The 56,555-nt window shown below is 70.8% G+C and carries 49 protein-coding genes and 1 pseudogene (2 of these 50 cut by a window edge); 21 read left to right on the forward strand and 29 right to left on the reverse strand.

Annotation, left to right across the window (positions count from 1 at the left end):
• Both ACWPN5_RS08180 and ACWPN5_RS08185 read left to right on the forward strand, forming a co-directional pair.
• Positions 1-115, forward strand: a pseudogene (locus tag ACWPN5_RS08180) (STN domain-containing protein); its annotated part reaches 44 nt to the left of the window's first position; the annotation flags it as partial.
• Positions 116-335: 220 nt separating this feature from the next.
• Positions 336-2,087, forward strand: a complete 1,752-nt coding sequence (locus tag ACWPN5_RS08185; RefSeq protein WP_492295145.1) for a TonB-dependent receptor domain-containing protein — start codon at positions 336-338, stop codon at positions 2,085-2,087.
• Here the strand turns inward: ACWPN5_RS08185 and ACWPN5_RS08190 are convergent.
• From ACWPN5_RS08190 to ACWPN5_RS08225, 8 genes are all read right to left on the reverse strand, one after another.
• Positions 2,039-3,589, reverse strand: coding sequence for a tetratricopeptide repeat protein (locus ACWPN5_RS08190; protein ID WP_492295146.1), 1,551 nt, complete (start codon positions 3,587-3,589; stop codon positions 2,039-2,041). The genes ACWPN5_RS08185 and ACWPN5_RS08190 overlap by 49 nt on opposite strands.
• A gap of 106 nt (positions 3,590-3,695) precedes the next feature.
• Positions 3,696-6,047, reverse strand: a complete 2,352-nt coding sequence (locus ACWPN5_RS08195; protein WP_247888378.1) for a sensor histidine kinase — start codon at positions 6,045-6,047, stop codon at positions 3,696-3,698.
• 170 nt (positions 6,048-6,217) lie between these two features.
• A complete protein-coding gene (locus ACWPN5_RS08200) occupies positions 6,218-8,056 on the reverse strand; it encodes a PTS fructose-like transporter subunit IIB (RefSeq protein WP_492295147.1) in 1,839 nt (612 codons plus the stop codon).
• 27 nt (positions 8,057-8,083) lie between these two features.
• On the reverse strand, positions 8,084-9,070 hold the full coding sequence (gene pfkB / locus ACWPN5_RS08205) for a 1-phosphofructokinase (protein WP_492295148.1): 987 nt from the start codon (positions 9,068-9,070) through the stop codon (positions 8,084-8,086).
• The gene (ptsP, locus tag ACWPN5_RS08210) at positions 9,067-11,565 is read right to left on the reverse strand and encodes a phosphoenolpyruvate--protein phosphotransferase (RefSeq protein ID WP_492295149.1); all 2,499 of its coding nucleotides are present in this window, start codon (positions 11,563-11,565) and stop codon (positions 9,067-9,069) included. The genes pfkB and ptsP overlap by 4 nt, the downstream gene beginning before the upstream one ends.
• 67 nt (positions 11,566-11,632) lie before the next feature.
• On the reverse strand, positions 11,633-14,560 hold the full coding sequence (locus tag ACWPN5_RS08215) for a PAS domain S-box protein (protein WP_492295150.1): 2,928 nt from the start codon (positions 14,558-14,560) through the stop codon (positions 11,633-11,635).
• A gap of 4 nt (positions 14,561-14,564) precedes the next feature.
• A complete protein-coding gene (locus ACWPN5_RS08220; protein ID WP_200478240.1) occupies positions 14,565-15,047 on the reverse strand; it encodes a response regulator in 483 nt (160 codons plus the stop codon).
• Positions 15,040-17,319, reverse strand: a complete 2,280-nt coding sequence (locus tag ACWPN5_RS08225) for an ATP-binding protein (RefSeq protein WP_492295151.1) — start codon at positions 17,317-17,319, stop codon at positions 15,040-15,042. The genes ACWPN5_RS08220 and ACWPN5_RS08225 overlap by 8 nt, the downstream gene beginning before the upstream one ends.
• Positions 17,320-17,690: 371 nt before the next feature.
• On the opposite strand from ACWPN5_RS08225, the gene ACWPN5_RS08230 reads away from it, so the two are divergent.
• The 6 genes from ACWPN5_RS08230 (at position 17,691) to ACWPN5_RS08255 (ending at position 24,026) form a co-directional block, all read left to right on the forward strand.
• On the forward strand, positions 17,691-18,398 hold the full coding sequence (locus tag ACWPN5_RS08230; protein ID WP_145687137.1) for a Crp/Fnr family transcriptional regulator: 708 nt from the start codon (positions 17,691-17,693) through the stop codon (positions 18,396-18,398).
• Between the two features lie 520 nt (positions 18,399-18,918).
• Positions 18,919-19,326 carry a glycine-rich domain-containing protein gene (locus ACWPN5_RS08235; protein WP_492295152.1) on the forward strand — a complete coding sequence of 136 codons (408 nt, stop codon included), beginning with the start codon at positions 18,919-18,921 and terminating at the stop codon, positions 19,324-19,326.
• Positions 19,327-19,477: 151 nt separating this feature from the next.
• Complete coding sequence (locus tag ACWPN5_RS08240) at positions 19,478-20,533, forward strand: helix-turn-helix transcriptional regulator (protein ID WP_145687133.1); 1,056 nt, start codon at positions 19,478-19,480, stop codon at positions 20,531-20,533.
• Between the two features lie 186 nt (positions 20,534-20,719).
• Entirely contained in the window at positions 20,720-22,285 is a 1,566-nt protein-coding gene (locus ACWPN5_RS08245; RefSeq protein ID WP_492295153.1) for an ABC transporter substrate-binding protein, read from the forward strand.
• Positions 22,282-23,217 carry an ABC transporter permease gene (locus tag ACWPN5_RS08250; protein ID WP_492295154.1) on the forward strand — a complete coding sequence of 312 codons (936 nt, stop codon included), beginning with the start codon at positions 22,282-22,284 and terminating at the stop codon, positions 23,215-23,217. The genes ACWPN5_RS08245 and ACWPN5_RS08250 overlap by 4 nt, the downstream gene beginning before the upstream one ends.
• The gene (locus ACWPN5_RS08255; protein ID WP_145687128.1) at positions 23,214-24,026 is read left to right on the forward strand and encodes an ABC transporter permease; all 813 of its coding nucleotides are present in this window, start codon (positions 23,214-23,216) and stop codon (positions 24,024-24,026) included. The genes ACWPN5_RS08250 and ACWPN5_RS08255 overlap by 4 nt, the downstream gene beginning before the upstream one ends.
• Here the strand turns inward: ACWPN5_RS08255 and arsB are convergent.
• Entirely contained in the window at positions 24,023-25,102 is a 1,080-nt protein-coding gene (arsB, locus tag ACWPN5_RS08260; protein WP_492295155.1) for an ACR3 family arsenite efflux transporter, read from the reverse strand. The genes ACWPN5_RS08255 and arsB overlap by 4 nt on opposite strands.
• Positions 25,099-25,551: an arsenate reductase (glutaredoxin) gene (gene arsC, locus ACWPN5_RS08265; protein ID WP_492295156.1), complete on the reverse strand. Its 453-nt coding sequence runs from the start codon at positions 25,549-25,551 to the stop codon at positions 25,099-25,101. The genes arsB and arsC overlap by 4 nt, the downstream gene beginning before the upstream one ends.
• A 125-nt stretch (positions 25,552-25,676) precedes the next feature.
• Here arsC and ACWPN5_RS08270 point away from each other — a divergent pair, with 125 nt between their 5' ends.
• A complete protein-coding gene (locus ACWPN5_RS08270; protein WP_492295157.1) occupies positions 25,677-26,012 on the forward strand; it encodes an ArsR/SmtB family transcription factor in 336 nt (111 codons plus the stop codon).
• Between the two features lie 7 nt (positions 26,013-26,019).
• Here the strand turns inward: ACWPN5_RS08270 and ACWPN5_RS08275 are convergent, their stop codons facing one another.
• The 10 genes from ACWPN5_RS08275 to ACWPN5_RS08320 all read right to left on the reverse strand — a co-directional run bounded on the left by ACWPN5_RS08275 (position 26,020) and on the right by ACWPN5_RS08320 (position 35,709).
• Positions 26,020-26,799 (reverse strand): GntR family transcriptional regulator, encoded by a 780-nt coding sequence (locus tag ACWPN5_RS08275; RefSeq protein ID WP_492295158.1) that lies wholly within the window; start codon positions 26,797-26,799, stop codon positions 26,020-26,022.
• A gap of 81 nt (positions 26,800-26,880) precedes the next feature.
• A complete protein-coding gene (locus tag ACWPN5_RS08280; RefSeq protein WP_492295159.1) occupies positions 26,881-28,152 on the reverse strand; it encodes a TRAP transporter large permease in 1,272 nt (423 codons plus the stop codon).
• A gap of 29 nt (positions 28,153-28,181) precedes the next feature.
• Positions 28,182-28,781, reverse strand: a complete 600-nt coding sequence (locus ACWPN5_RS08285; RefSeq protein ID WP_200478680.1) for a TRAP transporter small permease — start codon at positions 28,779-28,781, stop codon at positions 28,182-28,184.
• Between the two features lie 14 nt (positions 28,782-28,795).
• Positions 28,796-30,184: an amidase gene (locus ACWPN5_RS08290; RefSeq protein ID WP_492295160.1), complete on the reverse strand. Its 1,389-nt coding sequence runs from the start codon at positions 30,182-30,184 to the stop codon at positions 28,796-28,798.
• On the reverse strand, positions 30,181-30,417 hold the full coding sequence (locus ACWPN5_RS08295; protein ID WP_492295161.1) for a hypothetical protein: 237 nt from the start codon (positions 30,415-30,417) through the stop codon (positions 30,181-30,183). Before ACWPN5_RS08295 ends, ACWPN5_RS08290 begins: the two co-directional genes overlap by 4 nt.
• A gap of 77 nt (positions 30,418-30,494) precedes the next feature.
• On the reverse strand, positions 30,495-31,259 hold the full coding sequence (locus ACWPN5_RS08300) for a GntR family transcriptional regulator (protein ID WP_014200018.1): 765 nt from the start codon (positions 31,257-31,259) through the stop codon (positions 30,495-30,497).
• The gene (locus ACWPN5_RS08305; RefSeq protein ID WP_492295162.1) at positions 31,256-32,446 is read right to left on the reverse strand and encodes a CaiB/BaiF CoA transferase family protein; all 1,191 of its coding nucleotides are present in this window, start codon (positions 32,444-32,446) and stop codon (positions 31,256-31,258) included. Before ACWPN5_RS08305 ends, ACWPN5_RS08300 begins: the two co-directional genes overlap by 4 nt.
• A gap of 103 nt (positions 32,447-32,549) precedes the next feature.
• On the reverse strand, positions 32,550-33,728 hold the full coding sequence (locus tag ACWPN5_RS08310; RefSeq protein WP_492295163.1) for an acyl-CoA dehydrogenase family protein: 1,179 nt from the start codon (positions 33,726-33,728) through the stop codon (positions 32,550-32,552).
• A gap of 23 nt (positions 33,729-33,751) precedes the next feature.
• Positions 33,752-35,158 carry an MmgE/PrpD family protein gene (locus ACWPN5_RS08315; RefSeq protein WP_492295164.1) on the reverse strand — a complete coding sequence of 469 codons (1,407 nt, stop codon included), beginning with the start codon at positions 35,156-35,158 and terminating at the stop codon, positions 33,752-33,754.
• Between the two features lie 53 nt (positions 35,159-35,211).
• Positions 35,212-35,709 (reverse strand): MaoC family dehydratase, encoded by a 498-nt coding sequence (locus tag ACWPN5_RS08320; RefSeq protein WP_094306085.1) that lies wholly within the window; start codon positions 35,707-35,709, stop codon positions 35,212-35,214.
• A 135-nt stretch (positions 35,710-35,844) separates the two neighbouring features.
• Here ACWPN5_RS08320 and ACWPN5_RS08325 point away from each other — a divergent pair, with 135 nt between their 5' ends.
• From ACWPN5_RS08325 to dctP, 3 genes are all read left to right on the forward strand, one after another.
• The gene (locus ACWPN5_RS08325; RefSeq protein ID WP_492295165.1) at positions 35,845-36,741 is read left to right on the forward strand and encodes an HpcH/HpaI aldolase/citrate lyase family protein; all 897 of its coding nucleotides are present in this window, start codon (positions 35,845-35,847) and stop codon (positions 36,739-36,741) included.
• Positions 36,742-36,794: 53 nt separating this feature from the next.
• Positions 36,795-37,997, forward strand: a complete 1,203-nt coding sequence (locus tag ACWPN5_RS08330; protein WP_186466135.1) for an MFS transporter — start codon at positions 36,795-36,797, stop codon at positions 37,995-37,997.
• Positions 37,998-38,128: 131 nt separating this feature from the next.
• Positions 38,129-39,160 carry a TRAP transporter substrate-binding protein DctP gene (gene dctP / locus ACWPN5_RS08335; protein WP_051658786.1) on the forward strand — a complete coding sequence of 344 codons (1,032 nt, stop codon included), beginning with the start codon at positions 38,129-38,131 and terminating at the stop codon, positions 39,158-39,160.
• A 77-nt stretch (positions 39,161-39,237) separates the two neighbouring features.
• On the opposite strand, the gene ACWPN5_RS08340 is transcribed toward dctP, so the two are convergent.
• From ACWPN5_RS08340 to ACWPN5_RS08355, 4 genes are all read right to left on the reverse strand, one after another.
• Positions 39,238-39,939: an SDR family oxidoreductase gene (locus ACWPN5_RS08340; RefSeq protein ID WP_492295166.1), complete on the reverse strand. Its 702-nt coding sequence runs from the start codon at positions 39,937-39,939 to the stop codon at positions 39,238-39,240.
• Between the two features lie 139 nt (positions 39,940-40,078).
• On the reverse strand, positions 40,079-40,204 hold the full coding sequence (locus ACWPN5_RS08345; RefSeq protein WP_282189668.1) for a hypothetical protein: 126 nt from the start codon (positions 40,202-40,204) through the stop codon (positions 40,079-40,081).
• A gap of 208 nt (positions 40,205-40,412) precedes the next feature.
• On the reverse strand, positions 40,413-41,543 hold the full coding sequence (locus ACWPN5_RS08350) for a glycosyltransferase family 9 protein (RefSeq protein ID WP_492295167.1): 1,131 nt from the start codon (positions 41,541-41,543) through the stop codon (positions 40,413-40,415).
• Positions 41,540-44,179 (reverse strand): O-linked N-acetylglucosamine transferase, SPINDLY family protein, encoded by a 2,640-nt coding sequence (locus ACWPN5_RS08355; RefSeq protein ID WP_492295168.1) that lies wholly within the window; start codon positions 44,177-44,179, stop codon positions 41,540-41,542. The genes ACWPN5_RS08350 and ACWPN5_RS08355 overlap by 4 nt, the downstream gene beginning before the upstream one ends.
• A 248-nt stretch (positions 44,180-44,427) precedes the next feature.
• On the opposite strand from ACWPN5_RS08355, the gene ACWPN5_RS08360 reads away from it, so the two are divergent.
• Genes ACWPN5_RS08360 through ACWPN5_RS08370 form a run of 3 tightly spaced genes read left to right on the forward strand, consistent with a single transcriptional unit; the run spans position 44,428 to position 45,892 of the window.
• Positions 44,428-45,000, forward strand: coding sequence for an RNA polymerase sigma factor (locus tag ACWPN5_RS08360; protein ID WP_247888377.1), 573 nt, complete (start codon positions 44,428-44,430; stop codon positions 44,998-45,000).
• A complete protein-coding gene (locus ACWPN5_RS08365; protein WP_145687098.1) occupies positions 44,997-45,428 on the forward strand; it encodes a hypothetical protein in 432 nt (143 codons plus the stop codon). The genes ACWPN5_RS08360 and ACWPN5_RS08365 overlap by 4 nt, the downstream gene beginning before the upstream one ends.
• The gene (locus tag ACWPN5_RS08370; RefSeq protein ID WP_145687097.1) at positions 45,425-45,892 is read left to right on the forward strand and encodes a periplasmic heavy metal sensor; all 468 of its coding nucleotides are present in this window, start codon (positions 45,425-45,427) and stop codon (positions 45,890-45,892) included. Before ACWPN5_RS08365 ends, ACWPN5_RS08370 begins: the two co-directional genes overlap by 4 nt.
• Here ACWPN5_RS08370 and ACWPN5_RS08375 read toward each other — a convergent pair.
• Together ACWPN5_RS08375 and gcvA are read right to left on the reverse strand one after the other, a co-directional pair.
• Complete coding sequence (locus ACWPN5_RS08375) at positions 45,889-46,419, reverse strand: ankyrin repeat domain-containing protein (RefSeq protein ID WP_145687095.1); 531 nt, start codon at positions 46,417-46,419, stop codon at positions 45,889-45,891. The two genes, ACWPN5_RS08370 and ACWPN5_RS08375, sit on opposite strands and share 4 nt — an antisense overlap.
• A 29-nt stretch (positions 46,420-46,448) precedes the next feature.
• Positions 46,449-47,381, reverse strand: coding sequence for a transcriptional regulator GcvA (gene gcvA / locus ACWPN5_RS08380; RefSeq protein WP_492295169.1), 933 nt, complete (start codon positions 47,379-47,381; stop codon positions 46,449-46,451).
• Positions 47,382-47,486: 105 nt separating this feature from the next.
• On the opposite strand from gcvA, the gene ACWPN5_RS08385 reads away from it, so the two are divergent.
• Entirely contained in the window at positions 47,487-47,699 is a 213-nt protein-coding gene (locus ACWPN5_RS08385; RefSeq protein WP_145687090.1) for a YjiS-like domain-containing protein, read from the forward strand.
• A gap of 13 nt (positions 47,700-47,712) precedes the next feature.
• Here ACWPN5_RS08385 and ACWPN5_RS08390 read toward each other — a convergent pair whose 3' ends face one another.
• Together ACWPN5_RS08390 and ACWPN5_RS08395 are read right to left on the reverse strand one after the other, a co-directional pair.
• On the reverse strand, positions 47,713-48,642 hold the full coding sequence (locus ACWPN5_RS08390) for an MBL fold metallo-hydrolase (RefSeq protein ID WP_492295170.1): 930 nt from the start codon (positions 48,640-48,642) through the stop codon (positions 47,713-47,715).
• A gap of 102 nt (positions 48,643-48,744) precedes the next feature.
• Positions 48,745-49,128: a hypothetical protein gene (locus tag ACWPN5_RS08395; protein ID WP_492295171.1), complete on the reverse strand. Its 384-nt coding sequence runs from the start codon at positions 49,126-49,128 to the stop codon at positions 48,745-48,747.
• Between the two features lie 191 nt (positions 49,129-49,319).
• Here ACWPN5_RS08395 and ACWPN5_RS08400 point away from each other — a divergent pair, with 191 nt between their 5' ends.
• The 3 genes from ACWPN5_RS08400 to ACWPN5_RS08410 are packed head-to-tail and all read left to right on the forward strand — an operon-like array spanning position 49,320 to position 51,935.
• Positions 49,320-49,715, forward strand: a complete 396-nt coding sequence (locus ACWPN5_RS08400; RefSeq protein WP_145687084.1) for a VOC family protein — start codon at positions 49,320-49,322, stop codon at positions 49,713-49,715.
• A gap of 53 nt (positions 49,716-49,768) precedes the next feature.
• Complete coding sequence (locus ACWPN5_RS08405) at positions 49,769-50,335, forward strand: Twin-arginine translocation pathway signal (protein WP_247887884.1); 567 nt, start codon at positions 49,769-49,771, stop codon at positions 50,333-50,335.
• Positions 50,336-50,363: 28 nt separating this feature from the next.
• Positions 50,364-51,935, forward strand: coding sequence for a GMC family oxidoreductase (locus ACWPN5_RS08410; RefSeq protein ID WP_492295172.1), 1,572 nt, complete (start codon positions 50,364-50,366; stop codon positions 51,933-51,935).
• A gap of 83 nt (positions 51,936-52,018) precedes the next feature.
• On the opposite strand, the gene ACWPN5_RS08415 is transcribed toward ACWPN5_RS08410, so the two are convergent.
• Entirely contained in the window at positions 52,019-52,411 is a 393-nt protein-coding gene (locus ACWPN5_RS08415; RefSeq protein ID WP_145687080.1) for a ribbon-helix-helix domain-containing protein, read from the reverse strand.
• A 575-nt stretch (positions 52,412-52,986) separates the two neighbouring features.
• Here ACWPN5_RS08415 and glf point away from each other — a divergent pair.
• Positions 52,987-55,314, forward strand: coding sequence for a UDP-galactopyranose mutase (glf, locus tag ACWPN5_RS08420; protein WP_492295173.1), 2,328 nt, complete (start codon positions 52,987-52,989; stop codon positions 55,312-55,314).
• 161 nt (positions 55,315-55,475) lie between these two features.
• Positions 55,476-56,555 carry the 5' portion of a beta-glucosidase gene (locus tag ACWPN5_RS08425; protein WP_492295174.1) on the forward strand. The gene runs 84 nt beyond the window's last position, so only the first 1,080 of its 1,164 coding nucleotides appear in the window; its start codon is at positions 55,476-55,478; the stop codon falls past the right edge of the window.

Consider the following 56,555-nt stretch of genomic DNA (forward strand, 5'->3'; position numbering starts at 1 on the left):
CGCCTTTGCGCGCCAGACCGGCTGGCAGATCGGCTATTCCGCCGATCTGGCCGCCGGGCGCAGCTCCCGCCCGGTGTCGGGCAGCATGACGCCCGCCCAGGCGCTCGACACGCTGCTGTCCGCAACGGGCGTCGGCTACCGCATGACCGGCACCGGCACCGCGACGCTGGTTCCGGCTCCGACCGGCGACGTCACAATGCTGGCGCCGGTGTCGGTCACCGCCTCGACCGGCGCCGGCAGCGGAAACGGCACCGTCACCATCACCAGGGAGGATCTGGAACGCAGAGAATCCCAGCGACCTCCGCGACGTCTTCTCCGGCGAGCCGACGATCCGCGTGGGCAGTTCCGTGCCGATGTCGCAGAAGGTCTATGTGAACGGCGTCGAGGAAACCAATCTGGCGGTCACCATCGACGGCAGCCGCCAGAACAACAAGGTCTTCCACCACAACGGCACCACGCTGATCGATCCGGCGCTGCTGAAGGTGGCGCGGGTGGACGCCGGCGTCGCCCCCGCCGACGCCGGGCCGGGCGCGCTCGCCGGCTCCATCGCCTACGAGACCAAGGACGCCAGCGACTTTCTGGCGAGCGACGGCATCGGCGGCTTCGGCAAGACCACCTTCAACAGCAACGGCTCCGGCCTGACCACCAACCTCGCCGGCTTCGGGCGCCACCAGGGGCTGGAGGCGCTGGGCACCGTGACCTACGGCAAGGGCGGCAAATACACGGCGGGCAACGGGCGCAAGGTGGACGGCACCGAGACGGACGTGGTGAGCGGCCTCGGCAAGGCGGCGGTGCAGACGGAGAGCGGCCACCGCTTCCAGGCCAGCTACGAACGGGTCTACGACGACGCGCCGCGGCCCTTCCGCGCGAACATCGGATCGCTGGCCGGGCGCCCGGCCTGGGAGCCGCGCGTGCGCGACTACACGCTCGACCGCCAGAACATGGTCTTCACCTACACCGACGCCCTGCCGACGGAGCTGTGGAACCCCAAGCTGGTGCTCGCCTACGGCCGCACCGACGTGGAGACGCCGATCTTCACCCGCCCGGTCGGCAGCAGCACCGTGCCGGGGAGCTATCCGGGCAAGGGGGCGACCAGTTCCTTCAACGGCAAGCTGGAAAACACCTTCGGCTTCCGGATCGGCACCGTCACGGCGGGCACTGACTTCTATGTGGACCGCGCCAACTACCGGGACCGGACGATGACCGCGACCGAGCGGGCGCGCAACAATGGCCTGTACGGTCAGGCCCGGCTGGAACCGATGGAGCGGCTGCGCCTGTCCTTCGGCCTGCGCGGCGACCGCCAGACCTTCGAGGGGACGACCGGACGGGAATGGACCAACCACGGCCTCAGCCACAATCTGTCTGGTGAGTTCGACCTGCTGCCCCGTTTCCTGACCGCCAAGGCCGGTGTGTCCCGCGGTTGGGGCGGCGTCCAGATGGCCGAGAACTACATCATGAACCCGGCCTGGAACTACGGCACCGGCCCGCGCCCGGTGACGGCCTACAACAGCACCGCCGGGCTGGAGGCCCGTTACGAGGGCTTCACCGCGGAAGGCCGGATCTTCCGCACCAAGCTGGACGACGCCCGCGCCGCGCGCTTCGCCGCTACGAGCGCCACCCTCGCCCGCGACGTGCGGTCGGAAGGCTATGAGCTGGGTCTCGGCTACGCCTGGACGAACGGCTTCATCCGCGCCAAATACGCCGACATCGACGTCAAGATCGACGGGCGGCCCGCCGATTCCGACACCGGCACCTACCTCGCCACGCCGATCGGGCAGGTCTTCACCGTCGGCGGCGCCCACACCGTGCAGTCCTGGAACCTGACCCTGGGCGCCGACCTGGAGTTCGTTCTCGATTACGACAAGGTGCAGGCCGGGCAGCGGCCGCTGAAGGGCTATCAGACGGCCAACCTGTTCGTGGAGCACCGGCTGCCGGAGCACGCCAACCTGGCGCTGCGCCTCGACGTCCGCAACCTCTTCGACGAGACCTACGCCGACCGCGCCACCTACGGGCAGGAGTTCGGCACCGTCACCCCGCTCTACCAGCCGGGCCGGGCCTTCCTGCTGAGCGCCTCGGCGCAGTTCTGATCCCGCGCCGCGGCGGCTGCGGCAAGGTCATGGCCAACGCGGGCCATGACCGGCCCCCAGTCGCCGGGCGAGTCCTGCCGGTAGAGGCGCATCGTCGGGTACCACGGGCTGTCGTCGCGCCCGCGCAACCAACGCCAGCAGGCGTCGGAGCGCGACAGCATCCACACCGGGCGCCCGATGGCGGCGGCGAGGTGGGCGACCGACGTGTCCACGGTGACGACGAGGTCGAGATGCGCCGCGATGGCCGCGGTGTCGGCGAAGTCGGTCACCCCCGCCATGGGATCGGTGAGCAGGCCGGCCGCGATGGCCGCCCGTGCCTGCTCCGCCGCGTCCCCAACCTGGAGGCTGACCGCCGCGATCCCCGGCACCGACAGCAGCGGCTCCATCAGCGCGAAAGGCACGCTGCGGCGGCGGTCCATCGCGTGGGAGGTGGGGTCGTGGCGCCGCGGGTTGCCCGACCAGACGAATCCCACGCGCAACGGGCGCTTCCCGGCGGAGTCTCCGGTCTGGTTCCAGCCGAGCCGCTCCGCCCAGGCCGCCACCAGATCGGGGGGCGGCGTGATGTAGGGGACCCCGGAGGGTATCCCGTCGATGCGCGTGCCGAAGGCGAAGGGCAGGCTCATCAGCGGGCAGCACAGGTCGAAATCCGGCAGCGCCGCTGCGTCGTCGTAGGTGGCCAGACGGTCGATGCCCCGCACCGAGGCCAGCAGGCGGCGCAGCTCCGGCTGGACGATCAGCAGCACCCGCGCGCCGCGGTCGGCCAACAGCGGCGCGTAGCGGACGAATTGCAGCGTGTCGCCCAGGCCCTGCTCGTAATAGAGGAGGATGGTTCTGCCGGCGATGTCCTCGCCCCGCCACACCGCCTTGCCGGACACCGCGGCGGTCTGGCCGGTGTAGTCCCAGCGCCGTTCGTAAAGCGCCAGCCCCTCTTCGAAATCGCCGAGCGCCAGCTTCAGCACCGCCAGCTCGCAGACCGGGTGCGGATGGTCCGGGCGCAGGGCCTTGGCGGTTTCCAGCGCCGCTTCCGCCTCGTCGAACCGGCCCGCGTCGCGCAACGCGATCCCCAGATTCAGGAACGTCTCAAACTGCGCCGGGTCAAGGGCGGCGGCGCGTCCCAGCCAGGGCACGGCCTCGCCGATCCGACCATCGGCGGCCAAGGCGGAGCCGAGATTGCCCGGGACGCCGCGCGCCGCCGGCTCCAGCGCCAAAGCGCGGGCGAGGTGACGGATGGCCTCGTCGCAGCGACCGGCCGCCTTCAACGCCGCGCCCAGATTCCCAAGGAAGTCGGTGTTCAGCCCGTCCCGCGCCACCGCGGCGCCGATCAGCGCGACGGCTTCGCCATGACGGCCCTGTTGGCCGGCAACGATGCCCAGCAGGTGCGCGGCGTGGGCCTGCTCCGGATCGGCGTCCAGGATGCGCTGGTAGATGATCGCCGCCTCGTCCAGCCGACCGGCCTGATGGTGGTCGATGGCAACCCCATAGGCTTCCTCGATTGTCGCCATACCGCGAACCTTGCGTTGCAATCGCCAAGAGAACTCGCTCCGGAGTAAACCGGAAGCGGCATGGCGCGCAAGTTTTCGCGAGACCAGGAGGGAATATCCACCCGTATCAGGCGCCTTTTTTCACCCGAGTGGCGGAGGGCAGGCGGACGACGAAGCGGGCGCCGCCGGCCTCCTCCGCATCCTCCAGGGCGATGGTGCCACCGAGCTGGTTGACGGTGTTGTGAACGATGTGCAGGCCGAGCCCGGCGTGGCCGCGGTCGCGGCGCGTCGTGAAGAACGGATCGAAGATCCGCGTCCGCAGCTCCGGCGGGATGCCCCGCCCATCGTCGGTGACGGCCAGTTCCACGACCCCCGCCGCGGCCTTGCCGGCGCAAACCGTTACGGTGCCCCGCTGCCGGACCTCTCCCTGCCCGGCGTCCCCCTGCCCGGCGTCCCCCGCGCCGTCCGCGAAGGCGTGGTTGACCGCGTTCAACAGCAGGTGGGAGACGATCTGCGCGATGGCCTGCGGGTAGCCGTCCATCATCAATCCCGGCGGGCAATCCACGACAACCCGATGCTCCCCGGGTTCCCAGAAAGGCCCCAACGCTTCGACGGCCTGCATCAGGCAGAGGCGGAGGTCGAATCGGCGGCGCGTTTCGCCCGCCGGGTCCACCGCCAGCTCCTTGAAGCGCTGGACCAGTTCCGCCGCGCGGACGGTGTTGTTGACCAGCAATTCGGACACATCGCCCATGTCGGTCAGGAAGCGTTCCAGCTCGCGGCGGCGGAGGTGCCCGGATTCGAGAAGATGCTTCATCTTCGGCACCTTCTCGCTGATCAGGGTCGAAGTGGTGAGTGTGATGCCAAGCGGCGTGTTGATCTCGTGCGCTACGCCGGCCACCACCTGCCCCAGCGCGGCCAGCTTCTCCGCCTGGACCAGATGGGCCTGGGTCCGCCGCAGTTCCGCCAGGGTCGAATCCGCCTGCTCCTTGGCGCGGCGCAACTCGTCCTCGCGGCGGGTGATCTCGGCGGCGAAATGATGGACGGCGCGGGCCATGTCGCCCAGCTCGTCCCGCCGCTCCAGGTCGGTCACCAACCCGTCGCGCGGGTCGCGGGCCAGCCGCCGCGTCGCGTTCTGCAGCCGGCGCAGGGGCCGCGTGATCCCGCCGGCCACCAGCAGCGCCGCGCTTGCGGCGAACAGCAGGCCGACGGTCGCCCCGATGAGCAGGGTCGAGCGCAGGAGGTCGGCGCTGCCTACCGCGCTGTCCTGGAACAGGTCGTTCAGGCGGCGGGCGGTGCTCATCACCGCCGCGGCGTCCATGTCCATGGCGGCGATGGCGCCGTTCTGCCGGGCCAGCCCATCGGTGGTGCGCTCCAGCCCGTCGCGCCACGCCGTGATGGCGGCCAGCATCCCGTCCTGGATCAGCGGGGAGATGGGAAGCCCCGACACCCGGTCGCGCAGCCGACCGCTGTCGGTGACGACGTCGCGCAGACTGCGGGAATCGCGCCGCTCCAACGCCCTCAGCGTCCGCCCGCTGAGCGTCAGGGCGGTCATGGCGAGCGTCTGGGTCTCCTGCTCCATGGCGTGGGCCGACATGGTGCGGCGCAGAAGCTCCGCCACCTCGTCCTGGACGGCGCCGTAGCCGGCGTCGGCGGCTTTCAGCAGCCGCCCGGCGAATGCGTCGTAGCGCGGCGCCAGCTCCGGAAGCGTGGTCCGGTCCAGCCGCTCGGCCCGCAACCGGGTCAGCTCGTCCAGCGCCGCCCCATGGGCGGTGTCGGCGGCGAGCGACGCGGCGAGACCGTCGGCGGTCCGCTCCACCCGGTCCAGCCAGAGGGCCAAGCCGCCGGAGCGCGGCGGTGATCCCGGCGGGGAAGCGGGAGGTTCGGCGATGGCCGCCCCATCCATGGCGGCCAGCCGGGCGTTCAACAGCGCCTCCCGCAGCGCGTGCAGGCCGTCGACCAGGTCGCGACCGGCATGCATCCGCCGGTCGGACTCGGCCAGGGAGGCGACGAGCGCCGCGTTGACGGCGTGCTGCCGCTGGCGCGCCTGTTCGGCCAGGGCGAGCAGGCGCGCCTCCTGCTCCGCCATGCCGCGGGCACGGGCGTCACTGACGGTGATCGCCTCGACCAGCTCCTCCAGCCGGGCGGCGTGACGGTCGGACGCGCGGCGCGCGGTCTCCACGGCGTCGGCCTGGATGCCCTGGTCCGCCAGCCCGCCGAGCGCGTCCAGCGCCGCCCGCGCGCCGTGGGTGGCGCGGCGGAAGGTGACCTCATGGGGAAGCCGGCTTTCCGGAGCGGAATGGATGAAGTCGTTGCGGGCCGCGGTGGCGGCGATCATCTCGCGGTAGACGGTGCCGGCCAGGACCGCGGCCTCGCGCGAGCGGCCGGCACGCTCCAGCAGGATCCAGGCCGACACCGCGATCAGTGCCGCGATGACCACCGGGATTCCACCCACCGTCGCTATGCGATACGAGATCCTCATCACGCTCCGCCGGCTGCCGTTCCTCCAGGGGACTGCGGAACAGACCGGCGGCGGAACAACGCAAAGCTAGCGATAGCACTCTGGAGTTGTCGAGTTCTTTCAATTTTGGCGAAAATTAAAACTAATTTGTGGTAAGGCCGGCAATCAGCGGCTGTGACGGTCCTGCCCTCTCAGCGCCCGGCCCCACTGGGCGCGGGGCTGGTCGGGGTCGGCGCGGCGCTGCCGAGCGTCGGCGCCGCGGTCGGGTCCGCCTCGACGCGGCGCTTCAGGATCATCAGGCCGAGCGTCGTGACGATGGTCCCGGCGACGATGGCCAGGACATAGGGGCCGAGCGGCGCCACCGCGTTGGGGATCGCCAGCACGAAGACGCCGCCGTGCGGCGCCCGCAACCCGCAGCCGAACCACATCGACAGGGCGCCGGCCACTGCTGACCCGGCCATGGCCGCGGGGATGACGCGCAACGGGTCCTTGGCGGCGAAGGGAATCGCCCCTTCCGTGATGAAGGCGAGGCCGAGCACGCCGGCGGCCTTCCCCGCCTCGCGCTCCTGCATCGTGAAGCGGCTGGGCACGACCATGGTGGCGAGCGCCAGCCCGAGCGGCGGCGTCATGCCCGCCGCCATCACCGCGGCCATCGGCGTGTAGGTGTTGGAGGCGAGAAGCCCGACCGCGAAGGTGTAGGCCGCCTTGTTGACCGGCCCGCCCATGTCCAGCGCCATCATGGCGCCGAGCAGCGCGCCCAGCGCCACCGCGTTGGCCCCGGTCATGCTCTGCAGGAAGGCCGTCAGCCCGTTCATGATCGCGGCGACCGGCGTCCCGATGACGTAGACCATCAGCAGACCGACCGCCAGCGTGCCCAGGAGCGGGATGATCAGCACCGGCTTCAGCCCCTCCAGAGTCTGCGGCAGCCGGATGGTGTCGCGCAGCCAGCGGGCGATGTAGCCGGCCAGGAATCCCGCCACGATGCCGCCCAGGAAGCCGGCGCCGATCTTGGCCGCCAGCATCCCGCCGATGAAGCCGGGGGCGAGGCCGGGCCGGTCGGCGATGGAATAGGCGATGTAGCCCGCCAGCACCGGCACCATCAGCCCGAAGGCCGCCTCCCCGCCGATCTGCATCAGCGCCGCCGGCAGGGTGCCCGGCTCCTTGAAGGCCTCGATGCCGAAGACGAAGGACAGGGCGATGAGCAGACCGCCGGCGACCACGAAGGGCAGCATGAAGGACACGCCGGTCAGCAGATGCTTGTAGGGGCCGGACTGCGCCTCCTTCGGACGCGCCTTGGCGCCCGACACCGCGTCGGCATAGGCCGGCGCGGCGCCGCCCCCCGTCGCGGCCGGGGCCGGCAGGGCGAGCGCCTCGTCGATCACGCGGGCGGGCTGTTTCAGCGCCTCCCCCACCGAGGTCTTGAGCAGGCGCTTGCCGGCGAAGCGGTCGGTGGCGACGTGGGTGTCGGCGCCGATGATGACGGCCTCGGCCTCGGCGATCTCCTCCTCGGTCAGCGCGTTCTTGGCGCCGACCGATCCCTGGGTCTCGACCTTGATGCGGTAGCCCTTGGCCTGCGCGGCCTGCTTCAGCGCCTCCGCCGCCATGAAGGTGTGCGCGATGCCGGTCGGGCAGGCGGTGATGGCGACCAGGAGGCCGGGACTGCGCACCGCCGTTGGGGTCGGCTTCGGAGCGGGGTGCGAAGCGGCGGTTTCGGGTTGCACACCGGGAGCATGGCCCAGGGCGTTGCCGATCACCGATTTGGTGTCGCGAATGGCGGCGGCGGTGGAGGTGCGCAGGATCGGTTTGCCGGCGAAGCGGGAATCGTCCACGGCGATGTCGGTGGCCAGGATCACCGCGTCGGCCGCCGCGATGTCGGCGGCGGAAAGCGGCGTCTGCACACCGTTCGACCCCTGGGTCTCCACCGCGATGGCGTGGCCCATCAGCGCGGCGGTGCGGCGCAGCGCCTCGGCCGCCATGACGGTGTGGGCGATCCCCGTCGGGCAGGCGGTCACAGCCACGAGCTTTGCCATCGCGATCCCTCCGGCGCTGAAAGCGCCTTACAGTTCTTCCACCCGCGCGTCTTCCACCCGAACGGCCCGCATCAGTTCAGCGAGCCGCTCCGGCGGCGGCAGTTCGGGGCCGAGGCGGGACAGCGTGCCGGCGGCGAAGGCGGTGCCGCGCCGCGCGCACTCCTCCAGCCCACCGCCCTCCAGACGGGCGGCCACGACCCCGGCGACCATCGCGTCCCCGGCGCCGACCGTGCTGGCGACCTCGACGGGCGGCGGCACGGCCAGCAGGGCGCGGCCACCTTCCACGAAGACCGCCCCTTCGGCCCCCAACGACACGACGACCAGCGCGATGCCGGACTCCGACAGCTCGCGGGCGGCGCGCATCACCTCGGCCCGATCCTTCAGCGGGCGGCCCAGCAGTTCGGCCAGCTCCGCCGCGTTGGGCTTCACCATGTCCGGGCGGGCGGCCACGGCGTGGCGCAGCGGCGGGCCGCTGGCGTCCACCACCACGAAGGCGCCGCGCCGGTGCAGGGCGGTGACCATCTCGGCATAGGCGGTGTCCGGCACGCCCGCCGGAACGCTGCCCGACAGGACGAAGGTCCGGTTGGTGACGGCGAGGTCGTCCACCACGGTCAGCAGCCCGCGCCAGCTTTCCGCCGGAACATGCAGGCCCGGCAGGTTGATGTCGGTGACGGAGCGCCCTTCCCGGTCCACCAGCTTGATGTTCACCCGGCTGCGGCCGGCCAAGCGCAGGCAGCGGTCGCGGATGCCGCGGCGGCGGAACAGCGTGTCGAAGACGGCGCTGTTCTCCTCGCCGAGAAAGCCGGTGGCGGTGACGGGGATGACGCCGCCGGCCAGGGACGCGCCGGCCAGGAAGGCGGCGACGTTGATGCCCTTGCCACCCGCCGTCCGCGTCTCGGCGACCGCCCGGTTGACCGCTCCGGCGGCGAAACCCGGCACGTCGAGCGTCTGGTCGATGGCGGCGTTCAGCGTCACGGTGACGACGCCGGGGTGTGGGGTGGACAGTGCGCTCATGACACGCCTCCGGCGTCGGCGAAACGGTGACGGACCAGTGCCCGAACCTCCGCCGCGTCGGCGCAGTCCAGCGCGTCGCGGGCCGTGCGCTCGGCGTCGGCCATGGCGATGGCGCGCAGCCGCGCCTTGACCGAGGGAACGGCGGGAATGGCCACGCTCAGCTCGGCGACGCCCAGCCCGGACAGCAGCACCGCCCCGGCCGGGTCGCCGGCCACGCCACCGCAGGCGCCGACCCAGATTCCGGCACGGCGGGCGGCGTCCACCGTGCGCTCCACCATGCGCAGGACGGCGGGGTGCAGCCCGTCGGCCTGCGGGGCCAGCACCGGGTGCAGCCGGTCCATCGCCAGCACATACTGAGTCAGGTCGTTGGTGCCGATGGAGAAGAAGGACACCTCCCGCGCCAGCCGGTCGGCCATCATCACGGCGGACGGCACCTCGATCATGATGCCGAGTTCGACCGGCGGCACGTCCAGTTCCCGCCGCACCGCCTCGGTGATCGCCTTGGCGCGCTCCAGCTCCGCCGGAGCGGCGATCATCGGGTACATGATGCGCACCGGCCCCTCCGCCGAGGCCCGCAGCATGGCGCGGAGCTGGGTGCGGAACAGGTCTTCCCGCTCGAAGCACAGGCGGATGCCGCGCACGCCCAGGAAGGGGTTGCCCTCCGCCGGCATGCGAAGATAGGGGACGTTCTTGTCGCCGCCGATGTCCAGCGTGCGCAGGATGATCGGCAGCCCGTTCATCGCCCGCACCATGGTCCGGTAGGCGACGAACTGCTCCTCCTCGTCCGGCGGCAGATCGCGCTGGAGGAACAGGAACTCGGTGCGCATCAGCCCGACGCCCTCGCCGCCCGCCTCCACGGCCTGCACCGCCTCCGCCGGATCGGAGATGTTGGCGGCGACCTCGACGCGCCGTCCGTCCGTGGTGATGGCCGGCTTGTAGCGGTCGAGCCGCTCGGCCTCGCGCCGCTCGCCCACCTTGATCCGGGCCTCGGCGGCACGTCCGCGGTCGCGCTCGCTGGGGTCGGCGACCAGCACGCCGCCGTCGCCGTCGAGGATCGCCGCGCGCCCGTTCTCCAAGTCGAGCACCGACGGCCCGGCGGCGACCACCGCGGGGATATCCAGCGAGCGCGCGATGATCGCCGTGTGGGAGGTGGCGCCGCCGCCCGCCGTGCACAGCCCCAGCACCTTGGCCGGGTCGAGCTTCGCCGTGTCGGACGGTTCCAGATCCTCGGCCAGCAGGATGACGGGGTGGTCCGGCAGCGCCGCCACGCTCTCCGTCACCACGGCGAGCAGCCGCAGCACGCGGCGTCCGACGTCGCTGAGGTCGGCGGCCCGCCCGGCCAGCAGCGGGTCGGCGAGCTGGGCCAGCGTGCCGGCGCGCTCCTCGTAGACCGCGCGCCACGCCCAGCCGGCGCTCTTGCCCTGGCCGATCAGGGCATGCGCCTCGGCGACCATCTCGGGATCGTCGAGAAGCTCCTGATGCGCCTTGAAAATGGCCGCCTTTGCGGCGCCGGCCTTCTTCCAGAACTCCTCATACAGGTTGCGCAGGTCGGCGGCGGCGGCGGCGAGCGCCTGATCGAGCCGGCGGTGCTGCGCCTCGGGATCGGGGGCGGTCTCGGCGACCGTCAGCTCCTCCCGCTGGAACTTCCAGACCGGGCCGGTGGAGACGCCGGGGGAGGCGGAGATGCCGGCGATCACGCGCCCGTCGTAATCGAGATCGGCCGGAACGGTCCGCGGCGCCGCCTCCTTCGCGGGCGCCGCCGCAGCAACAGGCTCGTCCAGCCCGGCATCAAAGGCGGCACGGATGGCCTGGAGTGCTGCCACCGCGTCCTCGCCCGACGCGGTGACGGTCAGCGGCTGGCCGCCCGACGCGCCGAGCCGCAGCAGGGAAATCAGGCTCTTGGCGTTGGCCGTGGCGCCGCCATGCCGGACGGCGATTTCGGCGCGGAAGCGCTTGGCGACCTCGACCAGCGCCGTCGCCGGGCGGGCGTGCAGGCCGTGGGGCGAGGGAGCGGTGACGTCTATGGAGTCCCCATCGATGGGAACCGCGACCGGCTCACTCGCGGGCGCCTCGCCGTTCAGCACGGCCATGATGGCGCACGGGTCGCCCGTGCTGCCCAGCCGTGCGGCCTCCGCCGGGTCGCCAAGCACGCCGGTCAGCCGTTGCAGCACGGCGATGTGCTCGTCCGACTTGGCGGCGATGCCGACGACCAGCCGCGCCGGCTCCCCGCCGCCCCAATCCACGCCCTGCGGGAACTGGACGACAACCACGCCGGTCCGCCGCACCAGATCACGCGCCTCGGGAAGCCCGTGGGGGATGGCGATGCCGCTGCCGAGATAGGTGCCGGACACCGCCTCGCGGCCCAGCATGCTGTCGATGTAGCCGGGCTCGATCAGGCCACTGTCGACCATCGCCCGCCCGGCGATGCGGATGGCCTCCGTCTTGTCCGGCGCCGAAAGCCCAAGGCGCACCTGCGATTCGGAGACCTGAAGCATCGCCCGTCCTCCCCCCGCGCGGAGTCCATGCGCGGGGCCGGACTCGTCCTTAGAGGAGGATAACGCATCAGTCGCAGTGGCGTTCCGGGACAGATTCGCGCAGGGTGCCAGCACCTCCCGCACCGCCGCCACCGCGCATGTTGGCCAGCATGCCGGTGACGCGGGCGACCAGCGCCGTCGTCTCGAAGGGCTTCTGCAGCACCTCGCAGCCGGGCTCCAGGATGCCGGTGCCGAGCGTGGCGTCGTAGGCATAGCCGGTCATGAACAGCACGCCCAGCTCCGGCCGCCGCTCCCGCACCGCCTCGGCGAGCTGCCGGCCGTTCATGCCGGGAAGCCCGACGTCGGTTACCACCAGATCGGCGCGCAGGCCGCCATCCAGCAGTTCCAGCGCCTCGGTCCCGTCCGACGCCTCGACAACGTCCAGACCGGCGTCCTCCAGCGCCTGAACCGCGACCATGCGGACCAGCGCCTCGTCCTCGACCAGCAGAACGGTTCCGGCGGTGTTGTCCGCCACACCATCCATCGCGCCGTCAGCGACCGGCGCCGCAGCGCCCCCCTGCGGGAGTCCAACGCTCTCCTCTCCGTCGCAGCGCGGCAGGTAGAGGCGCACGGCGGTGCCCCGCCCGGCTTCGCTGTCGATGCGCACCAGCCCGTGCGACTGGCTGACGAAGCCGTAGACCTGCGACAGGCCCAGCCCGGTCCCCTGCCCGATCGGCTTGGTGGTGAAGAACGGGTCGAAGGCGCGCTTGATGATGTCGGGCGGCATGCCCATGCCGGTGTCGGCGACGGTCAGGACCACATAGTCGCCGGGTGCCGCCCCGGAGGCGTCGCCCGCCACGTCGGCCGCCGTCAGACGGGCGTTGGCCGCGGTGATGGTGATGCGCCCGCCGTCCGGCATGGCGTCGCGGGCGTTGACCACCAGATTCAGGAGAGCGATCTCCAGCTGGTTGGAATCGCACCACGCCGCCCAGACGTCGGGCGGGCAGTCGGTCGCGATGGACACCTGCTCGCCCACCGTGCGGCGCAGCAGGTCCTCCATCCCCTCGACCAGAACGCAGGGCTCCGTCGCGTCGGGGCGCAGCGGCTGCCGCCGGGCGAAGGCGAGCAGGCGCTGCGTCAGCCCGGCGGCGCGGGTCGCCCCGACCTTGGCGTGGCTGGCGTAGTCGCGCAGGTCGCCCCGCTCCGCCGTGTCCAGACGGGACAGCAGCAGATCCAGGTTGCCGGAGATCGCCGTCAGCAGATTGTTGAAATCGTGGGCGATGCCTCCGGTGAGCTGGCCCAGCGCGTCCATCTTCTGGGAATGGCGCAGCGCCTCCTCGGCCCGCTCGCGCTCCGCCTCGGCGCGCAGCCGGGCGGAAACGTCGACCACGGCGGCCATGGTGCGCAGGAAACCGCCCCACCCGTCGCGCTCGATCCGGGCGGAGACCAGAACGTCGGCGATCTCCCCCGACCGCTTGACCAAGCGGTAGGGCATGTCCTGGAAGGCGCCGAGCCGCAGCAGCTCCGGCCAGCGATGCTCCCGATGCTCCCGCGCGACGTCCGGCGGCATGAAGTCGGCGATGTTGCGGCCGAGCACCTGCCCCCGCCCTTCGTACCCCATGAACTCCAGCCAGCGGTCGCTGACGCTCAGCAGCCGGCCCTCGGCGTCCAGTGAGTGCAGCGGCACCGGCGTCTTGGTGTAGAGCGCGCTGAGGTCGGCCTGGGCGCGCTGGCGCTCCGCCACCTCGCCCAGCAGCCGGCGGTTGGCGGCCACCAGCTCCGCCGTGCGCTCGGCCACCTGCCGCTCCAGATCCTCGCGGGCGTCGGCCTGGGCCGCGCGGGCCTTCACCGCGTCGTCGATGTCGGTGCAGGTGCCGAACCAGCGGGTGATCCGCCCGTCGCCGTCGCGCAGCGGCACCGCCCGCCCAAGGAACCAGCGGTAGCGGCCCTCGGCGCCGCGCAGCCGGTACTCGACCTCGTAGGAGCCGCCGGACCGCACCGCGCTGGTCCACAGGGCGGCGGTCCGCGCCCGGTCGTCCGGATGGACCACCTCCATCCAGGCGGTGCCGGTCATCGCTTCCGGCCGGGTGCCGGTGTAGGCGAACCAATGCAGGTTGTAGTAGTCGGGGAGACCGTCGGGCGGAGCCGACCAGACGAGCTGCGGCATGCTTTCCGCAATGGCGCGGAACTTGGCCTCGCTGTCGCGCAGCGCGATTTCCGAGGCGCGGCGGTCGGTGATGTCGCGCACCACCACCGAATAAGCGGCCGGCGCGCCCGTGGCGTCGCGCGCCACGGTCAGCACGGTGGAGCCGAAGAAGCGCCGCCCGTCGCGCGCCGCGTGGATCCATTCGACCTCGCAGCGCTCCTTCTCCGTCACACTGGCCAGAAGGCCGCGGATGTTCTCCGCGCAGCGTTCCTCCGGCGCGAAGAGCAGGGACAGCGGATGCCCCAGCGCCTCTTCCTCGGTGTAGCCGAACAGGCGGCGGCTGCCCTCGTTCCACGAGGTGATGCGGCCCTCCGGATCCAGCGTGACGATGGCGTAGTCGCGGATGTCGTCGATGGCCTGCCGCAGCCGGCGCAGATTCTCCTCGGCCAGCCGCCGCTCGGCCAGGGTGCGCGCCTCGACGATCGCCCGCTCCACCGCCGCGGGCAGGTGGGCCAGCCGCTGCTTCAGCACATAGTCGCGCGCGCCCAACTTCAGCGCCGACACCGCCGTCTCCTCCCCCATGCGGCCCGAGAGGAACAGGAAGGGGGTTTCCGGAGCGCGGGCCTTGGCGATGCCCAGCGCCTCCAGCCCGTCGAAGTCGGGCAGCGAGAAGTCGGCCAGGATCAGGTCGAAGCGCCGCCCGTCCGCCGCCGCCTTGACCAGCGCCGCCTCGAAGGCCGCGCGGGTGTCCACGCGGGTCACGTCGCAGGAGATTCCCGCCTTGCGCAGGCGTGCGCAGGCCAGCTCGCAGTCCAGCGGGCTGTCTTCCAGATGCAGGATGGTCACCGCCGAGGGCATTGCGGAGGGCATTCCGTCAGGCGCCTTTTCCCGCGGGCGGGGTTCCGGCCGGGCGGCGGGCGCAGCCGACCGGGGGTTCGTTCAGGATCGCCCAGAAGGCGCCCAGGTCGCGGATCGCCTGGAAGAAGGCCTTGAAGTCCACCGGCTTCACCACGAAGGCGTTCACGCCCAGCTTGTAGCTGCGCACGAGGTCGCTCTCCTCGCGCGACGCGGTGAGCATCACGATGGGGACGTGCCGGGTCTCGGGGTCGTTCTTGACCCGCTCCAGAACCTCCAGCCCGTCGATCTTGGGCAGCTTGAGGTCGAGCAGGACGACGGCGGGAAGCTGGGTCGGCTTGCCCGTCTCCGGGTCGCGCCGGGTCAGCATGCCCAGGGCCTCCTCGCCGTCGCGGGCGACGATCACGTCGTTGGCGAGCTGGCATTTCTCCAGCGCCGCCAGGGTCAGCTCCAGGTCCCGCGGGTTGTCTTCGACCAGCAGGATGGGTTTCAGGTCACTCATCGAGGTCTCGCAGATCGGGTTTCGCCGCCCCGGCCTTCGGCAGCGTGAAGTAGAAGATGGCCCCCTTGTCGAGCCGCCCATCGGCCCAGGTCCGTCCGCCATGGCGGTCCACGGCGCGGCGCACATTGGCCAGACCGATGCCGATGCCTTCAAACTCCTCGTTGCGGTGCAGCCGTTGGAACACCCCGAACAGCTTCTTCTCGTAAGCCTGGTTGAAACCGACCCCGTTGTCCCTGACGAAGAAGAGGGTTTCGGTGGGTCGGTCCTCGCAACCCACGGCGATGCGCGCCGGTTCCCGGTTGCGGGAATATTTGATGGCGTTCGACAAAAGATTCTGCAGAACCAGCCGCATCATCACGGGATCGCCGCGCACCGTGGGCAACGGGGCGATGTCCCACTCGATGGCCCGCCCGGCGGTGTCGGGGGCCAGCGTCTCCCGCACCTCCGCCACCAGATCGTTCATGTTCACCGAGACGGGGGTCAGCTCGCTGCGCCCCATCTGGGAGAAGTGCAGCAGATTGTCCACCAGGGTGCCGGCGCTGTTGGCCGCGTCCACGATGACGTTCAGATAGCGCTTTCCGGTGTCGCTCAACCGGTCCGATTCCAGCTCCTGCAACAGCTCGGCGTAGCCGACGATGTGGCGGAACGGCGCGCGCAGGTCGTGGGAGACGGAGTAGGAGAAGGACTCCAGCTCCTTGTTGGAGCGCGCCAGCTCCCGCGACAGGGCGGCCAGTTCCTCCGCCTTGCGCAGGACGATGCCGATGACGGCGTGGCGCAGCGCCGCGGCGGTGTCGCGCTCCGCCGCGGTCCAGGGCAGCGCACGGTGACGCACCGTCTCCTTCCACGTCTCGAAGGAGGCGCGCGGGCTCAGGCCCACCCCGTCGCGGTCGAGCGGCTTGCGCGGGTCGCCGCCCCAGCGGACGGTGCGCACCACCTCGGGCCGGAACCACAGCACGTAGCTGGCGTGCAGCTTCGACACGGCAATGGCCAGCAGTCCCGCCGCCTTGCCCTCGAAGCCGGCGGCAGCCGGGTAGAGAGCGGGCAGGCTGTCGGTCTCGAACTGCTCCGGCTCGCCCTGGCTGGCCAGCCAGTCCACGAGGTCGCGCACCTGCTCTTCCGTCGGGGTGTCGCCGACCAGCGTGCAGCGCCGTTCGAAGACGACGGCGGCCCCGCTGGCGTTGGCGAAGCGCAGCAGGTCGTCGGGATGCTCGGTCAGGCCGGCGATGAAGGGGTCGGCCTGGGCCATGGCGGCGAGCAGCCGCGCCTGGATGGATTGCAGGGCGATGCGGTGCTCCGCGTCGCGCCGGTCCTCCACCGCGGCGATGCGCACCGACAGGATCTGGGCGATCAGGTCGCAGGCCGAGCGCACGGCGTAGGACACCGCCTTCGGCTCGTGGTGGTGGCAGGAGACCAACCCCCACAGGGCGCCATGCAGCAGGATCGACACCGACATGGAGGAGGCGGTTTCCATGTTCCGCATGTACTGGACATGCACCGGCGACACGCTGCGCAGGACGGAGAAGCTGAGGTCGAGCGGCGGCGCGCCATCGGGGACCGGGGACAGCGCGACCAGGGGCACCGGGGCGTAGCCGGCGTCGGGGATCAGCCGCTGGCGGTTCAGCCGGTACAGCTCGCGCGCCTGGGTGGGAATGTCGGAGGCGGGGAAGCGCAGGTCCATGTAGGAGGGCAGCCGCCCGTTCCCGTCCTCCGCCACCACCGTGCCGTGCCAGTCGGCGTCGAAGCGGTAGATCAGCACGCGGTCGAAGCCGGTCAACGCCCGGACCTCCCGCGCGGCGCAGCTCAGAAGGTCCGCTGGCGCGTTCAGCGCATCCAGCCGCTCCAGCGCTTCGCGCATGCGCGGGTAGACGTGGTCGAGGAGGTTGGTCTCCAACCCGTCCAGCCGCTCCAGCTCCAGGATCACCACGCGGTTGCCCGCCGCATCATTGACGGCATGGGCGAGAAGCTGGTGACGGCCGGCACCGGGCAGGTCGGTCAAGATGACCGGCACCGGGCGGGAGGGAACCGGACCGGCGGCGAGGAAGGAGCGCACGGCGGTGGCGATCTGCGGGTGCAGCGCCTGGTCCAGCGGCTGACCCAACGCCTGCGCCAGCGGCAGGGACAGCGCCGGCGCGGCGTTGGCGCTGGCTTGGATCAGGGTGTCGCCGGCGTCGCTTCCGGAGAAGGCCAACAGGATGCCGTGGGGCTGGATGCTGCCGGGGCGATGGATCGGTTCCCGGCTGCAGGCGTCGAGGTCCAAATCACCAACGGTCATGGCGCTGATCCTCGCGGCAGCGTTCACTCCGAAACCAAAGACAATCCAATAGGTCGCTCCTTAATGCCCTGCTCGCCGTCCGGTCTATTCGATGATTCCAGATAATGTCGAATGTTTGACGTGGCGGGCATCTCTTTGGTTATCAACGGTGGGGAACTGAGACAATACCACTTCAGAACAAGGGCATAAGCGATTGGTCATATGGATTGCCTTTCGCTGCGCGCAACGTGGGAAGAAGGGGTAGGACAGGATACGGGATGTCGCCCGGGGCGGATCCACGCGGTTGGAACTTTTCGACCGGATCGCGTAAAATTCGCTCCGGAGCTTCGGGCGGAACCGGAACGGGTCCGGCGGACGGAAGGCGGGCAGGGGTGCATCGGAACGGAATCGACGCCGCGCGGCTGGGCGCCGCGCGCTGCAGCAGCTGCGCCATCCGGGACCTCGTCCTGTTCGGCGACCTGCGCGACCAGGATTTCGACCTGATCCACATCCCCATCGACGAACTGCGCTTCCAGCCCGGCGCCACGCTCTACAGCGCCGGGGACGAGGGCGGCTCCCTCTACACGATCCGCGGCGGTCTGGTGAAGCTGGTCCAGTTCCTCCCCGACGGCACGCAGCGCATCGTCCGGCTGCTCCGCCAGGGCGCGGTCGCCGGGCTTGAGGTTCTGGTCGGCAAGCCCTACGAGCACACCGCCGTCGTGCTCCAGGAAGCCGAGACCTGCCGCCTGCCCCGCGCGGTGGTCGAGCGGCTGAGCAAGGAGACGCCGCGCCTGCACGGCCGCCTGATGGAACGCTGGTACCAATCCCTGCACCAGGCCGACGAGTGGCTGACCGAGCTGTCCACCGGCAGCGCCCGGCGGCGGCTGGCCCGCCTGTTCCTGAAGCTCGCCGCCGACGCCCCGGACGAACCGGTCCTGTTGTCGGGCCGCGAGGATCTGGGCGCCATGCTCGGCGTCGGCATGGAGACGGCCAGCCGCACCATCGCCGAGTTCAAGCGCGCGGGCTTGGTCGTCGAGCAGGCGCCGAACGTCTTCGCCTGCGACCTGCCGGCGCTGGAGGCGGTGGCGCTGGACGGTTGAGCGGCGGCGTCCCCACCCTACCCCTGATCCCATTCCCGTCGAAGCAAAGGCTCATGCGTCCGAACGGCGCGATGCGATGCCCCGGTTTTGCGCGGAGGCCTCGAATCCATGGCGCACGCCACGACTTTCATGGAATTGGTTGCGTATGAATGCAATCGCAAAGAATTGAATGTTCAGATTCAATACAAATACACGATATGCTCTTGAGCACTTGCACAACCGATACTAAGATACACTCGGGTATGCAGGAGGGGTGCATGACGGGCCTGGTGCACGAGCGACCGGGACGCGTCGCGCACACGAACGCAGCCTTGGCGGTTTGTCCCCGGCGGCAGCCGGACCAAGCCCGGCCGGTGCCGCGCCCCGGCCGGCGGAGCGCCGCCAGCCACCTCTCCTCGATCGAACCGGCCCGGACGGGCCGGAGGCCGCCGTCCCGCCGCGACGGACCGGCCGGCGTCATCGGGTGGAGGCCATCCAGGACCGCAGTGACCCTCATTCCCTTCTGAAAGGATCATCGAGAATGAACGACAACAGCGAACGCCTCCCGTCCGTGCCGCCGGCGAACCTGGACCTCTCCTTCATCAACGCGCGGCTCGAGACGGCCGGCTACACGGCGGAGCAGGCCACGGAATTGGTCGAGGCCTACCGCCAGTTCCTCGTCGTCGTGGCGGCGAAGCCGAACCTGATCCTGGTGCCGACGAAGGCGGCGGACGCGGCGTGGCACGAGCACATCCTGTTCATGGACCGCTACGAGGCGGACATGAAGCGGCTGGTCGGCGCCCGCGTCCATCACCATCCGGACGCTCCCGACGCCGCCGCCTGGCAGAAGGCCGTCGCCAACACGCAGGACGCCTTCCGGACGACGCTCGGCGTGGAGCTGCGGACGGAGGAGCTCGCCGGCTGCTATCTCACGGTCGAGGCGGCCTGAGCGTCATACCATCGTATTGACCGTTGCATGATGCCGGCGGTTTTCTGCTAAATTCATTCCAACGGCAGTGCATTGCACGCCCCTCGACCGGCGCCCCAGGCCCTGGTCGGGGGGCGCTCCGTCAACCCCGCGGTGAAGGGAGGAATGAGTGATGTCCGATCTCGTCCATGACCTCTCCAGCCGCGCCCGGGACATGAACGCGGCGCTCACCGTCTTCGACAAGAGCGACACGCTGCTGGCGACCAACGACAAGCAGAAGACGATCTATCCCTTCATCGACTTCTCGCGCTCGGTGACGTTCCGCGACATCGTGTGGGAGTGCGTGAAGCACAAGAAATTCAGCTCGGACACCATCTATTCCGACCCGGCGCGGTGGATCGGCTACGCCGAGGACCTCCGCCGCTTCAACCGGTTCTGGCAGTCCTTCACGCTCCACTCCGACGGGCGGGTCATCCAGATCACCTACGAGCGGTTGGACGACACGGACGGCTGGTGGTACCAGATCCGGCGCGACGTCACCAGCAACGTCCAGGACAGCGTCCGGGGCGGCTACGACAGCCTGATTTCCCTGAACGGCGGCAGCGTGCTGCCGCAGTCCGGCCGGCCCTCCTTCGTCGTCCGGCTTCTCGACGCCCTGCCCTACCCGGCGGCGCTGCTGACGCCGCGCTGCCAGATCATCGACGGCAACGCGTCCTTCGCCTCGATCCTGTCGCGGGGCGACGCGCTGTCCGTGGTCGGCGGCCGGCTGTGCATCCCCGACGCCCCGACCGAGCAGGCGGAGCTTTCCAAGCGGGCCGCCGGCTTCTTCCGCCGCCGCACCCGCACGCCGATCACGCTGCGCGTGTCGCGCCTGGACCAGCCGGCGCCCTATTTCGCCACCCTGTCGGAGCCACCGGCCCAGAGCGTCGGCGGTGGCGGTCCGATGAACGGCATCCTGCTTCTGACCCTCGTCGATCCGGAGGTGATGCCCGACGTCTCGGCGCGCACCGTCGCCGAGCTTCTCCAGATCACCGGCTCGGAGGCCGAGATCGCGCTGGCCCTGTGCAGCGGGCGGAGCGTCGACGAGATCGCCGAGGATCGCGGGGTGGAGCGGCGCACCGTCTACAATCAGGTCTCGTCCATCCTGGGCAAGACGGGGCTGCGCAACCAGGCGGGAATCGTCCGGCAGGTGACGACGATCTGCTGGCATTTCGGGTCGCGCGCCTGATCGAATCCGGGTATGGTGCCCGACGCATCGCCGGCCGCGCGAATACCTGGATATGAACGCACTCTTGTGCATACATATGGCGGACGTCCGGCGCGGTTCCGGCTCCGCTCTGGCTGGAGGCCATGACGGAGGCAGGGGCGTCTGATTCTCCCACTCCCCGGCAACCGCCCTGCAGCGTCCCGCACCATGCCTCTGCCCGCCCCTCTCCGCCTGCTCCTGACCGCTCTGGCCATCGTGGCCGGCGTCGCGGGCCCCGCTTTTTCAGCCGCTGCGGGGACCTTGCGGGCCAGCCTGTCCGACGATCTGACGACCATCGACCCGTTCGCCTTTCCCGGGCTGATCTCGTCCGGCGTCCTGCGGCAGGTCTATGAGGGCTTCACCGCCATCGACGCCGCCGGCAACGCCGTTCCGGCGCTGGCCACCCAGTGGGAGACGCCGGACGGCGGGCGGACCTGGCGCTTCACCCTGCGCCCGGACGTGCGCTTCCATTCGGGACGCCCCTTCACGGCCGCCGATGTGCTGTGGACCTGGGAACAGCATCTGACGCGCAAGCCGCAGCCCGGCTACAGCGCCTTCTACCTGCGCGGCGTCGAGGGGGCCGCGGCGCTGCAGCAGGGGACCGCCGCCGCGCTGTCCGGCGTCGCCATTCCCGGCCCCCACACGCTCGTCGTGCGGCTGACCGAACCCGACGCGCTGTTCCCGCTCTACCCGTTCCTGTTCGTCGACCGCGGGATGGCGGACGAGTTCGGGCCGGCGTGGCACGAGCGGACGTCCGGCGGCACCGGGCCGTTCCGCCTCACCTCGTGGCGGCGCGGCGAGTCCGTGCGCCTGGAGGCCCACGCCGGCTATTGGGACGGCGCGCCCGCCGTGGACGCGGTGTCGCTGGCGGTGCTGCCCGACACCAACACGATGCTGGCGCGCTACGACGCCGGGGAGCTCGACGTTGCGCCGCTTCCCGACAACGCCGTGCGCACCGTGGTCCGCCAGCCGCGCTACGACGGGCAGGTCGCCGCCTTTGCCCGCGCGCAGGTGCGCTATCTCGCGCTGAACCAGGATCTGTACCCGCCCTTCCGCGACCGCCGTGTGCGCGAGGCGGTCGGCCTCGCCCTGGACCGCGTCGCCACGGTGAACGGTCTCCACGCCGGGCGGGCGCTGCTGACCGACGGCTTCGTCACGCCGGGCCTGGGGGGCTACCAGCCCGACGCGCCGCCGCCGCCGCCGGCCGATCCGGGCCGGGCCAAGGCGCTGCTGGCGGAAGCCGGCCATGCCGGGGGGCGCGGCCTGCCGCCGCTCCAGATCGCCGGCGGCCCCAACGTGCGGGAGGAGGCGACCTATTTCGCCGCCCAGCTCACCGCCGTTCTGGGAATACCGGTCGGCGTGCGCATCCAGGAGCGGGCGGCCTTCGTGGCGGCGATCAACGAGGGGCGCGAGGCGCTGTTCATCAACGGCTGGACGGCGGATTTCCCCGATCCCATGGACCAGCTCGCCAGCCAATGGCACAGCGCCAGCCCGACCAACCGCACCCACTGGCGCAACCCGGACTTCGACCGGCTCATGGAGCGGGCGCGCGGCCTCGCCGACCCGGCCGCGCGCAACGCGCTCTACCGGGACGCCGAGGCCCTGCTCCGCGAGCAGGCCGTGGCGCTGCCTCTGCCGGTGCCGCAGTTCGTGGCGCTGGTGCGGCCGGGCGTGTCCGGGCTGGTCATCCGGCCCGACGGCACGACCGACTACCACGCCGCCCGGTTGCCATGACGGAACGCCGGCCCAGCCGCCTTGCGCTCTGGCGACTGGGCGAGCGACTGGCCCGGCGTCTGCCGGGGCTGCTGATTCTGGCCGGAGCCGCCGTGCTGGCGAGCTTTCTCGCCTCCCACGCGCTTCCCGGCGACCCGGTGATGCTGATGGTCGACGGGCGGGCCGCCGACCCGGAGATGATCCGCCGGCTGCGGGAAGAAGCCGGGCTGGACCAGCCTCTGGCCGTTCAATTCCTGTCCTACGCGCTGGACCTGCTGCGCGGCGACCTCGGCCACTCGCTGCGCTACAGCGGCGTCCCGGTGACGGCGCTGCTGGGCGACGCCCTGCCGGTAACGCTCGGTCTGATAGCGGGCGCCGCGGCGCTCGCCCTGCCCCTCGGCCTCGCGCTGGGCCTCGCCGCCGCCGACGTCCGGCGGGCGTGGCCGGGCACGGCCCTGACCATCGGGTCGGTGCTCGCCCTGTCGGTGCCGCCGCTGGCGCTGGCGACGTGGCTGATGCTGGCAGGGTCCGGCACAGCGCCCTGGGCAGTGGCGGCGCTCGCCCTGCCGGCGGCGGCGGTGGTCGCCCGCCTGACGCGGACCCAACTGATGGAGGTGCTGGAGCGCGACTTCATCCGCACCGCCCGGGCCAAGGGGCTGGGGCGGCCCGCCGTCCTGCTGCGCCACGCCCTGCCCAACGCCCTGGTGCCACTGGCGGCGGCGGTCGGATCGGTGGCCGGAACGATCCTCACCGCCACGGCGGCGGTGGAGAGCGTCTTCGCCCTGCCTGGAATCGGGCGGCTGACCGTCCAGGCGGTGCTGGCGCGCGACCACACGGTGGCCGGGGCCGCCGTTCTGGTCTTCGTCCTGCTGCAGGTCGCCATCAGCCTGATCGCCGAGCTGCTGATCGGCCTCGCCGATCCCCGGCTGCGCGCCGATGGCGAGGCGCCGTGAGACTGGCGGCCTCATGCTCCGGACGCGCCGGCCTGCTGCTCAGCGCGGCGCTGGCGGTGCCGCTGGCCATCGCCGTCCTTTTCCTGCCGCTCGACCCGTCCACCATGGACCTCGGGCAGGCCTGGACCGGGCCGTCCGCCGCCCACCCGCTGGGCTGCGACGGGCTGGGCCGCGACGTCGCCGCCCGGCTGATCGCCGGGACGGGAACCTCCTTCGCCATCGCCGGGCTGGCGCTCGCCCTGGCGGTGGCGCTGGGCGCCGCGTCGGGCGGGGTCGCGGGGTGGATCGGCGGGCGCACGGACGCCGTGGTCCTGCGGCTCGCCGACCTCCTGCACGGCTTTCCCGAGCTGTCGCTCGCCATCGTCGCGGCCGCGCTGCTGGGCCCGGGGACGGAGGCCATGGTGCTGACGCTCGCCCTGGCGGCGTGGCCCTCGCAGGTCCGCTGGTGCCGGGCGCTGGCCCTGTCGAACCGGACCGCCGAGCATGTCCGCGCCGCCGCCGCCCTCGGCGCGGGGCCGCGGCACACGATCGGCCGCCATCTCCTGCCGGCGGTCGCCGGGCCGGTCGCCATCCGCGCCGCCCTGTCCATCGGTCCCGTCATGGTGGCGGAGGCGACGCTGAGCGGCCTGGGACTGGGCATCCAGGAGCCGGCGGTGTCGCTGGGCACCCTGATCCGCGACGGGCTGGCCGACCTGCGCGAGGCCCCCCACCTGATTGCCGCGACGACGGTCACCGTCGCCGCCATCGCGCTGGCCGTCAACCTGCTGGCCGAAGGGCTGCGCGAGGGCCTCGACCCGCGACGGCGTTAAGGGCGCGCGGCGGCCCCGCGCTCGTACCAACCGCGAGTCCGCTTCACGATCCGGACCACCGACAGCATCACCGGCACCTCCACCAGCACGCCGACCACGGTGGCCAGCGCGGCGCCGGAGCCCAGACCGAACAGGCTGATGGCGGCCGCCACCGCCAGCTCGAAGAAGTTCGACGCTCCGATCAGGGCCGCCGGAGCGGCGACGCACCAAGCCACGCCGAACCGGCGTGACAGCCAGTAGGCCAGCCCCGCGTTGAAATAGACCTGGATCAGGATCGGCACGGCCAGCAGCAGAATGACCAGCGGCTGCGCCAGGATCGCCTCGCCCTGGAAGCCGAACAGCAGGACCAGCGTGGTCAGCAGGGCGAGAAGCGACAGCGGCTGAAGCACGCCCAGCGTCCGATTCAACGCCCCCTCCCCGCCCGAGGCCAGCAGGGCGCGCCGCCAGAGCTGGGCCGCCGCCACCGGGATGACGATGTAGAGCAGCACCGACAGCAGCAGCGTGCCCCACGGCACGGTGATCGAGGCGACGCCGAGCAGCAGCCCGACCAGCGGCGCGAAGGCGAAGACCATGATGAGGTCGTTCAGCGCCACCTGGCTCAGCGTGTAGTGCGGCTCCCCCTCGCACAGGTTTGACCAGACGAAGACCATGGCCGTGCAGGGCGCGGCGGCCAGCAGGATCAGCCCGGCGATGTAGGAGGGAATCTGGTCCTGCGGCAGCAGCGGCGCGAACAGATGGCCGATGAACAGGCTGCCCAGGAGCGCCATGGAGAAGGGCTTGACCGCCCAATTAATGAACAGCGTCACGCCGACGCCACGCCAATGCTCCCGCACCCGGCCCAGCGCGCCGAGGTCGATCTTCAGCAGCATCGGCACGATCATCAGCCAAATCAGCACCGCCATCGGCAGGTTGACCTGGGCCAGTTCCGCCGCCGCGATCGCCCGGAACAGGCCCGGCGCCACGGAGCCGAGCGCGATGCCCGCGACGATGCACAGGGCCACCCAGACGCTGAGATAGCGCTCGAACAGGCCCATCGCCGGACGGGGGGCCGGCTCCCGATGAACGTCCGCGGTCATGCCGGGCCATCCGCGCGCCGGGCCTGGCCGATGGGCCGTCCGGAACTGTCCACCACCGCCTCGCCGTCCTCCTTGGCGAAGGCGCCGCGCTGCCGGCCGGGAAGGATGTCCAGGACCAATTCGGACGGGCGGCACAGCCGCACGCCGAGCGGCGTCACCACGATCGGCCGGTTGATGAGGATGGGATGGGCGATCATGGCATCGAGAATCCGGTCGTCATCGAGCGCCGGGTCGTCGAGGCCGAGGTCCGCGTAGGGTGTGCCCTTCTCGCGCAGAACGGCGCGCACCGGCACGCCCATGCGTTGGATGAGATCGGCGAGGTCCTGGCGGCTCGGCGGCGTCTTCAGATACTCGACGATAACCGGCTCGACGCCGCTGTTGCGGATCAGGGCCAGCGTGTTGCGCGAGGTGCCGCAATCCGGGTTGTGGTAGATGGTGATGGCGGTCATGGGAATGTCCGACAGGGCCGTTGAGGCCCCTATATTTCCATATTTGCCAAAATATGGAAGAGTGGATTTGTGGAGGACCGGCTGCGCCCTTGCTGGCGGGGTGCCCGTCCGATAGGCTGCGCGCCATGGACGACAAGGATGTCATCGCCGGGCTGGGAGCGCTGGCGCAGGAACACCGGCTGGCCGCGTTCCGGGAGCTGGTGCAGCAGGGGCCGGACGGTCTGCCGGCGGGCGTTCTGGCGGAGCGGCTGGGTCTCGCCCCGGCGACCCTGTCGTTCCACCTCTCGCAATTGAGCAACGCCGGGCTCGTCGCGTCGCGCCGCCAGGGCCGGCTGATCATCTACAGCGTCGATGTCGAACGCTTTCAGGCGCTGCTCGGCTTTCTGACCGAGAATTGCTGCCAGGGGAACGCGGACCTCTGCCGGCCGCGTCCCGGCGGCTGCGCGCCCGAAGGCGACTGAGGCGCCGTCAGCGTCGCTGCAGCGCCATGGTGTAGCGGAAGCCGGCGCCCGGATGGGTGTTCACGGCGATCTCCACCAGACGCCCGTCGTCGGTGAAATAGCGCCGGGTGATGACAAGGATCGGCGACTGCGGCGGGACATGCAGGCGCGAGGCGACGTTCAGGCTGGCGGGGGCGGCCTCGATGTCCTGCATCACCTCGGCGATGCGGACGCCGTAGCGCTGCTCGAGCACCGTGTAGATGGCGTACTGCACCACCTCCAGGTTGCGCACCACGTCGGAAAAGGCGGCGTCGATGTAGACCTCGACGTAGGAGAAGGGCTCCGACGTCTCGCGGGTGCGGCGCAGCGCGCTGACGCGGAACCATTGCGTGTCCGGACGGCAGCCCAGCCGGCCCGCCAGCTCCTCCTCCACGATGATGCGGTCCACCGAGAGGATTTCCAGCCGGGTCGAGGTGGCATACTGGACCAGCTCGTCCAGGGAGCTGATCGAGTTGACGAAGCGTCCGTCGGCGCGGCGCGCCGCCAGGACCGATCCCGATCCCTGGCGGCGCAGGATGTAGCCCATCTCCTGAAGCCGGCGCAGCGCCTCGCGCACCGTATGGCGGCTGACGGCGAAGCGGCTGCACAGCTCCTGCTCGGTCGGCAGGCGGTCGCCGACGGCGTAGGCGCCGGCGTCGATCTCCTCCAGCAGGGTGCGGACGATCTCCTGGTAGAGCGGGGTCTCCCCCCGCTCCACCGCGCCATCCGTTCCGCTGGTTTCCTTCAGGCTGTCCGCTTCTTCCGACATCGCATCCCTCATGATGCCGGAAGATGGACGAGGCGGGGCGCCGATGCAACCGGCGTACGAGGATGATCCGCGAGGGACGGCTTACTTCAGCAGGACCAGCGACAGGGCCGGGAAGGCGTTGATGACGAGCAGGGCCACGACCCGCATCCCGTAGAAGGGCAGCACCCCCTTCACGATGGAATGGAGCGGCATCTTGGTGATGCGGCTCATCACGAACAGGTTCAGGCCGACCGGCGGCGTCAGGGTCGCCACCTCCACCAGCGCGGTCATGATGACGGCGAAGTGGATCAGGTCCACCCCCACGGCGTGCGCCATCGGGAACAGGATCGGCGCCAGCAGAACGATCATCGACACGCCGTCCAGGAACATGCCGATGACGAGCAGCAGCAGATTGACCGCCAGCAGGAACTCGAAGGGGGAGACCTGCGCCTCCTTCAGCATCGCGGTCAGCTCGGCGGACAGGCCGAGGCGGGTCAGCACCGCGGTCAGCAGGCCGGAGCCGAGCAGCACGCCGTAGATCATCACGGTCTGGAGCACCGACTCCCGCGCCGTCTCCCACACCGCGGCGAGGTTGGCGGTGCGGTAGACCACCGTCACCAGGATCACCGCGTAGATGGCGGCCAGCGCCGACACCTCGGTCGGGGTGAACCAGCCCATGTAGATCGTGCCGATGATGAGCACCGGCATCATCAGCGCCCCGGCGGCACCCGGCAGACGCTGGCCGAAGCCCTTCCAGTCCGGACGCTCCCCGACATGGCCGTAGCCCTTGAGCCGGCTGACGATCAGCGTGGTGAGGCCGAGCAGGAACGCCTCGAACAGGCCGGGCACGATGCCGGCGATGAACAGGTCGGTGATCGGCAGGCCGACGATGGAGCCGATCAGGATGAAGGTCAGCGACGGCGGGATCATCAGGCCCAGCGTGCCGCAGACCGCCACCAGAGAGGCGGCGAAGCGGGGCGGGTAACCCTCCTTCGGCATCAGCTTCACCGCCGCCGGGCCGAGTGCCACGGCGCAGGCCACCGAGGAGCCGTTGACCGCCGCGAAGAACACGCTGGACATGGCCAGCGCCAGGGCGATGCCGCCGCGGAAGTAGCGGATGATCGTCCCGACCAGCTCCAGGATGACCAGCGCGAGGTTGCCGCGCGACATCAGGTTGCCGGCGAAGATGAAGAACGGGATGCAGACCAGCGCGTATTTGTCCACGGAGTCCCAGGCCATCTGCGCGACCAGGACGACCGGGATGTTGAAGTTGAAGGTCAGCAGGCCGACCGCGATGACGCCCAGCGCCAGCGCGATGTGCACGCCCGCCGCCACGAAGAACAGCAGGCTGACGACGGCGATGATGGTGGTCATGGTGTTTCCTCCCCTGTTTCAGCCGTCGTTCAGAGATTCTCGCCCTCGACGGGCGGATCGGGGTCATGGCCGCGCAGCAGCAGGATGATGTTGCCGACGAAGGCGAAGCCGTAGAGCACCCCGCCCAGCGGCAGCACCAGCCGGACCGTCCACAACGGCAGGTCGAGGTTGGATTCGGTGAACATGCCGATGGCCTGGAGATGCGCGACCTCCTGGAACCCGGCGATCACCAGCAGCACGCTGAAGGCCAGCCCGATCAGGCTGTTCAGCCAGGCGAAGGCCAGCCGCACCCGGTGCGGCAGCATGTTCAGCAGCAGGTCCATGCGGATGTAGTGGCCGTGCCGCGTGCCGACGCCCAGCGACAGCAGGACGCTCCACACCACAAGGAAGCGGACCAGCTCCTCCGCCCACCAGTGGCTCTCCGACAGGAGGGAGCGGCTGGACGCCTCGTAGAACATGATGCCGATGGCCGCCATCATCAGGATCGTGGCGATGTTCAGGAGGAGACGATCCTCGATGAAACTCCACCAGACCGGCAGGCCGCGGCCCGGCGGCAAGGCGTCGTCCACCGCAGGCGACGTCGCCTGGGTGTGCGGGGCCGCGGAAGTCAAGGTATCGGTTCCCGGCATGGGTGGAACTCCCTTCACGAGAAGACCTGTGTCTGGGGGACGCGGCTCAGCCGGCCGGTGGCGTGCTCGTAGGCGTCGGCGATGCGCAACAGCGTGGCTTCCGCCTGCGGGCGGGCGATGAGCTGCAGGGCGATCGGCATCCCGTCCGGATCGAATCCGGCGGGCGTGACGAGCGCCGGCAGGCCGAGGTAGGAGACCGGGCGGGTCAGCGCCGCCACACCGGCGACCACCGCGGCCATCGCCGGCCCGGCCCCCACGTCGGTCTGCGCGGCGGTCGGCACGCGGCTGCGCAGGGCGGGGACGAACAGCGCGTCGCATTGGGCGAAGGGGCCGTCGATCATCGCCCGGAGGTGAAGCGCGCGAAGCTGCTTCGCCTGGAGGTAGGAGGCCGCCGGCACCATCAACCCCTGCAGAAGGCGGGCACGCACCTGCGGGCCATAGTCCTGCGGACGCTCGCGCAGCCAGTGCATGTGGACGGCCGCCGCCTCCGGCGTGAAGACGAGGTTGGCGAGGTCGCCGTAGGGCTCGTGGTCGGGGATGTCCACGTCGACAACGCGGGCGCCGGCGCGCTCCAGCACCGCCCGCGCCCGCTCCAGCGCGGCGGCGACGGCGGGGTCGAGGCCGTCGTAGTAGAATTGGCGCGGGATGCCCAGCCGCAGCCCCGCGACGCCTTGGCCGATGGCGCCCGCAACGTCCGTCCGCCCGGTGATGACCGAGAACAGCGTCGCCGCGTCCTCGGCGCTGCGCGCCAGCGGACCGACGCAGTCCAGGCTCTCCGACAGCGGCATCACGCCGTCCATCGGCGTCGCCCCCTGCGTCGGCTTCAGCCCGACCACGCCGCACAGCGCCGCCGGAAGCCGCACCGACCCGCCGGTGTCCGAGCCCAGCGAGCCGAAGGCCAACCGCCCCGCCACCGCCGCTCCGGAACCGGAGGAGGAGCCGCCGGTGATGCGGTCGGGGTCCCAAGGGTTGCGGCAGCGCCCGAGATGGGCGTTGTGGCCGGTCGGCCCCATGGCGAACTCGGCCATGTGCAGCGTGCCCAGCGTCACCGCGCCCGCGGCGTCCAGCCGCTCCAGCACCGTGGCCGTCCGCTCCGGGCGGAAGCCGCCGCGGATCGTCGGGGAGCCGCAGGTGCAGCGCTTGCCAGCGCGATAAAACATGTCCTTGTGGGCCAGCGGCACGCCGTGCAGCGGCCCACGCAGCCGTCCGGCCCGCGCCTCCCTGTCGGCGACGCGGGCGGCGGCCAGCGCCTCCTCCGGCTCGACCGACAGGAAAGCGTTGAGCGTCGGATTCAGCCGGTCGATGCGGTCCAGACAGGCGTCGACCAGGGCTTCCGCCCGCAGCGCGCCGTCGCGGACCGCCCTTGCGGCGTCCGTCAGGGTCAGCGATGTGGGATCGGTCATGCCAGCTCCCCGGCAATGGTTCCGGTGGCGATGGTCCCGGCCGCCAGCGCGGCATGGGCGCCCAGCGGCACGTCGAACAGCGAGCCGCCGGGATGCGCCGCCGCCAGCACGCCCGGCACGGCGGCCAGCAGGCGCCCGCACAGGGCGGCGTCGGCATCGTCCAGGGTCACCCCCTGAATCCTGGCCAGGGTCCGCGCGCAAGCCGCGGCGTCCCCGATGAGGTTTTCCGTCATTCCTTCCCTCCCGTCCGGTGCTGCCCCCGCGCGGCTCTTCCGGCCGTTCGCCGCGGGCAGGGCCTTGAACGGCCCCCTTACCCGGATCGTTGCAGCGTCATTTCATAGCGGTATCGTCCGGCCGCGTGGCTGCTGACCGCCACCTCCAGCGCGTTTCCTTCGGCGTCCAGATAATGGCGGATCACCACCAGGATCGGGGTGCCGACCTCCACCGACAGGCGGGACGCGAGATTGGCGTCCGCCGAGGTCGCCTCGATCGATTGCACGACCTCCTCGATGCGCAGGCCGTAGCGGCTTTCCAGCACCGCGTAGACGGCGACCGGAAAGGTGCCGATGGCCTGGGCCACGTCGTCGAAGGCGGCGGGCAGGAACACCTCGGTGTAGCAGAGCGGAGTCCGCTCCCCCGGCTGGCGGCGCAGCGCCACCACCCGGACCCAGGGCGTGTCCGGCTGGGAGCGCAGAAGCTCCGCCGTCCGCCCCTCCACCAGGATCTTCTCCACTGCCAGCACCTCCAGCCGGGTGGAGGAGGCGTACTGCCCGATCTCCGCGAGGCTGGACAGCGTGTTGTGGAACCGCCCGTCGGGGCGGGCGGCGGTCACCACCGATCCCGAGCCCTGCCGGCGCGCGATCAGGCCGAGATCCTGGAGCCGGCGCAGCGCCTCCCGCACCGTGTAGCGGCTGGCGGAGAAGCGCAGGCACAGCTCCTGCTCGGTCGGCAGCCGTTCGCCGACCCCGACCCGCCCGTCCGAAATGTCGGCGCGCAGCGCGTCCAGGATCTCCTGGAAGCGCGGCCCCTCCGCGGCGGACGGGCGAACGGAGGCCGGGCGAACGGCGGCTTTCACAGCGCCCCCTGCTCGCGCAGGGCGGCGATCCGCTCCGCCCCGATGCCGATGCGGCCCAGCACGTCCTCGGTGTCGGCGCCCAGCGCCGGGGCGGTGCGGGTGGGAAGCGTCTCGCCGCCGATGCGCACCGGCCCGGTCAGCATCCGCACACCGCGGGACCCGTCCGGCTGGGCGAAGTCGGCCACCCGGTCGCTGTCGCGGACAAAGGGGTTCTCCAGCGACTGCGCAATATCGAGGACCGGGGCCGCGGGAACGGCGCCGCCAAGGATCTCCACCCACTCCGCCGTGTCGCGCTGGCCGAGCACCTCGTCCAGAAGGACGGTGAGCAGCTCGCGGTTGGCGAGCCGGTCCTTGAAGCTGCGGAAGCGCGGGTCGTCGCCCCATTCCGGCTTGCCGATCTTGTCGCAGAAGACCGGCCAGAACTTCTCCTTGTTGCACATCACGAACAGCCAGCCGTCGCGTGTCCGGTAGAGCTGCGACGGGGTCAGGGAGGGGTGCGCGGAGCGCGGCTCCCGCCCCTGGTTGTGGCCGCCGTTGAGGTACCAGGTGGCGAGGTAGGTCATGTTGTGCAGCGCCGTGTCGAACAGGCTGACATCCACATCCGAGCCCTTGCCGCTGGCCCGCGCCCCGACCACGCCGGAGACGAGGCCGAAGGCGGTCATCAGGCCGGTCATCATGTCGACCACCGACATGCCGAAGCGGGCGGGCGGGCCGTCCGGCTCGCCGGTCACCGACAGGTAGCCGGCCTCCGCCTGCATCAGATAGTCGTAGCCCGGCCAGGCCCGCCGCGGCCCCGTGCGCCCGTAGGCGGACAGGTGGGCGCAGACGATCTTCGGGTTGACCGCCTTCAGATGCTCGTAGGTCAGGCCGAGCTTGTCCGGCAGGTCGCCGCGCAGGTTGTCCAGCACGGCGTCGGCGTGGCGCACCAGCTCGTGCAGCACCGCCATGCCCTCGGGGTGCTTCAGGTTGAGGGTGATGCTGCGCTTGTTGCGGTTGAAGGACTGGTAGAAGTGGCTGTTGCCGGGGCCGAAGAAATGGGGGCCGACATGCCGGCCGACCTCGCCGCCTTCGGCGGGATTCTCGACCTTGATGACTTCGGCCCCGAGATCGGCCAGCAGCATGGTGCCGAACGGGCCGGCGCCGTATTGCTCCACGGCGATGACGGTGACGCCTTCGAGGGGTAGCACGCGGTGTCTCCCTGATGGGGGTGTGCGGGGTGTGGAGTGTGGACGTGGTTGCACTGGGCCCCCACCCAACCCTCCCCCGCTTCGCAGGGGAGGGCTTTTGTCCTCACACCGGATTCTGCTCGATCAGCCGCTTGGCGATGATGATGCGCTGGATCTCGTTGGTGCCCTCGCCGATGCACAGCAGGGGGGCGTCGCGGTAGAGCCGCTCCACCACGAACTCCTTGGAATAGCCGTAGCCGCCGTGGATGCGCATGGCGTCCAGGGAATTCTCCACCGCCGCTTCGGAGGCGAAGAGCTTGGCCATGCCGGCCTCGTAGTCGCAGCGCTCGCCGCGGTCGAGCGCCCTAGCCGCCTGCTGGACGAGCAGCCGCGCCGCGGAGACGCGGGTCGCCATGTCGGCCAGCTTCATCGCCACGGCCTGATGCTCGTGGATCGGCTTGCCGAAGGTCTTGCGCTGCTGGCTGTACTTCACGGATTCGTCCAGCGCCGCCTGGGCGACGCCGACGCCGCGCGCCGCCACGTTGACCCGGCCCAGCTCCAGGCCGGAGATGGCGCAGGCCATGCCGCGGCCCTCGACCCCGCCGATCAGCCGGTCGGCCGGGACGCGGTAGTCCTCGAAGACCAGCTCGGCGGAATCGATGCCCTTGTAGCCCAGCTTCTCCAGCTTGCGGCTGACCTTGAAGCCCGGCCCCTTCTCGGCCAGGAACATCGTCATGCCCTTGTGGCGGGGCTGCGCCGTCGGATCGGTCTTGACCAGCAGGGCGAAGCAGCTTCCCTGGATGCCGTTGGTGATCCAGGTCTTCGAGCCGTTGATGACGTAATCGTCGCCGTCGCGCTTGGCCACCGTGCGGATGGCCTGCAGGTCGGTGCCGCAGTCCGGCTCCGTCAGAGCGAGGCCACCGCGCAGCTCGCCGGTGGCGAAGCGCGGCAGGAAGGCGGCCTTCTGCTCCTCCGTCCCCGTCTTGGTAACGATGAAGGCCATGATGAGGTGCGAGTTGATGATGCCGGACAGCGACATCCACACCGACGAGATGCGCTCGATCATCTTGGCGTAGGTGGAGGGGCGCAGGCCGAGCCCGCCGTATTCCTCGGGGATCGTCGCCCCGAACAGGCCCAGCTCCTTCATCCGCTCGACGATCTCGTCGGGGTAGGCGTCGTCATGCTCCAGCTTCAGGGCGACCGGCCGGACGTGGCGGTCGAGGAAGCGGTCCACGCTGTCGAGGATCAGGCGCTCCTGCTCGTCGCGTTCCGCGTCGGTCATGCTGGTAGTGGTGTCGCTCATGGCGTGTTTCCCGGAATGGATGGTCAGCGGACGGACGGCGACAGGACGGACAGCGAGTCCGCCGCGCGCGGGCTGGCGTCGAGGCCGAGGACGGCGTCGGCGATGCGCGCCGCGGTGGTCTCGTTCACGGTCATGGCGGCGTTGCCGCGGTACTTGTCCACGATCTCGGCGTTGGACAGCGGGCGGTCGGCGGCGCCGCGGTTGATGTGCTCGCGGTGGCGCAGCTCCCGCCCGTCGTCGAGCGTGATGACCAGCTCGCCCGAATAGGCTTTGGGGAAGGGCGAGTCCGGGTCGTGGCGGTAAGACACCTTCGACGCGATGTCGAGGATCGCCGCGTCGCCCAGCGCGTCGTTCTCCAGCTCCGCCAGGGTCAGGCGCCCGCGCACCAACGCTGCGGCGACCAAGAAGGGCACGCTGAACTGCGCGTCGTAGGAGTTGGAGGGCCGCTTCTTGTTGGCCTCCGGCTCGCAGACGGTCTTGACCACCTGCTCGGGCACCAGCGCCTCGATGCGGCGGATGCGCGCGAGGTCGAGGCCGTCGCGGCGCAGCTCCAGGGCGGCGTCGACGCAGGCGTGGGTGAAGTGGCAGGCCGGGTAGGGCTTGATCGCCGTCGCCATCAGCTCCCACGTCTCGCCGAGGCCGGCGGTGGCGATGCCGAGTTCCGCGCGACCGGCCTCCTTGCCGAGATAGGCGTTGAACAGGCCGAAGCGGCCCTCGTAGGGGCGGGTGACGCCGGTGAAGCCCTCGCGGGCCAGCGCCGCCGCGGTGATGCCCGCCGCCGCCGCCCAGCCGGGATGCAGGCGCTTGTTCCAGGCGCCGTCCTCCAGGAACTCCAGGCTGCCGCTCGCCATCGACAGGGCGATGCCCTGGGCGGCGGCCAGCTGCGCGCGGGTCAGGCCGAGCAGACGGCCGGCGGCCAACGCGCAGCCGAACACGCCGATCATGCCCGTCGGGTGGAAGCCCACCTGGTGGAAGCCGCCGCGCGCCACCGCGCCGAGCCGGGCCGCCACCTCGACGCCCAGCACGTAGGCGGTGACCACGGAACGGCCGTCCGCCCCGGTCATCGCCGCCGCCGACAGGACGGCGGGCATCACGCTGGCGGTCGGGTGGATGACGCCGCCGATGTGGGTGTCGTCGTAGTCGAGGCCGTGGCAGAGCAGCCCGTTGACCGTCGCCGCGTCGCGGGCGGGCAGCGAGGCGGGCATGCCGATCACCGGCACCGGCCCCTCCCCCGCCAGCCCGCGCAGGGCGGTCAGCGTCTTGTGGGCGAAGTCGTAACGCGTCGAGGCGAGCGCGATGCCCACGGCGTCCAGCATATGGTGCGGCGCGCGGGTGCGGACCTCCGCCGGGATGGCGTCGTCGGGGGTATCGGCGACGAAGGCCGCCAGCGTGTTGGCGATGGATGTGGTGGTCGGATCGGTGGCGGGCATGGTTCCTCCCTTTTGTTCTTTTCAGGCCATCTGTCGGTTCCGGATTGTGCGGATCAATCGCCGATGCCGTGGCCCCGCTTGGGGACGAGGCTGGCCCGCTCGAAGGTCACGAAGACCGTGCCGTCGGCCTTGTAGCCCTCGGTGTAGGTGGTCACGATGCCCTGGGTCGGGCGCTTCTTGGATTCGCGGACGTCCAGCACCTTGGAGCGCGCGTAGATCGTGTCGCCGGGGAAGACCGGGGCGACCAGCTTGATCTCCTTCCAGCCGAGGTTGGCGACGGACTTGTAGGAGACGTCGTCCACCGTCATGCCCAGCACCATGGCCAGCGTCAGGCCGCTGTTGACCAGCGGCTTGCCGAACTCCGACTTCTCGGCGAAGGCGTGGTCGCAGTGCATGGGGTGGCGGTTCATCGTCAGCAGGCTGAACTGGATGTTGTCCGCTTCGGTGATGGTCCGGCCGGGGCGGTGCTCATAGACATCGCCGACGGTGAAATCCTCAAGGTAGCGGCCAAGGTCGGCGACGATGGTCCGCGGTTCCTGAACATCGGGCATGGGCGGGCGTCTCTTGTCTGCGGATCGGAGGGATGATTGCGGGGCGCCGATCATTTCAAGGTGACATGTTCAGCGCGTGTGATAGCATGTTGTACGTACAAATAACACGCCCCCTCACCCTTGGAAAGCGTTTTCATGTCCAACAATCCGCAGAACGCAGCAACGGCGCCGGAATCGCCGGTCCGCCGCTCCTACCTGTTTGTTCCCGGCGCCCGCCCGGACCGTTTCGCCAAGGCCCTGGGGGCCGGCGCCGACGCGATCATCATCGATCTGGAGGACGCGGTGGCCCCCGGCGACAAGGACAGCGCCCGCGCCGCCGTCGGTGCCTTCCTGCGGGAACATGACGGCGCGGGCGGCCCGGCGGTTTTCGTCCGAACCAATTCGGTGCGCAGCCGCACCGGCCTTCTCGACATCCTCGCCCTGACCGATCTTCCGGACGGCGCGGCGCCGCGCTGGGCGGGAATCCTGCTGCCGAAGGTGGACGGGGCCGAGGACGTCCGGCTGGCCGCCGGGCTTCTCGACGAGCGCGGCCTGCCCGGCGCGCTCGGCGCGCTGATCGAGAGCGCCGACGGGCTGGAGAACGTCATGGCGATCGCCGCGGCCTCCCCCCGCCTGTCCTTCCTGATGTTCGGCGGGGGCGACCTGTCGGCGGAGCTGCGCGTGCCGCTGTCCTGGGAGCCGCTGGTACAGGCCCGCACCCGGATCGTGCACGCCGCCGCCCGCTTCGGGCTGGACGCGCTGGACATGCCGTGGATCGCGCTGGACGATGAGGAGGGCTACCGCCAGGAGCTGGCGCGCAGCGTCCTGCACGGCTTCACCGCGCGCTCGGCCATCCACCCCAAGCAGATCGCCGCCATTCACGACGCCTACACCCCGTCGCCGGAGGCGGTCCTCCGCGCCGGGCGGGTCCTGGCCGCCTTCGAGGCCGCGGGCGGCGGGGTCTGCGTTCTGGACGGCAAGCTGGTCGAGCGGCCCCTGGTGCTGGGGTCCCATCGAATCCTGGCATTGGCCCGCCGCGCCGGAATGCTGTAGCCAGGGATTGCCCGTTCATGCGCCCCGCGCCATCGCCACTTGTCCGGACTCCCATGACCACGCAAGAAACCCCGCCCGCCCCCTTTCCCCTCCTGCTGGCGGAGGTGACCAGCGTCCAGACCGTCGCCACCCTGTCGGTCCTGACGCTGGCGACGGTCGCCCCGCTGGCCGCGGCCTCGCTGGGGGTGGGGTCGGAGGCGGTCGGCTACCAGATCAGCGTCATCTACAGCGCCGCCGCCCTGGTGTCGGCCTTCGCCGGGCTGGTGGTCCGCCGCTGGGGCGCCGGGACGGTGGGCGTCCTGGCGCTGGCGCTGGGGCTGATCGGTTGCCTGGGACTCGCCACCGGCTATTTGTGGGTCGCGGCGCTGGCGTCGGTGCTGCTCGGCATCGGCTACGGGCTGGTCAACCCCTCCTCCTCCCACCTGCTGAACCGCTTCACCCCGCCGGCCCGGCGCAATCTGGTCTTCTCGCTGAAGCAGACCGGCGTGCCGCTGGCCGGCGTGCTGGCCGGGCTCACCCTGCCGGGGATCGGCGAGATCGCCGGCTGGCGGGGAGCGGCGCTGGCGGTGGCCGCCATGTTCGCCCTGCTGCTGGTCATCTTCGCGCCGGGCCGCCGGGTGTGGGACGACGACCGCAGCCCCGGCCTGCCGATTCGCGGCAACCTGATGGAGGGGCCGAGGCTGGTCTGGCGGGTGCCGGCGCTGCGCGGCTTCGCCCTGATGGGCTTCTTCTTCTCGGCAATCCAGCTGTCGCTGATGGCCTTCACGGTGAACATGCTGGTGCACGATCTGCACTGGTCCATCGTGTCCGCCGGGCTGGCCGTGTCGGTGATGCAGGCGGCGGGGGCGGCCGCGCGAATCGGCTGGGGGCTGCTGGCCGACCGGCTGCGCTCCGGCGTGGCGGTGCTGGGCGGCATCGGCGGGCTGTCCGCCGCCTCCGCCCTGGCCACCGCCGGCCTGGGGCCGAGTTGGCCGGTGCCCGCGGTGATCGGCGTACTGACGGTGTTCGGCGTCGCCGCCATCGGCTGGAACGGCGTGTTCCTGGCGGAGGTGGCGCGGGTCGCGCCGAAGGGCACGGCCAGCACGGCGACGGGCGGCGCCTTGATGTTCACCTTCTCCGGAGTGGTCGTCGGGCCGGCGCTGTTCGCCACCCTGTTCAACACCGTCGGCAGCTATGGCGAGACCTTCGCCCTGATGATGGCCTTCCCGCTGGCCGGGGCGGCGGCCGTCCTGTTCTGGTCGCGCCGCAAAACTTAAGGGCGGCGCGGGATCAGCTCATCGCGCCGAGTTGTCCGTACAATAATGTTGGCGTACCGCACAGTTTTCCCCTATGATCGTTCGGACAAGCGGGCCAGAAGCGTCCGAACGCAATCATGGGAGGGAAGCCGATGTTCAATCCGTCACTGTTCAGGCCGTTCTGGGCGAAGACGCTGCTGGTCGGCATGACCGTGGCCGGGCTGGCCGCCGGGACGCCGGGCCAGGCCCGCGCGCAGGCGGCGCCGGTCGAGATGGTGATGACGGACGAGATCGCGACGTCCCACTGGACCGCCAAGATGATGGACGAGTATGCGGCCCTCATCGAGGAGCGCTCGCAAGGCCGCATCAAGCCGAAGGTCTTCCATTCCGGCACGCTCTACAAGGACAAGGACGCCGTCGCCGCCCTCGGGTCGGGCGCCGTGCACATGGTCTGGCCGGTCAGCGTGCAGCTTGAGAGCATCGCCCCGCAGTACGGCGTGGTGAACCTGCCCTTCGCCGTCACCGACGCCGCGATGTCCAAGCCGGAAACCGCGCAGGAGGTCTCCAAGCTGCTGTCCGGGCTGGTGTCCGACAAGGGCATCCGCGTCATGGGGCTGATGCGCACCGCCGACCTGATCTTCCTCTTCAAGGACAAGGAGGTCGACTCCGTCGGCGACCTGAAGGGCAGCAAGATCCGCCTGACCGGCGGCCGCGTCCTGCAGCTTCTGATGCGCGACTTCGGGGCCAGCCCGGTGTCGATGCCCGCCTCCGAAATGGCGGCTGCGCTGATGCAGGGGGCCATCGACGGCATCTACACCTCCGCCGGCGGCTGGGAGATGGTCGGCACCAACGCCGCCAAGGTCGCCTCGCTGGTGCCGGGCATGAGCCTGCTCACCTACTCCGTCCTGGTTGACGACAAGTGGATGAAGGGCCTGCCCGACGATCTGCGCCAGGTGGTGGAGACGACCACCAACGAGATCATCGCCAAGCAGTGGCAGCGCGCCATCGACGCCGACAAGAAGACCATGGACCAGATGATCGCCCAGGGCGGGCGTCTGGCCGTGGCCCCCGAGGCCGAGCAGGCGAAGTTCCGCGAGATCGCCAACAAGGTCAACCAGGACTATGTCCGGCGCTACCCTGAGGTCTGGAAGCAGTATCAGGCCATCGTCGGCAACAAGAGCTGAGGCGATCCCCCTCGCTTCACCTCGCGGTGCGGGCGGCGTTCCGGAAGGGGCGCCACCCGCACCGTTTTTTTGTGTGCTCAGACCGACCGCATGAGGCCGCCGTCCACCCGGATGTTCTGTCCGGTGATGTAGCCGGCCCCGTCGGAGGCGAGGAAGGCGACGGTCGCCGCGATCTCCTCGCTCTTGCCGTAGCGGGCCATCGGCACGCCCTGGCGCCGCTCCTCCGTCGCCGGCAGGCTGTCGATCCAGCCGGGCAGCACGTTGTTCATCCGCACGTTGTCGGCGGCGTACTGGTCGGCGAACAGCTTGGTGAAGGAGGCCAGCCCGGCCCGAGCGACGGCGGAGGTCGGGAACATCGGGCTCGGCTCGAAGGCCCAGGCGGTCGAGATGTTGATGATCGTCCCGCCCTTCTGCCCGACCATGACCGGGGTCACCAGCCGGACCGCCCGGACGACGTTCAGGAAATAGACCTCGATCCCCTTGTGCCAGTCCTCGTCGGTCAGTTCCAGCAGGCCTTTCCGCGGGCCGTGGCCGGCGCTGTTCACCAGCGCGTCGATGCGGCCCCAGCGCTCCATCGTTTGGGTCACCAGACGCTCCAGGTCCTCGGCGGACTGGTTCGAGCCGGTCACGCCGATCCCGCCCAGCTCCTCGGCCAGGGCTTCGCCCTTGCCGGAGGAGGACAGCACCGCGATGTTGAATCCGTCCGCTGCGAGGCGCCGCGCCGCCGCGGCCCCCATGCCGCTGCCGCCCGCGGTGATGATGGCAACCTTATCGCCCATGATTCGTCATCCCTCTCCTGCCGGAACGGTTTGTCCGTTCCTTCTCTCTCCTGTATCGCACCGGATGCAGGACGGGGCCAAGGGAAGCGTGCGTGTGGCTTCGGGCGCCGATCAAGGACAGCGCCGGATTCAGGGCCGGTCAGAGGGTGAGCAGGAAAGTCAGAGACGCGACCGGAGCCGCCGTGACGAAGCCGACGGCGACGAAACGCTCGACCGGGCTCCAGGACGCCCAATCCCGCTGAAGCGAGGACAAGAACGACTTCATGATCCCTCACGGACCGGCTGATGTTGCAATGCATATAAGATACGGTTTCCGAGGGCGTTCGTGCCAGGGGCGTGGCTTCCGTATCGCGAAATATCGGGGGGTGATGCAGCCCTGCCACAGGCCGGAAAGCGGCACTCCAAAAGGGCTTCGCCGAGCCGGCGCCGTCAAAGGTTGCCCATCGGCCACAGGGACCGAGGGGCGGGACGAATCACGGCGACGCCCCGCCGCTCTCGCCGAACAGGGCGAGAATGCGCGCCGCCGCCTGCTCCGGCGGGATCGAGGCGATGCAATGCGCCTCCGCCGCCGTGCAGCTTTCCGGTGGACAAGGCGGAAGCGCCGCCGCGGGCCGCAGCACCAGCGCCCGCGCGCACCAGGGGCGGAAGCGCTCCGGCGCGTGGAAGTGGTTGGGGTCCCCGCCCTCCGGATGGCAGGAGAAGACGGCAACCGGCACGCCCATGGCGGCCCCGAGATGGGCCGGAGCGGAATCCATGGCGATCAGCCCCGCCGCCCGCTCGATCACCGCCGCCGCCAAGCGCAGGCCGGTCCGCCCGGTCAGGTCGGTCACCCGCCCCGGCAGGGCCACGGCGATCCGTTGGCCCGCCGCCCGCTCCAGCTCCGTGCCGAGAACCGCCACCCGCGCGCCGAGCGCGACCGCCACCACGGCGACCACCGCCGCCAGCCGCTCCGGCGGGTATTCGCGGCGGGCAGCGGCGGCCCCCGGCGCCACGGCGATGATCCGCTCCCCCACCGCATCGGCCAGCAGGCGGACCGCCTCCGCCCGGTCCTCCGCGGTCAGGCGCAGTTCCACCCCGTCGCCGTCCGGTTCTCCGCCGGCGAAGCGCAGCAGGGCGAGGGTCTGCTCCACCTCGTGGCGTCCCGGCGGGGGCGTCAGCCGGTGGGTGTAGGCGCGGTCGAAGCCGGCGTTGCCCGACGCCTTCCAGGGCGTGACCGCCTCGGAGAATCCGACAACGGCGCGGGCGCGGCTGTTCGCGGCGAGCGCCGTGGCGCCGTGGCGGTCGAAATCGTAGCGGGGGACCAGCGTCAGGTCGAAGCCGGCGCGGAACGCCTCCGCGAAGGCCGCCGCACTGCCCGGCGTGACGCCGCGCAGGTCGATGCCTCCGCCCGGCTTCGGCTGCGGCGCCACCACCGCGTCGACGTGCGGGCAGGTCTCGGCGAGGTCGGCGACGGCGGGGCGCACCGCGAGCAGGATGCGCGCCTGCGGCGCCGAAGCCCGCAGCCCGCGCAGGAAGGGTGTGGCGAGCACGAAGTCGCCCGCCTCGTCCAGCTTGACCACCAGGATGCGCCGGGCGGACGAAAGGTCGAACACGGCGTCCGTCATGCCGGGCTCATGTCGATGCGGGCGGGCGGCAGGCCGGCGCACCAGCGCCGCCACGCCAAGCGGTAGCCGGCTTCGACCGCCCGGACGTACCCCGCCTCGTCCATCAGGGGGGAGCGCGCCATCCGCTCGCGCAAGCCCGCGCGCTGCGCCGCCAGGAAGGCGCGGTCGGTGGCCAGCCGGACGGCGAGCGCCACGTAATCGTCCTCGCGCTCCACCACCAGCCCGCCCAGCCCGACGCTGCCGAGCATGGTGGCGCCCCAGCGGGAGATCATCGCCTCCCCGGCGATGGACAGCACGGGAACCCCCATCCACAGCGCGTCGCAGGTCGTCGTGCCGCCGTTGGCGAAGACGGGGTCCAGCGCGCAATCGAGCAGCCGGTAATCCTCGTAGGGGTCCGGGGCGGTGCCGCGCAGCAGCAGCCGCGACTCCTCAACCCCATGGGCGGCGAAGGCGTCCAGCACCCGCCGCGCCACCCCGCCGCCGGACAGCCCCCGCCATTTCAGCATCAGCCGCGCCTCCGGCACCGCCGCCAGCACCCGCCCCCACAGCGCCAGCGTCGAGGCGTTCAGCTTGGTCAGGTTGTTGAAGGAGCCGAAGGTGAACACCCCCGCCATCTCCACCGGCGGACGGTCCGGCGGTGTCACAGCGGACTCCGCAGGGCGGTAGCACAGCACGCTTCCCGGCAGGCGGATCAGCGTCTCGGTGTGCAGGGCGTCGGCGTTCGCCGCGGCGAAGCGGTGGTCGGAGAACTGGTAGTCCATGGCCGTCAGCCCCGTCGTGTTCGGGTAGAGCGGCAGGCTGACCTGGACCGGCGCCGGGCGGCGGATGAACAGCGGCATGCGGTTGCGCGACATGTGCCCGCCGCAGTCCACCAGCACGTCGATGCCGTCCGCCCGGATCAGCCGCTCCAACTCGCCGTCCGGCAGGGCCGCGACGGGGCGCCAGCGGTCGGCCAGCGCCGCGAAGCGGTCCGTCGCCGCGTCCTTCGGCAGGTCGGCGTAATAGCAGGTCACCTCCACCGCCGACCGGTCGTGGCGCTCGATCAGCGGCAGCAGGAAGTGATAGCCCGGCCCCGGGTAGCGCTGGAAATCCGGCGACAGGTAGCCGACGCGCAGGCGGCGCTCCGGGTTGCGATTCACCGCGTCGAAGCGCGGAACGGCGGGCGGCAACGGCATCACGGCGCGCTCGAACCGCCGGTGCTCGTCGAACACTGCGCCGAGGTCGGCCTCTTCGGCGAAGCACAGGCAGAACAGCAGGTTGGAACGCACCTCCGCGTCCTGCGGCGCGCGGTCCAGGGCGGCGCGCAGGGCGGCCACCGCCTCGCCGTGGCGGCCCAGCGCCATCAGGGCGACGCCCAGGTTGGAGCTGGCCAGCGCCTCCCGCTCCGCCGTGCGCAGGGTCAGCGCCCGCCGCAGCAGGGTCAGCGCGTCGTCGAAGGCGCCCGCGTCGATGGCGTGGGATCCGAGGTTGGTCCAGCCGGCCGCGCCGTCGGGCTGCAGGGCCAGCGCGCGGCGGAACCACGCCCGCGCTTCCTCGGGACGCTTTGCCCGGTGCTGGACGGCCCCGGCGTTGAGGGCATGGCCGGCCTCCTCCGGGTCGGCGCGGACGGCGCGGCGGGCAGCGATCATGGCTTCCTCCATCGCACCCAGGGCCGACAGCGCCATGCCCAGCCCGGTCAGCGCCGTCGCGGAGCCCGGGGCGAGCGCCAGGGCGCGCCGGTAGCAGCGCGGCGCCGCCGCGGGATGCCCCCGCTCCTGCCAGAGGTTGCCGAGCACCAATAGAGCGTCGGGAGCCGGAGCCAGCACCGCCGCCCGCTCCAGCCACGCCGCCCCCTCGCGCCACGGCCCCGCTGCGGCCAGCGCCGCGCCCAGGATCTTCGCGCCTTCGCCGTGGCCCGGCTCCAGCGCCATCAGCCGGCGCCCGGCCTCGACCGTGCCGCCCATGTCGCCCAGCGCGTGGCATAGGCCGGTCACCTGCTCCTGCGCCTGGACCAGCAGCGGCGCCAGGGCGGCGGCGCGGCGGAAGGCGGCGAGCGCGTCGCGCGGACGCACGGCATCGCGCAGCGCCGCCCCCTGGTTGTAGACCGCCAGCACCTCGCCGGGGGCAAGCGCCGATGCCCGCCCGTACCAGTCCGCCGCCAAGCCGGGCCGCCCCAGATCATACAGCGCGTCGGCCAACGCGTTTACGGCCTCGCCGTCTTCCGGCGCCAGCGCCAGCAGGCGGCGGAAGGCTCGTGCTGCGGCCTCCGCACGGCCCAGCTTGGTTTGGGCGGCGGCCTCCAGCCGGTGATGGTCGGGGACCAGCGGGGCGAGGCGGGCGGCGTGGCCGTAGGCATCCGCGGCATCCGCCCAGCGCCCGACAGCCTCCAGCACCCGGCCCAGGTTGAGGCGGAAGACCGGCTGGGCGCCGTCCTGCGCCACCGCCTTGCGGATCAGCGCGATCCCGGATTCCGGATCGCCGGTCTGCGCCGTCAGCAGGCCCAGCAGATGCAGCGCGTCGCTCTGCTCCGGCATCTGGCGCAGCACCCGCTCGTAGAGGGGCCGCGCCTCTACCAGCCGTCCGTTCTGGTGGTGGGCGACGGCCTGCGTCAGCGTCTTCTGGAGCGTGGCGGGGGAAGAATCGCGGCTGGCGCTCATGACGGTCCGTGTGTCTGGCCCGCTGACGGGATTGGGGGGACGGTGTTTCGGGACGCGCAGTGTAGCGCGCCCACGCGGCCGCGGGTACGAATGCCTTGGCGTCGCCGGGATCGACCGGCCGCAAATTTTCGCTCCGGACCGCGCAGGAGGTCCCAAGCGCCCGCGTATCACCACCAGCAGGGTTCCTGGAGCCGGCCGGACGGCCCCGGATTCAGGCCAGGGCCCGGGAAGGAGCAGAGGATGGCCGCGTGGCGGTGATCGACGAGGATGACGACGAATCGCTGATGGCCGAAACGGCCGCGGGGAACCGGGCGGCCTTCGACCGGCTGACCCGCCGTCACCTGCGCCGGAGCCTCGCGCTCGCCCACCGGGTGGTCGGCAACGCGAGCGACGCGGAGGAGGTCGTGCAGGACGCCTTCCTGCAGATCTGGACGCACGCCGACCGCTGGCGCGGCGACGGCACCCGCTTCTCCACGTGGCTTTACCGGATCGTCGTCAACCGCTCGATCGACTACCGCCGACGCAGGAGCTTCCAGCCCTTGGACGACGCGGTGGAGGTGGCCGACCCGGCCATCGGCGCCGACGGGCTGCTGGCGGAGCGCCAGCTCGGTGCGGCGGTCGACGCGGCGATCGCCGCCTTGCCGGATCGGCAGCGGGCGGCGCTCAGCCTGTGCTACTACCAGGAGATGAGCTGCGCGGAAGCATCGGAGGTTCTGAAGGTCTCGGTTTCGGCCATGGAAAGCCTGCTGGTCCGGGCGCGGCGTATGGTCCGCACCCGTCTCAACTCCCTGATCCGTCAGAAGGACGGCGACGAGAAATGACACTCAAAGAGTTTAAGCGCTTCGCCGACCTCTACGGCGGCGACATCGACCGCTGGCCTGCGACGGACGGCGTCGATGCCCTGACCCTTCTTGAAGACTCCGCCGAGGCACGGGCCATCCTGGCCGACGCCGCGGTGCTGGACGCCCTGCTCGACCGCGCCGCTCCGGCGGTGGACGAGGACAGCGTGCGGCGGGTGATGGACGGCATCGCCGCGCGGCTTGACGCGCCGCCGGTGGAGCGTGCCCCCGCTCCCTGGACCCTGTCGGCACCGCCCATCCGCTTCTGGCCGGCCGCGGGATTCCTCGCGGTCATGGGGATGACGGGATTCCTTGCCGCCGCCCAGGGAGTCCTGCCGGTGCAGAGCGCCCAGGCGAACGGTTACGCGGAGGTGGTGGTGAACAGCAGCTATCTGGGGGCGATCCGATGAGCCGTCCCATCGCCGGTCCAGCCGCCCCGCGCCGCTGGCCCTGGTACCTGCTGGTCGGCTCGCTCGGCATGAACATGCTGTTGGGCGGCATCCTGGCCGCGCAGGCGCTGCACCTCATGCCCCCACCGCCGCCGCCCGATCCCGGCCAGGGAATCGCACGCTTCGTCGAACGGGCGGAGCGCGCGCTGTCGCCTGCCGACGCGGCGATCCTGCGGCGCGGCTACGAGGCGGAGCGCACGTCGATCGAGCGCATGCATCAGAACATGGAGGCGATGCGCCACCAGATTCGCGAGAGCATAAAAGCCCCAATCTTTGACCCGGACGGCCTGCGCCTTTCGCTCGAACAGGCCCACGCGACGGAGGCCGAATTGCGCGGCCGGATGGACAGCCGCGTGATCGAGGTGCTCGGCCAACTGTCGCCCGAGGGGCGCCGCAAGCTGATGGACATGGGGCCGCCCCGCTAAACGGGCTGTCCGCCAAGCGTCAGACGGGCGGCGGCGTTGGCGGCGCCCATGGCGAGCGCCGCCTCACGGGCGGTCAGGCCGCGGGCGTCCCGTGCGTCGGGATCGGCGCCGCGGGCCAGCAGGAACTCCACCATCGCGACACGGTCGAACATGGCGGCGGTCATCAGCGCCGTCCGCCCGTCCGGCCCGCAGCCGTCCACGGCGGCGCCTTCCTCCAGCAGAACCCGCAGCACCGCCTCATCCCCCTTGAAGGCGGCGGCGGCCAGCGGGGTCTGCCCGCGGTCGTTCGCCAGCTCCGGATCGGCGCCGTGGCGCATCAGGTTGCGGGCCAGCTCGGCGTGGCCGTGGTAGCTGGCCAGCATCAGCAGGCTGTCGCCCTTGTCGTTGCGCAGGTTGGCCGGCAGGCCCATCTCCAGCAGTTCCGTCAGCTCTGCGGTGCCGCCGGAGCGCGCCCAGTGGAACAGCTTGCCGGCGAAGGCGATGGTGTCCTCGTCGAGTTCCCGGCGCGGCTCTCCCTGCGCTCCCATGGCGGCGCTCCCCCGGTCAAGGTTTCGGCTCAAACCGGGGAAACAGACGCCGCAGCGCTTTGTTGCATTGTCCCATCGCGCGCCTCCTCCAACAGCCAGCCGCGGAAGGCGGCGACGGCCGGACGATCCTGCATCCCCTCCGGGCAGACGAACCAATAGCTGCCGGACGACGCCTCGATCTCCGGGAAGGGCAGGACGAGCCGCCCGGCCGCCACATCCTCGGCGCACAGCATGCGGTCGGCGACGGTGGCGCCCATGCCGGCGGCGGCGGCCTGCATCGCCGGGTCCATGGCGTCGAACACCGCGCCCTGGCGCAGCGCCTCGAAGAAGGGCAGCCCCGCCGCGGCCAGCCAGGCCCGCCAGTCCTGCCCCTCCGAACAGCCGTGCAGCAGCGGGATGGCGCCGAGGTCCATCGGCACCCGCAGCCGCTCCGCCAGAGCCGGCGGGCAGACCACCGTCAGGCGTTCCGGCAGCACCTCCACGGCGGAGACGCCGGGCGGCACCTCCCGGCAATAGGGGATGGCGGCGTCGAACTCCTGCGGGTCGAACTCAAGCCCGCTGGTCCAGGCGACGGTCACCCGCACCTGCACGTCGGGGTGGCGCGCCTGGAAGCGGACCAGCCGCGGCATCAGCCAGCGGATGCCGAAGGAGAAGGCCACCCTGATCCGCAGGTCCCGCCCCCGCGCCGCCAGCCGCGCCGCCGTGCCGGCGATCCGGTCGAAGGACTCCGACAGCACCGGCAGCAGGGCGCGCCCGTCGTCGGTCAGCTCGACCCGGCGGGTCAGCCGCCGGAACAGCGGCACGCCCAACCACTCCTCCAGCCCCATGATCTGCCGGCTGACCGCGCCCTGCGTCACGCACAGCTCGTCCGCCGCCTTGGAGAAACTCTCGTGGCGGGCCGCCGCCTCGAAGGCGCGCAGGGCGTGAAGGGGCGGCAGGGCGCGCCGCATCGGATGCTCCATGGATGACTTTCGCTCATCCATCTTATGAGAAAGCATGGTTTGTCGTCCACGCACCGACGCGCGATTTTCCGGCTTCGAGGAATGACCGACCGGCGGGAGGGCCGCATGACGAGCATGAGCGGAACGCACGACAAGCGGCGCAGCGGAGCGACCGCCGACCCCACCGCCGGCTCCTGGCTCGCCCGCCTGACCGGCTGGCGGGAGCGGCGGGCGCTGCGCCGTGCCCTGGCCCGCATGGACGCGCATCTCTGGGCCGACCTCGGCTTCGACGAGGCGGCGGCGCGCGAGGAGATGGACAAGCCCTTCTGGAAAGGGTGAGCGGACCGACGGATCAGGGCGGCCGGTAGGCGCTGCCGTCCTCGGCGCGAGCGGGGGCGTCGACGTAGGTCCCGTGGTCCGGTACGGCGATCCGGTCGAAATCGCGGGCAAGCTCATGGAGCGCCGCCCGCATGCCGCCGCCCCGCATGGCGGGACCGTGGCCGGTGACCACACGGTCGGGCTCCAACCCAGCCAACACAACCACAGAGTCCCCCGCCTTCTGCCAATCCGTCGTGTAGTACATGGGCGGGCCGTGCATCTCCGGGTCCTGCACGGCCACGGCGTAGGCGGATTCCTGGCGTGTCGTGATGAAGGCGTCGCCCGCGATGAGGCTGCGGTCCGCCGCACGCCAGAAGGAGACGTGTCCGGGGCTGTGCCCCGGCGTCGCGAGCCAGCGCCATCCCGGCATGCCCGGCACGCTGCCGTCCTCCGGAAGGCGGCGCAACCGGCCGCCCACATTCACCGGTCCGCGGGGGTAGAGCGGCGCCATCAGGGACATCAGACCGCCACCGACCGACGGATCGGGCGGCGGGTAGGACGCGCTGCCGTCGAGATAGGGGTGCTCCAGCCCATGGGCGTAGACCGGCGCGTCCCAGCGCTCGGCCAGTTCCTCAAGGGCGCCGACATGGTCGAAATGCCCGTGGGTCATCACGATGGCCGCGGGCCGCGAGTCCGGCCCGAACCGCTCCTCCGCCGCCTTGGCGATGAGACCCGCCGTGCCCATCACGCCGGCGTCGATCAGCACCCATTGACGGTCATTGCCGGGTCGGTCGCTGTTGCGCCGGTCGCCGGACCCCGGCGCACCGACGAAGACCACGTTGACGATGGCGAGCCGCCGGTAGGCCAGATCGGGGGCGATCTCGTGCGTGCCGTCGTCGCGCGCCCGGTCCCGCTCCGGATCGTCGGCCCGCCCCGCGGAATCGAGAGGGATCTGCCACGCCATGCGCCGTCCTCCGTGCTGCGATGGGTGAGGGTCGGCACCGCTCACCATTCGTAGGCAAACTGAAGGTGCCGGCGATGGTTCCCCAACGCAGGGTGGCGGCAGCTAATCCATCGGCTGGTCGAGCGGGCGGCCCATCGCGCCGCCCGCCGCAGCGCCCAGGGCGCAGCCCAGCGCCGCGGCCGGGCCGGTCGCCGGCAGGGCGGCCCCGCCGGTCGCCGCACCCGCCGCGACGGCGCCCGTCGCCCCCACCGCCCCGCCGGCCAGACAGCCGAGCGTCAGCCCCGCCACCGTGTGCCGGTTCTGGTACAGCAGGGCGCCGCCAAGGATGATCGCGCGCTCCGCCCCGTCGCGCAGCCCGCCCGCGCCGTCGGACAGCCAGCCGCGCCAGTCCGATGCGGGCGACGCGGCATTGGCCGCCGGCGCGGCCATGACCAGCAGCGAGGCGAGGCCCGCCGCAGCGAGGGTTCGGCCCGTCCTGTGTCGCATGGGAAGCTCCTTTTCCAGGCCGTGAGGATACGCCATCGCGGCTGGAACGCCGTCCCGAAAGCAGGGATGAGCGGACGCCGACCGGGCTACCCCCTTCGCATCGGGCCTGTAGTAGATACTTACTGCCACACTGACAATCCGCTTCACTAACATTCACGCTGGAGCCACCAACCGGAACGGAGCCAGCCCCCATGGCCAAGGCCATCCACATGATGATCCGGGTCCTCGACGAGGAGCGGTCGCGGGACTTCTACGCGCGCGCGTTCGGCCTGGAATGCGCCGACCGTTACGCCTTCGACGGCTTCACCCTGGTCTATCTGCGCAACGCCGAAAACGACTTCGAGATCGAGCTGACCATCAACCACGGCCGCAGCGAGCCCTACGCCCACGGCGACGGCTACGGCCATCTGGCCGTCTGCGTCGACGATCTGGACGGGGAACACCGGCGTTTCACCGCGCTCGGCTACGGCCCCAACCCGATCAAGGAGTTCGCGCGGGACGGCGCGCTGATGGCCCGCTTCTTTTTCGTCCAGGACCCCGACGGCTACAAGATCGAGGTCCTCCAGCGCCACGGCCGCTACCGCTGACACGGGCGCGGCCCCTTCGAAGCAAAAATCATAATCGGTCTTGGGAGGAAGCCATGCGTTCTCCGACGAGCACAACAGCAAAACCCACCTCCAATCACACCATGCACCGGCGCGCCTTCCTGGCGGCCTCGGCCACCGCCGCCGCGGCGACGGCCATCCTGGTGTCGGGCGGGGCGATCCTCTGCCCGCGCGAGGCCTGGGGGTATGAGACCAAGGCGCTGGCGCCCGACACCATGCGCTCGCTGATCCGGGTGTCGCGGGACATCTACCCGCACGACCGGCTGGCCGACCGCTTCTACGCCGTCGCCATGAAGGCCCAGGACGAGAAGGCGGCCGCCGACGCCGCGCTCAAGGAGCTGTACGAATCCGGCATGGCGAAGCTCGACCGGCTGGCCAAGGCCAAGCACGACGCGCCCTACGCGGAGGTCGGCTGGGAGGCCGACCGGGTCCGGCTGCTGCATGAGATCGAGGCCGATCCCTTCTTCCAGACGGTGCGCGGCGGGCTGGTCACCGGGATCTACAACAACCAGGAGGTCTGGCCGCTCTTCGGCTACGAGGGCGAGAGCGCGGCCAAGGGCGGCTACATCGACCGCGGATTCAACGACATCGAGTGGCTCTGACCACCGTCCCAGGAAGGATGTTTCAGCCATGGCAGCGAAATTCGACCTGAACGACGACAGCGTCGTGGTGATCGTGGGCTCCGGGGCCGGCGGCGGCACGCTGGGCACCCAACTGGCGCTGAAGGGCATCAAGACGGTGATCCTGGAAGCCGGCGGGCGCCACAACATGGAGGATTTCCAGAACGACGAATGGGCCAGCTTCGCCCAGATCTCCTGGCTCGACCCGCGCACCACCTCGGGAAGCTGGCGGGTGTCGCGCGACTTTCCCGGCCTGCCGGCCTGGATCGTCAAGGCGGTCGGCGGCTCCACCGTGCACTGGGCGGGTGCGGCGCTGCGCTTCCAGCCGCACGAGTTCAAGACGCGCACCGCCTACGGCGAGCTCGCCGGCGCCAACCTGCTGGACTGGCCGATCACGCTGGAGGAGCTGGAGCCCTGGTACGCCAAGGCGGAGGACCGCATGGGCGTCACCCGCACCAACGGCATCCCCGGCCTGCCCGGCAACAACAACTTCAAGGTCCTGAAGGCCGGCGCCGACAAGATGGGCTACAAGGAGTGCCACACCGGCAACATGGCCATCAACTCGGAGCCCCGCGACGGGCGCGGGAGTTGCCAGCAGATCGGCTTCTGTTTCCAGGGCTGCAAATCCGGGGCGAAATGGTCGACCCTGATCGCCGAGATCCCCAAGGGCGAGGAGACCGGCAAGTTGGAGGTCCGCGCCAACGCCCAGGTGCTGAAGATCGAGCATGACGCCAAAGGCAAGGTGACCGGCGTCGTCTACGCCGACAAGGACGGGGCGATCCAGCGCCAGAAGGCCCGCATCGTCGCGGTGGCCGGCAACTCCATCGAAAGCCCCCGGCTGTTGCTGAACTCCGCCTCCTCGCTGTTCCCGGACGGACTCGCCAACTCCTCCGGGCAGGTGGGGCGGAACTACATGCGGCACATGACCGGCTCGGTGTACGGCGTGTTCGAGAAGCCGGTGCGCATGTACCGCGGCACCACCATGGCCGGCATCATCCGCGACGAGGCGAAGAACAAGCCCGACCGCGGCTTCGTCGGCGGGTACGAGATGGAGACCCTGTCGCTCGGCCTGCCCTTCATGGCCGCCTTCCTCGACCCCGGCGCCTGGGGGCGGGAGTTCACCTCGGCGCTCGACGGCTACGACCATATGGCCGGCATGTGGCTGGTCGGCGAAGACATGCCGCAGGAGAGCAACCGCATCACCCTGCACGCCGACAAAAAGGACAAGCACGGGATGCCCGTTCCCAACGTCCATTTCGACGACCACCCCAACGACGTCGCCATGCGCCAGCACGCCTACCGCCAGGGAATGGCGCTGTATGAGTCGGTGGGGGCGACCCGCAGCTTCCCGACGCCGCCCTACCCGTCCACCCACAATCTGGGCACCAACCGGATGAGCGAGAAGGCGCGCGACGGCGTGGTGAACAAGTGGGGCCAGACCCACGACGTGGCGAACCTGTTCGTCTCCGACGGCTCGCAGTTCACCACCGGCGGCGCCGAAAACCCCACCCTGACCATTGTCGCTCTGGCGCTGCGGCAAGCCGACTACATCGCCGGCCAAATGGCCAAGAACGCGATCTGACCCTGTACTGTCCCATTATTCGGGACGCCGCGCGGATTACAGCCCCTCTCTTCCGGACGGAGGAGGGGGGCACTCTTTTGCGCTCAGGCCGTCTCGCGTTCTTTTTCCGGGGCGGTGACGGCGGCCGGAATCCGCGCCGGAAGACCGGCGGCGGCCACCGCGGCGAAATCGGTGCGCGCCTCCCGCTCCAGCTCCTCCACGCAGGGGCGGTGGCCCTTCACCTCCTGGGCGTAGGTCAGGCAGGCGCAGCGCAGCAGGCCGGCGAAGTTGCGCCGCTCCACCCCGCGGGCCAAGACTTCGTCGTGCAACTTTGACAAGAAGCGGCCCAGCGAGACGCCCTGCATCGCCGCGATTTCCTCCAGCGCGTCCCAGAAGGCCGCCTCCAGACAGACGCTCGTCGAGTGACCGCTGAGGCGGACCCGCCGGGTTACCATGCGGAAGCGCTCCGGGTCCTGACCGGCAAAAATTCGGCACATCCCTCGTCTCCTTCCAAACTTCCCCGACTCCTTGAATGCACTATGAACGGAAAATCCGTCATGCGCATTAATTTCCGAAAGTTGGCACCCGCTCAGGTGTAGTGAAGGGAAAGAAACGTCACCGTTTCCGCGTGCGTCGAAAGACAGCGGAGACGCACAGTCCTCCCCAACCATCGCCCCCGCCCGCTGAAATATGCGCTTACCCCAGCCAACCCGGCGCAAAAGAACGAGCGGTGAGAATTCGGGGAACCGTTTCCGCAGCGCATTTCTGTCACGGAACCCACCCCGGCCGACCCCGTTATTGGTTTCCGGTTTTCGACGCCATTCCGCTGCGCCGCAAAAATCCACTGTATTCGTGGCGAATTCCCGGCGGCAACCCGACGATACGTCATTGATGAGAGGATGGAAACATGAGTTGGGCCGGCCAACACCAGTTCCCAATCGGCAGAAACCGAAAAAGAACACGTCCGACCGCCGACTCTCCACACTCCGAGATCACCGCTCCACCCTCGCAGACCCTGATCTGCTTTTCGCACCTGCGCTGGAGCTTCGTTTATCAGCGTCCACAACATCTTATGTCGCGATTCGCGCGTGACCACCGCGTGCTGTTCGTCGAGGAGCCGATCCACAACGACACGCCCGAGCCCTGGCTGGACGTGCGCGAGGATGAGGGCGTCCTCGTCCTGGTGCCCCGCCTGCCCGCCGGCCTGGACGGCGAGGCGGCCGTCACCGCCCAGCGCCAGCTTCTCGACCGCTATCTGGCCGAGGAGGGGGTGACCGACCCGATCCTCTGGTACTACACGCCGATGAGCCTCGGCCTGTCCGGGCATCTGCGCGGGGCGCTGGTGGTCTACGACTGCATGGACGAGCTTTCGGCCTTCCACGGCGCGCCGCCGGAACTGGTCGAGCGCGAGCGGCAGCTGATGGCGCGGGCCGACGTGGTGTTCACCGGCGGCGTCAGCCTCTACGAGGCCAAGCGCACCCTGCACCCCAACGCCCACCCCTTTCCCAGCAGCGTCGACGTCGCCCATTTCGCCGCCGCCCGCGGCATCGTCGAGGAGCCCGCCGATCAGGCGGCCATCCCGCACCCGCGGCTCGGCTTCTACGGCGTCATCGACGAGCGGCTGGACATCGCCCTGCTCGACGCCGCCGCCGCGGCCCGGCCCGACTGGCAGTTCGTCCTGGTCGGCCCGGTGGTGAAGATCGACCCGGCCGATCTGCCCCACCGTCCGAACATCCACTATCTCGGCCCGAAGAGCTACGACGACCTGCCGCACTATCTGGCGGGCTGGGACGTCGCCCTGATGCCCTTCGCGCGCAACGAATCCACCCGCTTCATCAGCCCGACCAAGACGCCGGAATATCTGGCCGCCGGGCGCCCGGTCGTCTCCACCTCGATCACCGACGTGGTGCGCGGCTATGGCGACAGCGGGGTCGTGCGCATCGCCGACGCGCCGGAGGATTTCGTCGCCGCCGTCGCGGCCGCCCTGGCCGACGCCGCCGACCCGGAACGGCTGCGCGCCACCGCGGACCATGTCCTGCGCGACATGTCCTGGGACAAGACCCAGGGCCGCATGAAGACGCTGATGGAGCAGGCCCGCCAGCGCGGCCGCGCCGCGCCGCCGGCCCACCGCCCGGCGCCGGCGATCCATCCGTCCAGGCATCCGGCCAAGCACGCCAATGGGCACGCCAACGGGCGCGCCGCCGGCCGCCGCTCCGGCTTCGACTATCTGATCGTCGGGGCGGGCTTCGCCGGCAGCGTGCTGGCGGAACGTCTGGCGGCGGGGTTGAACAAGCGCGTCCTGCTGATCGACCGGCGTCCGCACATCGGCGGCAACGCCTACGATCATTACGACGATGCCGGTGTGCTGATCCACCGCTACGGCCCGCACATTTTCCACACCAACGCCAAGCCGGTCGCCGACTATCTGTCGCGCTTCACCAAGTGGCGCCCCTACGAGCACCGCGTCCTGGCGCGGGTGGACGAGCGGCTCGTCCCCATCCCGATCAACCGGACGACGGTCAACCAGCTCTACGGGCTGGACCTCGACGAGGCCGGCGTCGCGGAGTTCTTGAAGAGCCGGGCGGAACCGGTGGCCGACGTCCGCACCTCGGAGGACGTGGTGGTCGGCGCGGTCGGGCGGGAGCTGTACGAAAAGTTCTTCCGCGGCTACACCCGCAAGCAATGGGGCCTCGACCCCTCGCAGCTCGACAAGGCGGTCACCGCCCGCGTGCCGACGCGGACCAACGACGACGACCGCTATTTCGGCGACAGCTTCCAGGCGATGCCGCTGAACGGCTACACGCGCATGTTCGAGAGCATGCTCGACCACCCGAACATCAAGGTGATGCTGAACACCGATTTCGACGACGTGCGCGACGAGATCGCCTACGACCGCATCGTCTTCACCGGCCCGATCGACGAGTATTTCGGCCACCGCTTCGGCAAGCTGCCCTACCGCTCCCTGACCTTCCGGCACGAGACCGTTGACCGGGAGTGGTTCCAGCCCGTCGCCGTGGTGAACGAGCCGTCGGAGGCGGTGCCCTACACCCGCGTCACCGAGTACAAGCACCTGACCGGGCAAAGCCACCCGAAGACCAGCATCACCTACGAGTACCCCTCCGCGCAGGGCGATCCCTACTACCCGATCCCCCGCCCGGAGAACCAGGAGCTGTTCCGCAAGTACCAGGCGCTGGCCGACAACACCCCGGACGTGATCTTCCTGGGCCGGCTCGGCACCTACCGCTACTACAACATGGACCAAGTGGTAGCGCAGGCGCTCGCGGTCTACGCCCGCCTGGAGAAGGAGGAGCAGCAGAGCCGCGGTCTCGCCGCCGCCGCGCGGGCCTTCGGCTCGCTGGGCGCGGAGCGGGAGGTGCGGGTCGCGGGGATGGGGGATTAGGCGCACCCTTGCCCCCACCCTTCCCACGGCTTCGCCGCGGGCCCCTTCCCTCCCCCGCTGCGCGGGAGAGGGAGCTTAATCCCCTCCCCTGCGAAGCGGGGGAGGGTTAGGGAGGGGGCAATGCCTTCCCAACTCCCCGCCTTCTACAAAGAGCACCCCCCATGCACACCCCCACCCTGTTCGACAGCGTCTTCCTCGGCGGCTTCGAATGCTCGACGCACCGGCGGCACGACGGGCGCCGGCTCGACCTGATCGCGGCGACCGGCCACGACCGGCTGGCCGCCGAGGACTACCGGCGCATGGCCGCGCACGGCCTGCGCAGCGTGCGCGACGGTGTGCGCTGGCACCTCATCGAGACCACGCCGGGCCACTACGACTGGTCCAGCCTGCTGCCCATGGTCCGCGCGGCGCGGGAGGCCGGGGTCCAGGTGATCTGGGACCTCTGCCATTACGGCTGGCCGGACGACATCGACGTCTGGCGCCCCGCCTTCGTGGAGCGCTTCGCCCGCTTCGCCGGAGCCACAGCCGCCCTGCTGCGCGACGAGGGCGTGGAGGCGCCCGCATATTGCCCGGTCAATGAAATCTCCTACTGGGCCTGGGCCGGCGGTGACATGAAGCGCTTCAACCCGATGGCCGAGCGCCGCGGGGCCGAACTGAAGCACCAGCTCGTCCGCGCCAGCATCGCGGCCATCGACGCGATCCGCGCCGCCGACCCGCGCGCCCGCATCGTCCAGGTCGATCCGGTCATCAACGTGCTGCCCCGCCCCGACCGCAAGGGCGACGCCGGGGCCGCGGAGGAGGCCCGGCTGGCCCAGTACGAGGCGTGGGACATGATCGGCGGCTACGCCTGGCCGGGGTTGGGCGGCAAGCCGGAGTATCTGGACGTCATCGGGGTCAACTACTACTCCGACAACCAGTGGTTCCTGAAGGGCGGCACCATCGGGCGCGACGACCCGCGCTACCGCCCCTTCGCCGACATCCTGGCGGAGGTGCACCGGCGTTACGGCCGCCCGGTCCTGGTGGCCGAAACCGGCGCCGAGGGCGACGCCCGCGCGCCCTGGCTCGACTATGTGACGGGGGAGGTGATCGCGGCTCTGAAGGCCGATGTGCCGGTGGAGGGCGTCTGCCTCTACCCGATCCTCGACTATCCCGGCTGGGCCAACGACCGCCATTGCGAGACCGGACTCTACGGCCTGTGCGACGAGGATGGCGGGCGTTGCCTGTATCAGCCGCTGGCCGCC

The organism is Azospirillum sp. UENF 211521 (assembly GCF_058780535.1).

Excerpts from the sequence above, each read along its gene's own strand:
- ACWPN5_RS08190 (WP_492295146.1), bottom strand. The coding sequence starts at position 3,589 with ATGGCGACAATCGAGGAAGCCTATGGGGTTGCCATCGACCACCATCAG.
- ACWPN5_RS08195 (WP_247888378.1), bottom strand. The coding sequence starts at position 6,047 with ATGAGGATCTCGTATCGCATAGCGACGGTGGGTGGAATCCCGGTGGTC.
- ACWPN5_RS08200 (WP_492295147.1), bottom strand. The coding sequence starts at position 8,056 with ATGGCAAAGCTCGTGGCTGTGACCGCCTGCCCGACGGGGATCGCCCAC.
- pfkB (WP_492295148.1), bottom strand. The coding sequence starts at position 9,070 with ATGAGCGCACTGTCCACCCCACACCCCGGCGTCGTCACCGTGACGCTG.
- ptsP (WP_492295149.1), bottom strand. The coding sequence starts at position 11,565 with ATGCTTCAGGTCTCCGAATCGCAGGTGCGCCTTGGGCTTTCGGCGCCG.
- ACWPN5_RS08215 (WP_492295150.1), bottom strand. The coding sequence starts at position 14,560 with ATGCCCTCCGCAATGCCCTCGGCGGTGACCATCCTGCATCTGGAAGAC.
- ACWPN5_RS08220 (WP_200478240.1), bottom strand. The coding sequence starts at position 15,047 with ATGAGTGACCTGAAACCCATCCTGCTGGTCGAAGACAACCCGCGGGAC.
- ACWPN5_RS08225 (WP_492295151.1), bottom strand. The coding sequence starts at position 17,319 with ATGACCGTTGGTGATTTGGACCTCGACGCCTGCAGCCGGGAACCGATC.
- ACWPN5_RS08235 (WP_492295152.1), top strand. The coding sequence starts at position 18,919 with ATGAACGACAACAGCGAACGCCTCCCGTCCGTGCCGCCGGCGAACCTG.
- ACWPN5_RS08240 (WP_145687133.1), top strand. The coding sequence starts at position 19,478 with ATGTCCGATCTCGTCCATGACCTCTCCAGCCGCGCCCGGGACATGAAC.
- ACWPN5_RS08245 (WP_492295153.1), top strand. The coding sequence starts at position 20,720 with ATGCCTCTGCCCGCCCCTCTCCGCCTGCTCCTGACCGCTCTGGCCATC.
- ACWPN5_RS08250 (WP_492295154.1), top strand. The coding sequence starts at position 22,282 with ATGACGGAACGCCGGCCCAGCCGCCTTGCGCTCTGGCGACTGGGCGAG.
- arsB (WP_492295155.1), bottom strand. The coding sequence starts at position 25,102 with ATGACCGCGGACGTTCATCGGGAGCCGGCCCCCCGTCCGGCGATGGGC.
- arsC (WP_492295156.1), bottom strand. The coding sequence starts at position 25,551 with ATGACCGCCATCACCATCTACCACAACCCGGATTGCGGCACCTCGCGC.
- ACWPN5_RS08270 (WP_492295157.1), top strand. The coding sequence starts at position 25,677 with ATGGACGACAAGGATGTCATCGCCGGGCTGGGAGCGCTGGCGCAGGAA.
- ACWPN5_RS08275 (WP_492295158.1), bottom strand. The coding sequence starts at position 26,799 with ATGTCGGAAGAAGCGGACAGCCTGAAGGAAACCAGCGGAACGGATGGC.
- ACWPN5_RS08280 (WP_492295159.1), bottom strand. The coding sequence starts at position 28,152 with ATGACCACCATCATCGCCGTCGTCAGCCTGCTGTTCTTCGTGGCGGCG.
- ACWPN5_RS08285 (WP_200478680.1), bottom strand. The coding sequence starts at position 28,781 with ATGCCGGGAACCGATACCTTGACTTCCGCGGCCCCGCACACCCAGGCG.
- ACWPN5_RS08290 (WP_492295160.1), bottom strand. The coding sequence starts at position 30,184 with ATGACCGATCCCACATCGCTGACCCTGACGGACGCCGCAAGGGCGGTC.
- ACWPN5_RS08295 (WP_492295161.1), bottom strand. The coding sequence starts at position 30,417 with ATGACGGAAAACCTCATCGGGGACGCCGCGGCTTGCGCGCGGACCCTG.
- ACWPN5_RS08310 (WP_492295163.1), bottom strand. The coding sequence starts at position 33,728 with ATGAGCGACACCACTACCAGCATGACCGACGCGGAACGCGACGAGCAG.
- ACWPN5_RS08315 (WP_492295164.1), bottom strand. The coding sequence starts at position 35,158 with ATGCCCGCCACCGATCCGACCACCACATCCATCGCCAACACGCTGGCG.
- ACWPN5_RS08320 (WP_094306085.1), bottom strand. The coding sequence starts at position 35,709 with ATGCCCGATGTTCAGGAACCGCGGACCATCGTCGCCGACCTTGGCCGC.
- ACWPN5_RS08325 (WP_492295165.1), top strand. The coding sequence starts at position 35,845 with ATGTCCAACAATCCGCAGAACGCAGCAACGGCGCCGGAATCGCCGGTC.
- ACWPN5_RS08330 (WP_186466135.1), top strand. The coding sequence starts at position 36,795 with ATGACCACGCAAGAAACCCCGCCCGCCCCCTTTCCCCTCCTGCTGGCG.
- dctP (WP_051658786.1), top strand. The coding sequence starts at position 38,129 with ATGTTCAATCCGTCACTGTTCAGGCCGTTCTGGGCGAAGACGCTGCTG.
- ACWPN5_RS08340 (WP_492295166.1), bottom strand. The coding sequence starts at position 39,939 with ATGGGCGATAAGGTTGCCATCATCACCGCGGGCGGCAGCGGCATGGGG.
- ACWPN5_RS08345 (WP_282189668.1), bottom strand. The coding sequence starts at position 40,204 with ATGAAGTCGTTCTTGTCCTCGCTTCAGCGGGATTGGGCGTCCTGGAGC.
- ACWPN5_RS08350 (WP_492295167.1), bottom strand. The coding sequence starts at position 41,543 with ATGACGGACGCCGTGTTCGACCTTTCGTCCGCCCGGCGCATCCTGGTG.
- ACWPN5_RS08355 (WP_492295168.1), bottom strand. The coding sequence starts at position 44,179 with ATGAGCGCCAGCCGCGATTCTTCCCCCGCCACGCTCCAGAAGACGCTG.
- ACWPN5_RS08365 (WP_145687098.1), top strand. The coding sequence starts at position 44,997 with ATGACACTCAAAGAGTTTAAGCGCTTCGCCGACCTCTACGGCGGCGAC.
- ACWPN5_RS08370 (WP_145687097.1), top strand. The coding sequence starts at position 45,425 with ATGAGCCGTCCCATCGCCGGTCCAGCCGCCCCGCGCCGCTGGCCCTGG.
- ACWPN5_RS08375 (WP_145687095.1), bottom strand. The coding sequence starts at position 46,419 with ATGGGAGCGCAGGGAGAGCCGCGCCGGGAACTCGACGAGGACACCATC.
- gcvA (WP_492295169.1), bottom strand. The coding sequence starts at position 47,381 with ATGGAGCATCCGATGCGGCGCGCCCTGCCGCCCCTTCACGCCCTGCGC.
- ACWPN5_RS08385 (WP_145687090.1), top strand. The coding sequence starts at position 47,487 with ATGACGAGCATGAGCGGAACGCACGACAAGCGGCGCAGCGGAGCGACC.
- ACWPN5_RS08390 (WP_492295170.1), bottom strand. The coding sequence starts at position 48,642 with ATGGCGTGGCAGATCCCTCTCGATTCCGCGGGGCGGGCCGACGATCCG.
- ACWPN5_RS08395 (WP_492295171.1), bottom strand. The coding sequence starts at position 49,128 with ATGCGACACAGGACGGGCCGAACCCTCGCTGCGGCGGGCCTCGCCTCG.
- ACWPN5_RS08400 (WP_145687084.1), top strand. The coding sequence starts at position 49,320 with ATGGCCAAGGCCATCCACATGATGATCCGGGTCCTCGACGAGGAGCGG.
- ACWPN5_RS08405 (WP_247887884.1), top strand. The coding sequence starts at position 49,769 with ATGCGTTCTCCGACGAGCACAACAGCAAAACCCACCTCCAATCACACC.
- ACWPN5_RS08410 (WP_492295172.1), top strand. The coding sequence starts at position 50,364 with ATGGCAGCGAAATTCGACCTGAACGACGACAGCGTCGTGGTGATCGTG.
- ACWPN5_RS08415 (WP_145687080.1), bottom strand. The coding sequence starts at position 52,411 with ATGTGCCGAATTTTTGCCGGTCAGGACCCGGAGCGCTTCCGCATGGTA.
- glf (WP_492295173.1), top strand. The coding sequence starts at position 52,987 with ATGTCGCGATTCGCGCGTGACCACCGCGTGCTGTTCGTCGAGGAGCCG.